55 protein-coding genes (2 of these 55 cut by a window edge) are annotated in these 55,392 nt (G+C 60.4%); 21 read left to right on the top strand and 34 right to left on the bottom strand.

Annotation, left to right across the window (positions count from 1 at the left end; all coding sequences use genetic code 11):
- The 4 genes from mnmA to ACR3XE_RS12400 all read left to right on the top strand — a co-directional run.
- Positions 1 to 70 carry the end of a tRNA 2-thiouridine(34) synthase MnmA gene (mnmA, locus tag ACR3XE_RS12415; protein WP_486186026.1) on the top strand. Its footprint begins 1,064 nt before the window's first position, so only the last 70 of its 1,134 coding nucleotides appear in the window; its start codon lies off the left edge, out of view; it ends in the stop codon at positions 68 to 70.
- Positions 71 to 130: 60 nt separating this feature from the next.
- The gene (locus ACR3XE_RS12410) at positions 131 to 556 is read left to right on the top strand and encodes a hypothetical protein (RefSeq protein WP_473699884.1); all 426 of its coding nucleotides are present in this window, start codon (positions 131 to 133) and stop codon (positions 554 to 556) included.
- 114 nt (positions 557 to 670) lie between these two features.
- Entirely contained in the window at positions 671 to 814 is a 144-nt protein-coding gene (locus ACR3XE_RS12405) for a hypothetical protein (protein WP_473699885.1), read from the top strand.
- A gap of 85 nt (positions 815 to 899) precedes the next feature.
- Complete coding sequence (locus ACR3XE_RS12400) at positions 900 to 1,607, top strand: DsbA family oxidoreductase (RefSeq protein ID WP_473699886.1); 708 nt, start codon at positions 900 to 902, stop codon at positions 1,605 to 1,607.
- Here ACR3XE_RS12400 and ACR3XE_RS12395 read toward each other — a convergent pair.
- The 3 genes from ACR3XE_RS12395 to ACR3XE_RS12385 all read right to left on the bottom strand — a co-directional run bounded on the left by ACR3XE_RS12395 (position 1,604) and on the right by ACR3XE_RS12385 (position 3,378).
- Entirely contained in the window at positions 1,604 to 2,173 is a 570-nt protein-coding gene (locus ACR3XE_RS12395; RefSeq protein ID WP_473699887.1) for a DsrE family protein, read from the bottom strand. The two genes, ACR3XE_RS12400 and ACR3XE_RS12395, sit on opposite strands and share 4 nt — an antisense overlap.
- Before the next feature lie 15 nt (positions 2,174 to 2,188).
- Positions 2,189 to 2,677 carry a DUF4440 domain-containing protein gene (locus ACR3XE_RS12390; RefSeq protein ID WP_473699888.1) on the bottom strand — a complete coding sequence of 163 codons (489 nt, stop codon included), beginning with the start codon at positions 2,675 to 2,677 and terminating at the stop codon, positions 2,189 to 2,191.
- A 134-nt stretch (positions 2,678 to 2,811) separates the two neighbouring features.
- Entirely contained in the window at positions 2,812 to 3,378 is a 567-nt protein-coding gene (locus tag ACR3XE_RS12385; RefSeq protein ID WP_486185775.1) for a DUF4440 domain-containing protein, read from the bottom strand.
- A gap of 245 nt (positions 3,379 to 3,623) precedes the next feature.
- Between ACR3XE_RS12385 and ACR3XE_RS12380 the strand changes: the two genes are divergently transcribed.
- Positions 3,624 to 4,175: a hypothetical protein gene (locus tag ACR3XE_RS12380; protein WP_473699890.1), complete on the top strand. Its 552-nt coding sequence runs from the start codon at positions 3,624 to 3,626 to the stop codon at positions 4,173 to 4,175.
- A 93-nt stretch (positions 4,176 to 4,268) separates the two neighbouring features.
- Here ACR3XE_RS12380 and ACR3XE_RS12375 read toward each other — a convergent pair whose 3' ends face one another.
- From ACR3XE_RS12375 to ACR3XE_RS12345, 7 genes are all read right to left on the bottom strand, one after another.
- Positions 4,269 to 5,690 carry an HD domain-containing protein gene (locus ACR3XE_RS12375; RefSeq protein WP_473699891.1) on the bottom strand — a complete coding sequence of 474 codons (1,422 nt, stop codon included), beginning with the start codon at positions 5,688 to 5,690 and terminating at the stop codon, positions 4,269 to 4,271.
- Between the two features lie 14 nt (positions 5,691 to 5,704).
- Positions 5,705 to 6,178, bottom strand: coding sequence for a hypothetical protein (locus tag ACR3XE_RS12370; protein ID WP_486185774.1), 474 nt, complete (start codon positions 6,176 to 6,178; stop codon positions 5,705 to 5,707).
- 145 nt (positions 6,179 to 6,323) lie between these two features.
- Positions 6,324 to 6,551 (bottom strand): hypothetical protein, encoded by a 228-nt coding sequence (locus ACR3XE_RS12365; protein ID WP_473699892.1) that lies wholly within the window; start codon positions 6,549 to 6,551, stop codon positions 6,324 to 6,326.
- 148 nt (positions 6,552 to 6,699) lie between these two features.
- Positions 6,700 to 7,752: a ribonucleotide-diphosphate reductase subunit beta gene (locus ACR3XE_RS12360; protein ID WP_486185773.1), complete on the bottom strand. Its 1,053-nt coding sequence runs from the start codon at positions 7,750 to 7,752 to the stop codon at positions 6,700 to 6,702.
- A gap of 53 nt (positions 7,753 to 7,805) precedes the next feature.
- Complete coding sequence (locus tag ACR3XE_RS12355) at positions 7,806 to 9,773, bottom strand: ribonucleoside-diphosphate reductase subunit alpha (protein ID WP_473699893.1); 1,968 nt, start codon at positions 9,771 to 9,773, stop codon at positions 7,806 to 7,808.
- Between the two features lie 761 nt (positions 9,774 to 10,534).
- A complete protein-coding gene (locus ACR3XE_RS12350) occupies positions 10,535 to 12,805 on the bottom strand; it encodes an EAL domain-containing protein (RefSeq protein WP_486185772.1) in 2,271 nt (756 codons plus the stop codon).
- 122 nt (positions 12,806 to 12,927) lie between these two features.
- Positions 12,928 to 14,670 (bottom strand): acyl-CoA dehydrogenase, encoded by a 1,743-nt coding sequence (locus ACR3XE_RS12345; RefSeq protein WP_473699896.1) that lies wholly within the window; start codon positions 14,668 to 14,670, stop codon positions 12,928 to 12,930.
- Between the two features lie 53 nt (positions 14,671 to 14,723).
- Between ACR3XE_RS12345 and ACR3XE_RS12340 the strand changes: the two genes are divergently transcribed.
- Positions 14,724 to 15,680, top strand: coding sequence for an L-threonylcarbamoyladenylate synthase (locus ACR3XE_RS12340; protein ID WP_473699897.1), 957 nt, complete (start codon positions 14,724 to 14,726; stop codon positions 15,678 to 15,680).
- A 29-nt stretch (positions 15,681 to 15,709) separates the two neighbouring features.
- On the opposite strand, the gene ACR3XE_RS12335 is transcribed toward ACR3XE_RS12340, so the two are convergent.
- From ACR3XE_RS12335 to ACR3XE_RS12320, 4 genes are all read right to left on the bottom strand, one after another.
- The gene (locus ACR3XE_RS12335; RefSeq protein ID WP_473699898.1) at positions 15,710 to 16,612 is read right to left on the bottom strand and encodes a DMT family transporter; all 903 of its coding nucleotides are present in this window, start codon (positions 16,610 to 16,612) and stop codon (positions 15,710 to 15,712) included.
- 108 nt (positions 16,613 to 16,720) lie between these two features.
- Complete coding sequence (locus ACR3XE_RS12330; RefSeq protein WP_473699899.1) at positions 16,721 to 17,164, bottom strand: hemerythrin domain-containing protein; 444 nt, start codon at positions 17,162 to 17,164, stop codon at positions 16,721 to 16,723.
- A 117-nt stretch (positions 17,165 to 17,281) separates the two neighbouring features.
- Positions 17,282 to 18,880: a S10 family peptidase gene (locus ACR3XE_RS12325; RefSeq protein WP_473699900.1), complete on the bottom strand. Its 1,599-nt coding sequence runs from the start codon at positions 18,878 to 18,880 to the stop codon at positions 17,282 to 17,284.
- A complete protein-coding gene (locus ACR3XE_RS12320) occupies positions 18,877 to 19,350 on the bottom strand; it encodes a thioredoxin family protein (protein WP_473699901.1) in 474 nt (157 codons plus the stop codon). Before ACR3XE_RS12320 ends, ACR3XE_RS12325 begins: the two co-directional genes overlap by 4 nt.
- Before the next feature lie 202 nt (positions 19,351 to 19,552).
- Here ACR3XE_RS12320 and ACR3XE_RS12315 point away from each other — a divergent pair, with 202 nt between their 5' ends.
- Complete coding sequence (locus ACR3XE_RS12315; RefSeq protein WP_473699902.1) at positions 19,553 to 21,070, top strand: acyl-CoA carboxylase subunit beta; 1,518 nt, start codon at positions 19,553 to 19,555, stop codon at positions 21,068 to 21,070.
- Here ACR3XE_RS12315 and ACR3XE_RS12310 read toward each other — a convergent pair.
- Together ACR3XE_RS12310 and ispG are read right to left on the bottom strand one after the other, a co-directional pair.
- Entirely contained in the window at positions 21,067 to 21,543 is a 477-nt protein-coding gene (locus ACR3XE_RS12310) for a GNAT family N-acetyltransferase (RefSeq protein WP_473699903.1), read from the bottom strand. The genes ACR3XE_RS12315 and ACR3XE_RS12310 overlap by 4 nt on opposite strands.
- Entirely contained in the window at positions 21,540 to 22,691 is a 1,152-nt protein-coding gene (ispG, locus tag ACR3XE_RS12305) for a flavodoxin-dependent (E)-4-hydroxy-3-methylbut-2-enyl-diphosphate synthase (RefSeq protein ID WP_486185771.1), read from the bottom strand. Before ispG ends, ACR3XE_RS12310 begins: the two co-directional genes overlap by 4 nt.
- 126 nt (positions 22,692 to 22,817) lie before the next feature.
- Between ispG and ACR3XE_RS12300 the strand changes: the two genes are divergently transcribed.
- The 3 genes from ACR3XE_RS12300 to creD all read left to right on the top strand — a co-directional run bounded on the left by ACR3XE_RS12300 (position 22,818) and on the right by creD (position 26,192).
- Complete coding sequence (locus tag ACR3XE_RS12300; protein WP_473699904.1) at positions 22,818 to 23,555, top strand: TorF family putative porin; 738 nt, start codon at positions 22,818 to 22,820, stop codon at positions 23,553 to 23,555.
- 222 nt (positions 23,556 to 23,777) lie between these two features.
- Positions 23,778 to 24,539 carry a TorF family putative porin gene (locus ACR3XE_RS12295; protein ID WP_473699905.1) on the top strand — a complete coding sequence of 254 codons (762 nt, stop codon included), beginning with the start codon at positions 23,778 to 23,780 and terminating at the stop codon, positions 24,537 to 24,539.
- Between the two features lie 186 nt (positions 24,540 to 24,725).
- Positions 24,726 to 26,192: a cell envelope integrity protein CreD gene (gene creD, locus ACR3XE_RS12290; RefSeq protein WP_473699906.1), complete on the top strand. Its 1,467-nt coding sequence runs from the start codon at positions 24,726 to 24,728 to the stop codon at positions 26,190 to 26,192.
- A 112-nt stretch (positions 26,193 to 26,304) separates the two neighbouring features.
- Here the strand turns inward: creD and ACR3XE_RS12285 are convergent, their stop codons facing one another.
- The 5 genes from ACR3XE_RS12285 to ACR3XE_RS12265 form a co-directional block, all read right to left on the bottom strand.
- The gene (locus ACR3XE_RS12285) at positions 26,305 to 27,453 is read right to left on the bottom strand and encodes an alpha-hydroxy acid oxidase (RefSeq protein WP_473699907.1); all 1,149 of its coding nucleotides are present in this window, start codon (positions 27,451 to 27,453) and stop codon (positions 26,305 to 26,307) included.
- 98 nt (positions 27,454 to 27,551) lie between these two features.
- Entirely contained in the window at positions 27,552 to 28,814 is a 1,263-nt protein-coding gene (locus ACR3XE_RS12280; protein ID WP_473699908.1) for an FAD-dependent oxidoreductase, read from the bottom strand.
- Positions 28,802 to 29,617: a class I mannose-6-phosphate isomerase gene (locus tag ACR3XE_RS12275; RefSeq protein WP_473699909.1), complete on the bottom strand. Its 816-nt coding sequence runs from the start codon at positions 29,615 to 29,617 to the stop codon at positions 28,802 to 28,804. The genes ACR3XE_RS12280 and ACR3XE_RS12275 overlap by 13 nt, the downstream gene beginning before the upstream one ends.
- A gap of 4 nt (positions 29,618 to 29,621) precedes the next feature.
- Entirely contained in the window at positions 29,622 to 31,265 is a 1,644-nt protein-coding gene (locus tag ACR3XE_RS12270) for an amidohydrolase (RefSeq protein ID WP_473699910.1), read from the bottom strand.
- Positions 31,266 to 31,447: 182 nt separating this feature from the next.
- Entirely contained in the window at positions 31,448 to 32,326 is an 879-nt protein-coding gene (locus tag ACR3XE_RS12265) for an NAD(P)-dependent oxidoreductase (protein ID WP_473699911.1), read from the bottom strand.
- A 114-nt stretch (positions 32,327 to 32,440) separates the two neighbouring features.
- On the opposite strand from ACR3XE_RS12265, the gene ACR3XE_RS12260 reads away from it, so the two are divergent.
- Both ACR3XE_RS12260 and ACR3XE_RS12255 read left to right on the top strand, forming a co-directional pair.
- The gene (locus tag ACR3XE_RS12260) at positions 32,441 to 33,691 is read left to right on the top strand and encodes a threonine ammonia-lyase (protein ID WP_473699912.1); all 1,251 of its coding nucleotides are present in this window, start codon (positions 32,441 to 32,443) and stop codon (positions 33,689 to 33,691) included.
- A gap of 10 nt (positions 33,692 to 33,701) precedes the next feature.
- Positions 33,702 to 34,094 carry an acyl-CoA thioesterase gene (locus ACR3XE_RS12255; protein WP_473699913.1) on the top strand — a complete coding sequence of 131 codons (393 nt, stop codon included), beginning with the start codon at positions 33,702 to 33,704 and terminating at the stop codon, positions 34,092 to 34,094.
- A gap of 12 nt (positions 34,095 to 34,106) precedes the next feature.
- Here ACR3XE_RS12255 and ACR3XE_RS12250 read toward each other — a convergent pair whose 3' ends face one another.
- From ACR3XE_RS12250 to ACR3XE_RS12220, 7 genes are all read right to left on the bottom strand, one after another.
- Positions 34,107 to 34,802: a class I SAM-dependent methyltransferase gene (locus tag ACR3XE_RS12250; protein WP_473699914.1), complete on the bottom strand. Its 696-nt coding sequence runs from the start codon at positions 34,800 to 34,802 to the stop codon at positions 34,107 to 34,109.
- Positions 34,795 to 35,253 carry an RrF2 family transcriptional regulator gene (locus tag ACR3XE_RS12245; RefSeq protein WP_473699915.1) on the bottom strand — a complete coding sequence of 153 codons (459 nt, stop codon included), beginning with the start codon at positions 35,251 to 35,253 and terminating at the stop codon, positions 34,795 to 34,797. Before ACR3XE_RS12245 ends, ACR3XE_RS12250 begins: the two co-directional genes overlap by 8 nt.
- Before the next feature lie 88 nt (positions 35,254 to 35,341).
- The gene (locus ACR3XE_RS12240; RefSeq protein WP_473699916.1) at positions 35,342 to 36,382 is read right to left on the bottom strand and encodes a rod shape-determining protein; all 1,041 of its coding nucleotides are present in this window, start codon (positions 36,380 to 36,382) and stop codon (positions 35,342 to 35,344) included.
- Between the two features lie 287 nt (positions 36,383 to 36,669).
- Positions 36,670 to 37,866, bottom strand: a complete 1,197-nt coding sequence (locus tag ACR3XE_RS12235) for a PQQ-dependent sugar dehydrogenase (RefSeq protein ID WP_473699917.1) — start codon at positions 37,864 to 37,866, stop codon at positions 36,670 to 36,672.
- Between the two features lie 59 nt (positions 37,867 to 37,925).
- A complete protein-coding gene (locus tag ACR3XE_RS12230; RefSeq protein ID WP_473699918.1) occupies positions 37,926 to 38,561 on the bottom strand; it encodes a sigma-70 family RNA polymerase sigma factor in 636 nt (211 codons plus the stop codon).
- Complete coding sequence (locus ACR3XE_RS12225; RefSeq protein WP_473699919.1) at positions 38,558 to 38,827, bottom strand: NepR family anti-sigma factor; 270 nt, start codon at positions 38,825 to 38,827, stop codon at positions 38,558 to 38,560. Before ACR3XE_RS12225 ends, ACR3XE_RS12230 begins: the two co-directional genes overlap by 4 nt.
- 184 nt (positions 38,828 to 39,011) lie before the next feature.
- Positions 39,012 to 39,803 (bottom strand): response regulator, encoded by a 792-nt coding sequence (locus tag ACR3XE_RS12220; protein WP_473699920.1) that lies wholly within the window; start codon positions 39,801 to 39,803, stop codon positions 39,012 to 39,014.
- 280 nt (positions 39,804 to 40,083) lie between these two features.
- On the opposite strand from ACR3XE_RS12220, the gene ACR3XE_RS12215 reads away from it, so the two are divergent.
- The 6 genes from ACR3XE_RS12215 to ACR3XE_RS12190 all read left to right on the top strand — a co-directional run bounded on the left by ACR3XE_RS12215 (position 40,084) and on the right by ACR3XE_RS12190 (position 46,727).
- Positions 40,084 to 41,577, top strand: coding sequence for a GAF domain-containing protein (locus tag ACR3XE_RS12215; protein ID WP_473699921.1), 1,494 nt, complete (start codon positions 40,084 to 40,086; stop codon positions 41,575 to 41,577).
- Between the two features lie 191 nt (positions 41,578 to 41,768).
- A complete protein-coding gene (locus ACR3XE_RS12210; RefSeq protein ID WP_473699922.1) occupies positions 41,769 to 42,383 on the top strand; it encodes a superoxide dismutase in 615 nt (204 codons plus the stop codon).
- Between the two features lie 72 nt (positions 42,384 to 42,455).
- Positions 42,456 to 43,835: an L-serine ammonia-lyase gene (locus tag ACR3XE_RS12205; protein ID WP_473699923.1), complete on the top strand. Its 1,380-nt coding sequence runs from the start codon at positions 42,456 to 42,458 to the stop codon at positions 43,833 to 43,835.
- A gap of 492 nt (positions 43,836 to 44,327) precedes the next feature.
- The gene (locus ACR3XE_RS12200) at positions 44,328 to 45,434 is read left to right on the top strand and encodes an S-(hydroxymethyl)glutathione dehydrogenase/class III alcohol dehydrogenase (RefSeq protein ID WP_473699924.1); all 1,107 of its coding nucleotides are present in this window, start codon (positions 44,328 to 44,330) and stop codon (positions 45,432 to 45,434) included.
- Between the two features lie 8 nt (positions 45,435 to 45,442).
- Positions 45,443 to 46,303: a formyltetrahydrofolate deformylase gene (gene purU / locus ACR3XE_RS12195; protein ID WP_473699925.1), complete on the top strand. Its 861-nt coding sequence runs from the start codon at positions 45,443 to 45,445 to the stop codon at positions 46,301 to 46,303.
- 46 nt (positions 46,304 to 46,349) lie between these two features.
- Positions 46,350 to 46,727: a VOC family protein gene (locus tag ACR3XE_RS12190; RefSeq protein ID WP_473699926.1), complete on the top strand. Its 378-nt coding sequence runs from the start codon at positions 46,350 to 46,352 to the stop codon at positions 46,725 to 46,727.
- Between the two features lie 54 nt (positions 46,728 to 46,781).
- Here the strand turns inward: ACR3XE_RS12190 and ACR3XE_RS12185 are convergent, their stop codons facing one another.
- Entirely contained in the window at positions 46,782 to 48,662 is a 1,881-nt protein-coding gene (locus tag ACR3XE_RS12185; RefSeq protein ID WP_473699927.1) for a CshA/CshB family fibrillar adhesin-related protein, read from the bottom strand.
- A gap of 195 nt (positions 48,663 to 48,857) precedes the next feature.
- On the opposite strand from ACR3XE_RS12185, the gene fghA reads away from it, so the two are divergent.
- Positions 48,858 to 49,703, top strand: a complete 846-nt coding sequence (fghA, locus tag ACR3XE_RS12180) for an S-formylglutathione hydrolase (RefSeq protein WP_473699928.1) — start codon at positions 48,858 to 48,860, stop codon at positions 49,701 to 49,703.
- 3 nt (positions 49,704 to 49,706) lie between these two features.
- Here fghA and ACR3XE_RS12175 read toward each other — a convergent pair whose 3' ends face one another.
- From ACR3XE_RS12175 to ACR3XE_RS12155, 5 genes are all read right to left on the bottom strand, one after another.
- Positions 49,707 to 50,684 (bottom strand): quinone oxidoreductase family protein, encoded by a 978-nt coding sequence (locus tag ACR3XE_RS12175; protein ID WP_473699929.1) that lies wholly within the window; start codon positions 50,682 to 50,684, stop codon positions 49,707 to 49,709.
- 80 nt (positions 50,685 to 50,764) lie between these two features.
- Positions 50,765 to 52,660, bottom strand: coding sequence for a DEAD/DEAH box helicase (locus ACR3XE_RS12170; RefSeq protein WP_473699930.1), 1,896 nt, complete (start codon positions 52,658 to 52,660; stop codon positions 50,765 to 50,767).
- A gap of 121 nt (positions 52,661 to 52,781) precedes the next feature.
- Entirely contained in the window at positions 52,782 to 53,960 is a 1,179-nt protein-coding gene (locus tag ACR3XE_RS12165; RefSeq protein ID WP_473699931.1) for a BaiN/RdsA family NAD(P)/FAD-dependent oxidoreductase, read from the bottom strand.
- An 8-nt stretch (positions 53,961 to 53,968) separates the two neighbouring features.
- Complete coding sequence (locus tag ACR3XE_RS12160) at positions 53,969 to 54,148, bottom strand: hypothetical protein (RefSeq protein WP_473699932.1); 180 nt, start codon at positions 54,146 to 54,148, stop codon at positions 53,969 to 53,971.
- On the bottom strand, positions 54,145 to 54,621 hold the full coding sequence (locus tag ACR3XE_RS12155) for a GreA/GreB family elongation factor (RefSeq protein ID WP_473699933.1): 477 nt from the start codon (positions 54,619 to 54,621) through the stop codon (positions 54,145 to 54,147). The genes ACR3XE_RS12160 and ACR3XE_RS12155 overlap by 4 nt, the downstream gene beginning before the upstream one ends.
- Positions 54,622 to 54,829: 208 nt before the next feature.
- Here ACR3XE_RS12155 and ACR3XE_RS12150 point away from each other — a divergent pair, with 208 nt between their 5' ends.
- Both ACR3XE_RS12150 and bufB read left to right on the top strand, forming a co-directional pair.
- Complete coding sequence (locus ACR3XE_RS12150; RefSeq protein WP_486185770.1) at positions 54,830 to 55,123, top strand: BufA1 family periplasmic bufferin-type metallophore; 294 nt, start codon at positions 54,830 to 54,832, stop codon at positions 55,121 to 55,123.
- A 13-nt stretch (positions 55,124 to 55,136) separates the two neighbouring features.
- Positions 55,137 to 55,392, top strand: the 5' end (the start) of a protein-coding gene (gene bufB / locus ACR3XE_RS12145; protein WP_486185769.1) for an MNIO family bufferin maturase. It continues 623 nt past the right edge of the window; only the first 256 of its 879 coding nucleotides appear in the window; it begins with the start codon at positions 55,137 to 55,139; the stop codon falls past the right edge of the window.

Here is a 55,392-nt window from a genome sequence, read left to right as displayed (position 1 = left end):
TGACGCGGGTGACAGCAGCCGCGTTCTTGGTGGTGGCTGGATTGACGAAACCATGGGCGTCCCGATCTGACCACCGATTGACATTTCCACCCAATAGTTCAGCCTGCTGCCCGCAAGTGGGAGAAGGAAAATGATCAATTGGGTATTACGCGGCGTGATCTTGTTGTGGGCGGCCTTTTTCGCCTTGCTGGCCTTGCGTGGTATCTTTGATCCCACCGTGTTTCAGGAGACTTTCGGCATCGCCATTGACGGAGTTGCGCGGAACACGGTGCGGGCGGATTTCGGCAGCTTCTTTCTGGTGGCAGCCGGCGGCGCTGCGCTCGGTGCGCTGGTTCCGGGTTGGACGCGAGCCTTGCTGGTACCCGCGGCACTTTATGGCGTCGCCTTGATCTCGCGGTTTATCGGCCTTGCCAGCGGCGACCTTTTGTCCGGCGCAATCAGTCAGGCGATGATTATCGAAGCATTGACTGTCGCGTTGATGGTTGGTGGTTGGTGGATATTGTCGGGTGCCAAAAACATATCAGATAACGATACAAATTCATCTGAAACTCTGTAACTAAAGCTCTGCTTTTTTCTTAACCACTGGCCCATATTTTTGTGGTAATAGGGTCTCCTCCACTGTGGGAGGCGCATACTCGCGCGGGTCGCACCGGAGAGTAGGGACCAAGAGATGCAGAAGGACAATGGAAACCGTGCCGACGGCGTTCGGCGAAAGGAAGAGCGGCGCAAGAACGCCGATCCTGACTATAAAGGGCCGGAGCGCCGAAGCGGAGAGGATCGTCGTTCGGGCGACGACCGTCGCGACAAAAGCTAGGGCGGCACACTAGCCTTCATACTATTGTCGGATTAGGGTCCGGGAACAGCGGGATAGAACCGCGCCGTGCGAAAGGACGCGCCCCATGCCCAATCCAGACACGCCCAACCTCGAATTGCCTCAGCTTTCTGTCGATATTGTTTCGGACGTCATGTGCCCTTGGTGCATCATCGGCTTTCGCAAATTTGAACAGGTGATGGAGCAATTTGCCGACCGGTTGCGCTTTCGGGTGCAATGGCATCCGTTCGAACTGAACCCGAACATGCCGCCCGAGGGGCAGGATGCCACCGAGCATGTCATGCAGAAATATGGCATCACCGCCGAACAGAGCCGCGCCAATGGCGGTCAGATGAAGGCAATTGGCGAAGGACTGGGCATCACTTTTAATCGCGGACCCGGTTTCCGCATGGCCAATAGTTTCGACGCTCATCGGCTGTTGACCTGGGCGGGTGCGATGGAAGCCCCCGATCAGCAGGAGCCGACGGGGATTCAAACGGAGCTGAAGTTGGCGCTGTTTGCCGCTCATTTCACCGACAACCGCGACATCAGCGATCATGATGTGCTCGTCGATGTCGCCGCGTCGGTCGGGCTGGACAGCGCACGCGCCGCCGCGATTCTGGCGGGCAATGAATTTGGTGACATCGTCCGCGCCGAAGAGGCCTATTGGGCCGACAATGAGGTTACCGGTGTACCCGCCTTCATCCTGAATGGCCGGATGATGATTCCCGGCGCGCAGGACGCTGATGTGTTTGCGCGGGTGATCGAGAACAAGATTTTGGCCGAAGCCGCCTAAAAGGGGTTGAGCGTATAGCCTTGCTGTTGAAGCAAAGCGTGTGCGGTCATCGCCGACAGCGCGAGTTCGACACCGGGGAGCAGGTCGGCCTTGGCCACACCCTGCGCTGCTGCACTTTGTCCGCAAACGATAATGCGCACGCCTTGACCCTTTAATGCCGCAACCAGCGCGGCGTTGGGGTTGGTCGATCCCGGATATTTGCGGGCATAGGCTGCCGCGCTACTGACATCGAAAATGGCCGGGCCGTGCACAACGATGGCCAGATGCTGATGCTCGGCCGGAACGCCGACCTCTGCGTGCATGTTGAGGAATCGCGCGGCGCCTTCGAGGGTGCGGTTGAGCGTCGACTCTTTCCCCGTCGATACGTCAAATGCGACGTGAAATTCGGTATCGGCAGCGGGTTTTACGTCGGCGTCGGCAACGGTGGTGACCTTTCCATAGGCGGGGATGAGCGAGCCGGGGTGAAAGGCCGCCATCGGGTCGGGCGCTGCGGCCTCTTTGGCCAGAGCGGGCAAGGCGCAGCCGAGCAGGAGCGCAAGCGGCACGAGGAGGCGGGTTGTCTTCATTGGCAAGCTATCCTGTTATTTGTTTGCGGGTGTGTCGATGCCCAGACTGCGCCACAGCTTCATCGAGCCATCGTCCTGTTTCTTGAAAATCGCGACCCAGTTGCCGCGCTCTGTTGCGGGCTTTTTGGTGTCGGGGTCGGTATAGGTGAAGACATAGGCGGCCTGATAGACGGCCATGTCGCCGGCCTGTGAGACGGTGACGCTGCCGTCGCTGAGCGTCCAGTTCACCGCCGGATCTTCCATCTGCAGCTTCATTTCGGCTTCGTCGGCGGCCATTCCCGACACCGGATCGGTGCCGTGGAACAGGCCGAGATAATCGGGCGCGTCATAGGAGGCCGCCTTGGCGGCGTCGTGCGCGTTATAGGCGGCGGCCACGCCCTCTGCATTGGCCTTGACCGCTTCTGTGATCTTGGCCGTATCGGCCGCGCCCGCCCCGCCGCAAGCCGTCAGCGTGAGCAAAGCGGTGACGGCGACCAGTCTGGTGCTGAATGGCGTAAATTTCATGAAGTCTCTCCCCCCGGAAGGGGGCTTTGTCGGAGCGAAGGCGCATCGTGTCAATATGGCACGTGTTTGCGTGTTTGTGGCATTGCGCCCCCAGCAGCACCACAGCCCAGCCTCACCATCCCCTGCGGCCCCGCCTATTCGGCGGACGGGGTGTCGTCGATCGGCGGAGGGGGGTAGGGCAGGGTCTGGCCATGGTCATAGCTCAGGCTTTCCAACATGCGGAAATGGTCTTCGGCGGGCACCCACTGCCACAGGTTCATATAGCGCGCGCCGCCGACAAGGTCCCAGTGCGATTCTTTGTGATTCCATTCGTAAAAGACGTGCGACGCCTCCTCGAGCGCGCCCCAGTCGCCCATCGGACGGATGATCCGCGACCCGGGAACAATCTCACGCCGGTTGCGATAGCCCTCGTGCGAGCCGCCGGGCGCGCGCGCCGCACATTCGCGGCGCGAGTCATTGACCATCTTGTCCCGGCTGGTCGCGAACAGCCCGTCCTTGTCATGCACCATGCGGAAATCGGGCATCATGATCTTTTCAAACACCGTCGGATCGCATTTTTCAAACGCGCCATAGAACAGCTGTGCGTCGCGCAGTTCGATGCGGTGCTTCAGGTCGTCGCCCGTCGGAATGGGCATCGGAGCCGTCGCGGAAGGCGCCGACGAGGCGAGCAGGACGGACAGGACGGCGGCGGTAATCGACATAAATTCTCTCCCCTAGTGTATTGTCGGACTCATACAGTCGGGCGCGACAAGTGCAAGGGCGAGCGCGATATTATATTCGAAAGGTCACAAAGGTCACACTAGGTACCCCCTCTGTTTGACCCCTCAGCCGGTTTTGGCGACGTCGGGTGCAGGGCGCGGGTTGCGGGCGAAGGGGATGGTGATTTGGTCATCGGCAAGGGTGAAGCATAGCGCGATAATGTAGGACAGCCCTGAATGATCGGGGCATGGCCTGCGTCGCGGGCTGGCGATGCACGGCGGCGCTGCTATCATGCGCGGCGATGAAGCATTGGAACCGCCATATTGTCGTGATCGGCCGGCTGAGGTCAAAGCCGTTGCTGGTCGGGCAGTTGCTGTGCGTGGTTTTGCTGGTCGGGCTGATCGGGCGACAGGCGCGCGGCTATAGCGTCGGGGAGGTTGTCGCCAATTTGTTGTTCAGCAATCTGGTGCTGACCGGGCTGATCGCGGCCACGGCCTATATCTTGGTCGATTTCCACCGGACGTGGCGTATGCGGACCAGCTATATCGCGCACGACGGCACGCGGCTGTATTGCGGACGCGACACATCATGGCCGCTCGCCGCGATCCGCGACGTGATTATCGCGCGCAGCGAACTGGGCATCTGGTCGATCCGGCTGGTGGTCGAGGATGATAGCGAGGTCACGAGGGAGCTGGTGAAGCTTTATCTGTTGGAGGACACGCCAACGGCGGTGGTCGGCGGGGTGAAGTTCGCGGTGGCAGGGGTGCGGGGGTTTACGGGAGCGGTGACGGTGAATTGAGGGGGGATTAAAGTGGCGTGACTTTTATGGGGTTTTATTGCGCCTATCACCGTGATTTCTGAACTTAAACCAATCCTCGTCTTAAGTATTTTCTCAGATCGCACCGCACTCGGACACCATCTGTCTACGAATCTCATCCCTCACATCAATCAGTTCCCCATCCATAGGAAGGTAGAATACATTAACAATCGCACGGACCTTTCCTGCTAGAGAATGAAGTATAGTAGCGGGATTGTCCACCAAAGCTCTAGATTTTTTCTTTCCACGGTAAAGTATGTTTACAGACTGAACTAGATCTACAATTTTTCTATCTGTATTATTGCTAACAGGAAGGGATTTTGTAAGTGGAAACTTCAGTAAATTAGCTGAGAACCTATTTCTGTCCAACCCCCTGCTGTCGGCGATCCGCTTAGTTGCTTCGCGTGCAATCGATAGCATTCGTTCGGGGTTCCCGTTATTTTTGTCGATGAATTCGGACCAATACCATACCTGCTTAGCCGGCCTTCTCTTTAATACCGCTTTTATGTGAGAATGAAGAACATCTGCATTAGGACGAGAAGCAAAAACCTCTTCTAATTTTTTAAATTTCTCAAGTAATCTAGAATCATCTAAATATTGCCATGATCCATCATTTATCATTTTTACAATGGAGGACTTATCAAATTTATCTAATCCTTCAACAAGTAAGGCTTCAACACACTGTTTAAGACTCCATTCTAAAGCAGAAACAGTTTTATGGTAAACCATTTGCATATAGTCGAAATATCTTGATATAATTAAATGATCTATAGCAGAAGATGCTTTTCCATCGAAACAGAATATTCCTTCAGAATCTATGGTTGCCCTACTAATAATAAAGTCTGAATCAACAGTTCCATATGGGGATCCACTTATTTTAGAAGTTCGAACAAGATAGTCTAGACGGTCGCAATCTAGTTCAGAACTTATTATGCCTATTAGCTTATTTTCACCATTTTTTTCAAATGTTTTTGACAAATCAGATTTTGGGTACCCGAATTTCGCAAGTATTTTAGAAATTTGAGGGTCGTTCAAAAGTATTTGTTCTCCAACATCTTCGTGCTCGAAGAATCCACCAGATCGATCGATTCTGTTTTCTGTAGAGCTGAGAAGGGTTGTAGGTTTAGGAATTTCAATGACGGAATCCTCAACGTAGAACGATCCGATGGCCTCTTCAGTGGCATGAGAAAAAGGATAGTGGCCAACGTCATGTAGAAGACCTGCTAATCGGAGGGCTTGATATTCATCGCTGTCAAAAGATTTGGAGGAGTTGTCGCAGATCGCATGGTATAGCCGCCCTGCGTTGTGACAGGCTCCTACGGAATGGGCAAAGCGTGAATAGCCTGCACTGGGGAAAACGAGATGTGCTAGACCGAGTTGTCGGACATTATGTAGTCGCTGAAAAACTGGTGAAGAAACAATTTTTGCTTCTATTTTACTGAGGCCGAGATTGCCATACAACGGATCAGTAATAGTTTTATCATTGTAACCTTTCACTTGATAAACTTTCTCTAGAGCATGTGAGCGCTATTTAATACGTCTCTTGCACTATCAAAATAATTCATCAAATGAGGTTTCTGATCATTTATACGTTGTCGCGCACCTTCGTCTTCTAAGCCCGTCACTTTTCTCAAGTACAGCATTGATGCTAAGATTTCTGCCCATTGCCATGAGGGCAATGTGACAGGCCGGCTCTCCAAGACATGATTTATTCGGTCAATCGCCGCCTTTGAAGACGGTGTTAGTTTAAAAGAATTCAGAACGTCGTTTTCTATGCCCCAATCCGCAGAATAATAAGCCTTTGTTAAGCTTGGTGAGTAAGGACCTTTTACATACCAGCTGTAGGAATAGCCTAAACCAACGCCGAGTTGTTGCGCTAGAAAAATTAATTTTTGCGCTTCAATTCTATCAGTTATAGAATCTACTGCTCCTTGAAACTTAAGCTCTCGTAGGACGAGACGAGTTGCTACAACCCTATTGTCCATGCTGGCAACCTCGTGTTCTCATTTCGTTCCATCTAGGCGGCTCCGCCTAGCAGGTGAGGTAGAATTTTGCAATAGTCTACCATACCATGAGGTGCGCAATTTCGTATCATATCACGCGTGCGCTATTTGATTGTCAATTCGCCCCTTAAACCGAAAAACCGCCCGCATTCCTGCGGTTCGATCCCGCCGACAGCACTTTTTTGCCCTGCGCGGTTAGTGTGTATTTGCCGTCCTTTTCCGCGACCAGATTCAGCGCGATGAGTTCGTCGCGCAAGGGGTCGGTGGGGAGTTGGGGGCGGCGGTTGGACAGGCCTTCCAGACAGGCGCGCTGGGGCTGGCTGAGGATCAGGAGTTTGGGTTTCTTGTCACTCATGCGCTGGGGCCTTTTTTGATTTTGGCGGCGGGGGCTTCGGGGTCGCTTTGTGGGGTTTGGTTTGGGGCGGTAGCGCGGACGTTGGTTTACGGTCGCTGGCCCCCACCCCCAACCCCTCCCCTGAAGGGGAGGGGCTTTTTTTGCGGGATTATTCTGCGGCTACGCCGGCTTGTTTGAACATGTCGTCGCCGTCGGTGTCGTTGGTGACGACTTCTTCGATGCTTTTTTTCTTGCGGTTGTCAAAGCTGGACCAGACGGTGTTCCAGTCGCCGCGCGTCGCGCCCTTTGAATATTCGGTGGCGCGGGTTTCAAAGAAGTTGGCGTGCTCGACACCGTTGAGCAGCGGGGCGAGCCACGGCAGGGGATGTTCGTCGATCATATAGATCGGCTGGAACCCCAACTGGCCCAGCCGCCAGTCGGCGATGTAGCGGATGTAGCGCTTGATCTCCTTGGGCGTCATGCCGGGGACGGGGCCTTGTTCGAACGCAAGGTCGATGAACGCATCCTCGAGCCGCACCGTTTTCTGACAGCAATCGATGATGTCTTCCTTTACCGCCTTGGTCAGGCAGCCGCGTTCGGCGCAGAAAGCGTGGAACAGCTTGATAATGCCTTCGCAATGCAGGCTTTCGTCGCGGATCGACCAACTGATGATCTGGCCCATCCCCTTCATCTTGTTGAAGCGCGGGAAGTTCATCAGCATGGCAAAGCTGGCGAAGAGTTGCAGCCCTTCGGTGAAGCCGCCGAACATGGCGAGGGTGCGCGCAATATCCTCGTCGCTGTCGACGCCAAAGGTGCCAAGATAATCATGCTTGGCGCGCATCTCGTCATATTCGAGGAACATGCCATATTCGCTTTCGGGCATCCCGATGGTGTCGAGCAGGTGCGAATAAGCGGCGATGTGCACCGTTTCCATGTTGCTGAACGCGGTCAGCATCATCTTGACCTCGGTCGGTTTGAACACGCGGCCATATTTGTCGTGGTAGCAATCCTGCACCTCGATATCGGCCTGGGTGAAGAAGCGGAAAATCTGGGTCAGCAGATTGCGTTCATGGTCGGACAGCTTTTGCGCCCAATCACGGCAATCCTCGCCCAGCGGCACTTCTTCGGGAACCCAATGGATTTGTTGCTGCCGCTTCCAGAAATCAAACGCCCACGGATATTCAAAGGGCTTATAGGTTTTGCGGGATTCTGTCAGGGACATGGGTCGATCCTCGGGTTAAATAGTCGTGGTTTTGCTTAAGGCTGGCGCGGGCTTTACTGGCAGGCCAGACATTCGTCATAATCGGTGGACGGCAATTCATATTTCGCCAGCTCGGCGGTGTTGTCGGCCTCGACCCCGCCGGCAAAGCCCGCGCGCTGCACCGATTTCGACCGCAGATAATAGAGCGATTTGATGCCGAGTTCCCACGCGCGATAGTGGAGCATGAGCAGGTCCCACTTCTCGACATCGGCGGGGATGAAGAGATTGAGCGACTGCGCCTGATCAATATAGGGCGTACGGTCGGCGCTGAGTTCGAGCAGCCAGCGTTGATCGATTTCAAAGCTGGTCTTGAAGCAATCCTTTTCATCCTGCGTCAGGAAGTCGAGGTGCTGGACGCTGCCGCCGCGTTCGAGAATCGAGTTCCAGATGCTGTCGCTGTTCTTGGCCTTGTCGACCAGCAGCGATTCCAGATGCGGGTTCTTGACCACAAAGCTGCCCGACAGCGTCTTGTGCGTATAGATGTTCGCGGGCACCGGTTCGATGCACGCGCTGGTGCCGCCGCAGATGATGCTGATCGACGCGGTGGGCGCGATCGCCATCTTGCAGCTGAACCGTTCCATCACGCCCTGATCGGCGGCGTCGGGGCAGGGGCCGCGTTCGTTGGCGAGCAGCATCGAGGCCTGATCGACCTGTGCGCGGATATGTTTGAAAACGCGCAGGTTCGACGATTTCGCCATCGCGCCCTCGAACGGCAGGCCGCGGGCCTGGAGGAAGCTGTGGAAGCCCATGACGCCCAGCCCGACCGAGCGTTCGCGGCTGGCCGAATATTTGGCGCGGGCCATTTCGGGCGGGGCGCGGTCGATATAATCCTGCAGGACGTTGTCGAGCATCCGCATGACATCCTCGATGAACATCTTGTCGCCGTTCCACTCGTCCCAGGTTTCGAGGTTGAGGCTGGAGAGGCAGCAGACCGCAGTGCGATCATTGCCCAGATGGTCGCGGCCCGTCGGCAGCGTGATTTCGCTGCACAGGTTCGAGGTCGAAACCTTCAGCCCCAGGTCGCGGTGATGCTTGGGCATCATGCGGTTCACCTGATCGATGAAGATGATGTAGGGCTCGCCGGTCGCGAGGCGCGTTTCGACGATCTTCTGGAACAAGGCGCGCGCATTGACGGTGCCGCGGACGCTCTGGTCCTTGGGGCTCTTGAGGTCGAAATCAGCGCCGTCGCGGACAGCTTCCATGAATTCGTCGGTGATCAGGACGCCGTGGTGGAGGTTGAGCGCCTTGCGGTTGAAATCGCCCGACGGCTTGCGAACCTCGAGGAACTCCTCGATTTCGGGGTGGTTGACGTCGAGATAGCAGGCGGCCGAACCGCGCCGCAGCGAGCCTTGCGAAATCGCGAGGGTGAGGCTGTCCATCACGCGGACAAAGGGAATGATGCCGCTGGTCTTGCCGTTCAGGCCGACGGGTTCGCCGATGCCGCGTACCGCGCCCCAATAGGTGCCGATGCCGCCACCACGGCTGGCGAGCCACACATTCTCGTTCCACGTGCCGACAATGCCCTCAAGGCTGTCGTCGACCGAGTTGAGGTAGCAGCTGATCGGCAGGCCGCGTCCGGTGCCGCCGTTCGAGAGCACTGGCGTTGCGGGCATGAACCACAGCTTCGAGATATAATCATAGAGCCGCTGGGCATGATCCTGATCATCGGCATAGGCCGACGCGACTCGCGCGAACAGATCCTGATAGGATTCGCCGGGGAGCAGATAGCGGTCCTGCAGCGTTTCCTTGCCGAAATCGGTGAGCAGGGCATCGCGACTGGAGTCGGTGACGATGGTGAAGCGGCGCGTGTGGACCTTGGGGTCGCCGGCGTCTTCGTTGAGTTTGATCGCGGGCGTTTCGGCAGGCTCCGGTTCGCGCACGCTTAGCGTCTCTTGAGTCGCCTCGGGCGATGCCTCTGTCTTGTCCAATTCTGCCGTCGCCACGTCGCTATTCTCCACCCGGTCCGTCTCGCGAAAATCCATTATCTCTTCCCCGTTTTGTCCTGACGCGCGCTGCGCATCTGTTCCTGTCTTGTTCGACTCGGGGCGAAACCCCAGCCTAGCAGTTTTCTGGTCCCTGAGGGGACTCTATTTTCGAGCGCAAAAAGGGTCCGCCCGCGCATCGACAGGATGAGCAACGGGATTCCGCAGTTTACGGTCAAATACTATTTCTTGGGCTTCCCCCTCGGTCGACCCACAACCCATAGTGCCACGTCGCGCCAGCGACGCAAGAGGGTAAATGACATTTTAAGGACTCGGTTCGTCGCTATTCTGATTCGTCTCGCCGCGTCCCATGTTGGGCGATTGGCGCTAAGGCCAGCGATCCTGCGGGATAGAGCGCGATGTGGCTAAAATGGGTGTTGCGTATCAGTCGCGCCAGAAATTTTTTTGTCGGCGGGCCTGTCCATTTGGAGGCCGTTGTGCGTCGGGCCGCGACGCACAGGTCGTGGCCGGATGAAAGGCCGCCGCTGATACCCGTGGAGGCAGTGTTTATGACATGGGTGAAACGGAGGGCGGAACCGTGCTCGCACAAAAGAAAAGGCCCCGGCAATGCCGAGGCCCTTTTTGAATATTTTCGCTAATTTAAGCTCGACCGCCACCGCTTCCGGTACCGGCACCGCCAAGAAAGCTCCAAAACCAACCCATGAGTTATCTCCCTCTGTCACTGCGAAAAAAACAGCAGTTAACGCGGCATATACCTTAATTGATAAGGTAAACCAAGAATTAACTTCAAAGGTTAACGTTTAGGCGGATTTTTCGGAGAGCGTCCCGTCAAGCTTGGCTGTTAGTTCGGAAAATAACTGTGGTTTACCAAGATGGTAGCCTTGCCCTATGTCGCATCCAAGGCGATTGAGTAGGGCCATGGTGGCGGCGTCTTCGATGCCTTCTGCGACAGCGACTGCGTCAAGTTTGTGCGCCAAATCGATGGTTGATTTGACCACTTCTAAGTTTCGCGGCGAATCGCGCATGGTCATTACGAATCGCTTGTCGATCTTGATTTCATCCGCCTCAATTTCGGTGAGATATTCGAGGTTTGACTGGCCGGTCCCATAATCATCAATCGAAAGGCGCATGCCTGCGCGACGAAGCTGAGCCAGCGTTTTTCGGGCCTGTGCGCTGTTTTCGATCTGCGCGGTTTCGGTCACTTCAATCGTTAACATTTCTGGTGGCAAGTGATGCGCGGTCAGCATGACACGAATAGTTCCGACCAGATCAGCGTGGTCAAGCAGAGTGGCCGACATATTGACCGACATATGGATGGGTTGGCCGAGGGCATGAAGTTGCGCCGCCGAATGGATTGCCTGATCCATGACGAATAATGTCAGGCGGTAAATGTCCTGGCTCTTTTCGGCTTGGGTAATAAATTCGTCGGGCGAAATAGAACCGCGATCGGGGTGGGTCCAGCGCGCGAGAGCTTCGACGCCGACCATCGTTTGCGTTTCCAAATCATATTGCGGTTGATAGGCGACCCAAATGTCCCCGCCTGCCATCGCATCCTCAAGCTGCGAGTGAAAGCTAAGTTGCCAACCCGCATCCGCTTTTTGACGCGGGGCATATTTTGTCCACAGAGAGCGGTTGCGGATCGATTTTTCGGCCGCCACCAGCGCAGCGGCGAGCCGCTGGGCATTGGACCCTTCGAATTCGTCGTTGATGCCAAAAGCAATGGCGACATCCACGCGCAACTCTCCGATCGTGAGTGGGGCATTGAACAGCGCTGCCAGCCCAGCCAACTGGTTTTCGATCTGGCTATGTTGATAATAGGGAACCAGCCAAGAAAAAGTGCCATCAAGGTCATGGTATAGCTGTGTCCCGCCCGACACCAACTGGAGGCGGCGGCTCACCTGTTCGATCAATAGCTGACTTCCTGCGCCGGGCAAGAAAGCGGCGAGATCTTCGAAATTGACCAGTTTTGCGCCGATAACCGTATGACTGCCGAAGGGCAGTTCAGACCGCATGGCTTCGAAATTGGGCAAACCTGAAACGGGGTTTTCGCGCTGCGCTGAAACACGGCGGCGATTACGCGCTACAATGATGCCAATGGTGGCTAGGAATATTACGCTCGTGCCAACTGATATGGTCACCAACATTGTGCTCATCAGAATTTTGGCGACGACCGAGAATAGCACCACTACGGCAGCTGTGGCACCGAACCAGCGACTAGTTTTGGTAAGCATCCATGCCATAACGAACAGGATTGTGAGCGACAAAGAGGGAAGCCAGCCGAGGTTGACAGGATTCCCTCGTTTCAGAGTTTCCGCCCCGATCAAGTGAATGAACGCGCCCGGCACCTTGTTGTGACCCGGCAAATAATGGGCATCCTGAAATATGGACGCAGTCGGGGCGAAGATTACATCTTTTCCAGCAAGCTGTTGGGCACTGACTTTCCCAGACATGACGTCGCTGACGCTATACTGTGTAATTGTATTGGTGTCGTAACTGAAATCGAGCCGATAAGTTTCGGGATGATCCGCGCGTTTGTTGGCGAGCAAGGCCGAAAAGCTTGGCAACAATTTGCCATTAGCCCGGTACGCAATCGGGACGCTCCACACTTGCCAGAATTCATAATCCCAAGCGATGCTGGCTATCTTGGCTTCCTGACCGAAAGCAGTGCTGGGAAATACTGATGTCGTGCGATTCGTGTTTGGTATTGACTGCGTTGGCACAGCAAGAACCACACGATTCTTCATCTTTTTGATGGCGGTCGCCAGATTTGGAAACTGGGGACTCGTATAAAGCCGATCAAAATAGAAATCGATGAACAGGCGCTTTGCGCCGGCCTTGTCGATCGCATTAATGACCTTGGCATATTGGAGAGCCGAAAAATCGGCGTTGGCAGATTGATTTATTGTACGGTCATCAAGCGCTACCACAACGATGTCGTTTGAAACGGGCCGATAGGCGAAGCGACCGACCGCAGAGTCGAAGACGCGATCGACCGGCTCACCAATCGATGCAAAGCCGATGATGCTGCATAACAGCAGTGACAGACCGAAAGCCCGCCAGCTTATCATCATGTTGCTACGCAGCTTAGGCACACACGTCTCCGGTTGTTGCCGGATTGGCCTAGGCTTCTATGGTTATCATTGCGTTAACGATGATTGTTCGACAGTCTCGAATGTCGCCTATTCCAACGGTTTCAGGCCATCGCCGGAAGCGGCTGGAGCGCGTCGTCGCCTGCCATGGCCGCGGCGGCGAGGCCGGTCGCTGCGGGGACGATTTGATCGAGGTAGAAGCGCGTTGAGGCGCGTTTGGCTTTTAGAAAGGCTTGGTCGCCTTCACCGCTGTCGAGTGCCGTTTGTGCCGCGCGATGCTCGATCGCCATTAACCAGCCGCAAGTTGCCGTCGAAAGCATTGTTAAATAAGGATAGCTGCCCGCCAGCCGGTCGGGCGTGTCGGCCTTTTCCAGCGTGTCGGTGACGATGCGGACCGCCTCTGCCAGTCGTGTCAGCTCGGGAAAGCCGTCGGCCCCTCGTGCGATGTCGTCGAGCAGGCTGCGCACGCCGTCGCCGCCCGCCATGCCGAGTTTGCGCCCGACCAGATCGGCGGCCTGAATGCCGTTGGTGCCTTCGTAAATCGGGGCGATGCGCGCGTCGCGATAATGCTGGGCGGCGCCGGTTTCCTCGATAAAGCCCATCCCGCCATGCACCTGAATGCCGATGCTGGCGACTTCGCAGCCGATGTCAGTGCAATGCGCCTTGGCGAGCGGGATCAGGACTTCGGCGCGCAAAGCGGCAGCCTCGTCGCCGAGCTTTCCGAAATCAACCTGCGCCGAGGCGTAATAGATGAGCGCGCGCGCGGCTTCGGTTTGGGCGCGCATGTGCCAGAGCATGCGTTTGACGTCGGGGTGCTGATCGATGGTGACGGGGGTGCGGTCGGCGCTGCCCGCCAGCGCCGACTGGACACGCTCGGCGGCGAAGCGTTGCGCTTGCTGGGTGGCGCGTTCGGCGATCTGGACGCCCTGACAGCCGACCATCAGCCGCGCATTGTTCATCATCACGAACATCGCGCGCATTCCGCCCATTTCAGCGCCAACGATTTCGCCGAGGCAATCCTCGCCCTCGCCATAGGCCATGACGCAGGTCGGCGAGGCGTGGATGCCGAGCTTATGTTCGATCGATACGCATTGGACGCCGTTGCTGATCGTCGGGTTGCCGTCGCGGTCGAGGCGATATTTGGGCACGACAAACAAAGAGATACCGCGCGTTCCTTCGGGTGCACCTGGGGTGCGGGCGAGAACGAGATGGATGATATTGTCGGTCAGGTCATGCTCGCCAAAGGTGATGAAGATTTTCTGGCCCTTGATCTTATAGAGACCTGCATGGTCGCCGCTCGTCACCGGTTCGGCGGTCGAGCGGAGCGCGCCGACATCGCTGCCCGCGCTGGATTCGGTGAGGTTCATCGTGCCGTTCCAGGCGCCCGACACCAGATTTGGCAGCCAGCGTTGGCGCTGTTCCTCGGTGCCATAGGCCATCAGCGCGTGGATCGCGCCGGGGGTCAGGATGTTGCACAGGGTGAAGCCCATGTCGGCGGTGCCCAGCGCCTCGATAATCACCGATGCCAGCGTGAAGGGCAGGCCCTGTCCGCCATAAGCGGTGGGGCCGTCGATGCTGCCCCAGCCCGCGTCGACAAATTCTTTATACGCGGCTTTGAACCCCGGCGGCATGGTGACTTTGCCGTCCTGCCATATCGGGTTGTTGGTATCGCCGACGCGATTGAGCGGGGCGTAAACCTCGGCGGCGAAATCGCCGATTCCGGTGACAATCGCCTCGATCATATCGGGGGTCGCGTCGGCAAATGTGTCATGCGCCGCCATGTCGCCGATCCGCGCGATATGGTTGAGGACGAACAATTGTTCGGTCGTGGGCGGCGTATAGGTCATGCGGGTTCCCAACTTTGCTGGTGATTCTGTGTTGCGCGGGGCTATAGCGCGGCATGGCTGGTGGCTCAAATGATGCGATGATGACCGAAGTGCTCCGCTATGACGAGGGCGTGGTGGCGCGCGCGGCGGCGCTGATCGCGGCGGGACAGCCGGTCGCGGTGCCGACCGAAACGGTCTATGGGCTGGCCGCCGATGCGCGTGACGCCGAAGCTGTGGCGCGTATTTATGAAGCGAAGGGAAGGCCGGGGTTTAACCCTTTGATTGCGCATGTGCCGGACGTGAGTGAGGCGGAAACACTGGGTGTTTTGGGTGAGGGCGAGCGGACGCTGGCGGCGGCGTTCTGGCCGGGGCCGCTGACGATGGTTGTGCCGCGCACGCCCGACTGTCCGGTCGCGAGCATCGCCACGGCGGGGCTGGATACGATTGCGCTGCGTGTGCCGGGGCATCGCGCGATGCAGGCACTGTTGCGGGCCAGCGGTGCTCCGCTCGCGGCACCGAGCGCCAATGCGAGCGGGCGGATCAGCCCGACGAGTGCGGCGCATGTGCTGGCCAGCCTTGCCGGCCGGATTGCGCTGGTGATCGATGACGGGCCGTGCGCGGCGGGAGTGGAATCGACCATTGTGCGGGTGAATGCGGGACGGATCGAAGTGCTGCGTCCCGGGCCGGTGACCGACGCGATGCTGGCCGAGGCGAGCGGGGTGCCTGTGGTCGTCTGGCAGGGCGACACGATCAGCGCGCCGGGACAGATGGCGAGCCATTATGCGCCGGGTAAGCCCTTACGGCTGAACGCCGGCGATTTTGCGGCGGACGAATATGGCATCGGATTTGGCGCGCTGGCGGGTGATTATCAACTGAGCGCGACGGGCGACCTGGTCGCGGCGGCGGCGCATCTGTTTGATGCGCTGCACGCGGGCGATGCCAGCGCGAAGGCGCGGATTGCGGTGGCGGCGATACCGGCCGACGGGCTGGGCAAGGCGATCAACGACCGGCTGAAGCGCGCGGCTGTGTGATCCCCCCTCCCGCTTGCGGGAGGGGAGGGTCAGGCCGCTGCCGGCTCCACCGGAACGGCACGGGGCTTTTTGCGCGCGACCATCAGGCAGGCGATGACGATCAACGCCGCGCCCGTCAGCGTCGTCACGGTCACATGCTCGCCAAAAACCAGCCAGCCGAACAGCGCGGCCCAGATGAAGGCGCTATATTCGACCGTCACCAAAATCTGCGCCTCGGCGCGGGCATAGGACCAGCTGAGCATCAACAGCGAGATGACCGCCAGCCCCGCTGCACCGAACAGCGCCGGGCTGCTGGCGGGCGTGGGGGCGACGGCCCACCAGGGGGCAAAGAGCATCATCACCATCGCGACAAACATATTCTGGAAAAAGGCAATCTCCAGCGGTTTGGCCATTTGCGCCTGTCGCCGTGCGAGGATGAGATTATAGGCATAAAGCAGGGCCGACAGGAAAATGGCGCCCACGGCCCACAGCGCCTCGGGGCTGTGATCCTCACCGCCGATGCGTCCGCCGATGATGACGATCATGCCCGCAAGTCCGAGCAGCGAGGCGCGGATCGACCGCGAACTAATCTGCTCGCCCAGCATGATCGCGGCCAAATAAAGCGTGATGAGCGGTGCGATGAAGGAGAGCGCAATCGCCTCTGCCATCGGAAGCCGCGCCAGACCCCAGAAAAAGGTCAGCGCCATCCCGGCAACAATGACCGACCGCACGGCATGGACGCGCAACACCGACGGCGCGGGCCAGCTTTTGCGCAGGGCAAAAAAGGCGATGCCGCACAGGATAGATCCGGCGAGATTGCGCCACAACACCGCATTATAGGCACCGATGTCGATCGACAGCCCCTTCATCAGCACGTCCATCATCGAATAGGTGCCGATGCCCAAAGTCGCGATCAGGACGGGGAGGACAGGGGAGGGCGAATCACTCGACATGGCCGATGCTTAGCCGAGAATTTCGTAAAGCGCCTCAGGTTGGTTGCAGGTGATTATAAAGACGTGCCGCACCCTAATTTCGGAGCGGTATTTTGTCGCGATGCCCGATCAGGCGGTCCGGCGCGTCTGGTCGTCGCTGATCGCATCGGCCAGCGGGTATAGGATCGTGTTTTCGCGCTCAATCCGGTTTGAGAGTGCTGCCAAAATGGACCGCGCCTCTGAACAAAATTGGGGGAAGGCGGCGCCAATGGTCCGGCTGTTCCATCGTTCGGCAAAGTCCGAATAGGTCGCGCTGAGGGTGCCCATTTCCTTTTGAAATGCGGCGGCGGTGTTGGCTGCCTCAGCGTGGTCAGAAGAGGTCATATGAGGATAAAGCGTGCGATCCTCGATAGCGAAATGGATGCGCAAGATGCCGGTCAGCTTTGCGAGCGTGAGGCCTATTTTATAGAGCTGCGTCTCATTTGGCTGCGCAATTTCGATGTCAGCGGCGAGCTGCTCGACGATTTCGAGGGCCGCATCATGCTGGCGACGAAGATTGGCGGTTCGGGTCATGCGCGATTGTCCTTTGCGAACAGGGATCGCTCGCATGACCGACCTAAAAATTAATGGTTAACAAATGATAAGGGGCTACCCACAATTGCTTTATTAATGGTCCGCTTGCCTGCATTCTCAGTCCGCCACATTATCGGTCGAGCGGATGAAGGCTGCGACGTCGCTGCGGAAGGCTTTGAGCTGCGGAATGTTGACATAGATCATGTGGCCCGAGGGGTAGTAATGATAGCTGATATTATCCTCTAACGCGGCGGGCACCTGAAGATGCTGCAGCTCGTACCAGCCCGCGAAATAGGGGGTCGAGATGTCGTAATAGCCGCCGTTGACCATCACCTTCAGCGTCGGATTCTGCTTCATTGCGACCGCCAGATCGGGAAGGACGTTGGGAAGCGCGATGAGCGGCTGACCGGCTCCGGGGGGCTGATGCTTGTAATCCCAGCTGCCATAGACATTGAGCCCGCCCTCATAATGTTTGCCATCGCCATAATGGAGCGTGTCGCGGACATAGTTGTTGAGCGCGGCGGTATAGGCCGCGCCGATCGCGCTGCCTTGCGGGTCATAGCTTGAAACCTTGCTCAGCGGATCGATGACCGCGCCGGTAAAGCGCGTGTCGAGCGTGCCGGTGGTCAGCCCCTGATCGGCGAGCAATTCCTTTTGGAACGCCCCATATTCGATCCGCAAATTGGTCTTGAGCAGATAGGCGACCGAAAGGCCGGTATAGGCCGACAGCTTGGCCGCAACCGCCTGACGTTCCTTGTCAGTGAGCCGGTTTCCCTTGAGCAGCGCGACGGCATAATCATGCGTGGCGAATTGTTCGACTTCGGCGAGGAAGGGTTTGAGTGTGGCGGGGCGGTTGGCGACGCGTTTGTGATACCAGGCGGTCGCGGCATAGGTGGGCAGCGACACGATATAGGGCATGTCGACCCCCGGATTGACCTGTGGGTCATCGGGGATGAGATCCCAGTTCAAAATATCGGAGAGCAGGATCACGCCGTTAAGGTCGATATCCTGTTTTTGCAGCGCCAGCGTCATGCCCGCCGCGCGCATCGTGCCATAGCTTTCGCCGAAGATATATTTGGGCGAGTTCCAGCGGCTGTATTTGGTCAGAAAATCGCGGATGAAGATGGTGAAGGCGTGGATGTCCTGATCGACGCCAAAGAAGGCCTTGTCCTTATCCTTCCCCGCGACGCGGCTGAATCCGGTGCCGGGGGCGTCGATGAACACCAGATCGGACACGTCCAACAGGCTCTGGTCATTGTTGATGACGCTGTAAGGCGCGGCGGGATTGTGGTGGCCGTCGACCGTTTCGACGCGCACCGGACCGAAAGCCCCCATGTGCAGCCAGACGCTGGCCGATCCGGGGCCGCCGTTGAACAGAAATGTAATCGGGCGGTTCGCGGCGGGCGCGCCATCCTTGAAATAGGCGGTGTAGAACATCGACGCTTCGGGCTTTGGCCCGTCGTCGGCATCCTTGGGCGCGTCGAGCGTATCGGTGTCGGTCCAGCCTGCGGGGTGGACGATGATCGTCCCCGCGACCGCCTGATAGGGTATCGCTACGCCATCGACGGTGACCGAACCGGTCGAGCGGACTTCGGTCGGCTCGAACAAGGGTTTTGGAGGTTGCGCCGGAGCGGAGGCGACATGCGCTTCGCGCGATTGAGCGGCGGCGCAGCCGGTGAGGGCGAGCGCACAGGCGGCGGCGGTTAGTATTTTCATTCGTGACCCCATTTTTCGAAATAGTTATAAATATCCTCTTCGCTGCGGCTGGCGGCGTTGCGCCAGCTTCCCGCGTCGGACAGGTTGAGCGGCGTGCCGTCGGCGCTGGCGACCACCACGGTCGGGGTGCCGACAATTGGCGCAACCCCAAAGCGTTTGGCGAGATCGGCATTTTGGTCGCGTGCCTCGCCGACGTCGATCCAGACGATTTCATAAAGCGGCTGAAGCATCGCCTGAAACCGCGTGGTGTCGAACCAACCGGCGAGCCCGCGACTGTCGTGGCAATTGTCGAGCCCGAAGATCAGGATGACGCGCTTGTTCGCGGCGGTCGCGCGGGCGAAGGCGGCATCGACTTCGGTCGCTGGCGTCGGCGCGGCGGTGAAGGGTCGCGCCTCTGGATGCGGGGGCGGGGTCGTGGTGCAGGCACTGAGACTGAGAGCGAGGAGGGCGAACAAGAACGAACGGATCATGCGCGCGACGATAGGCAGGGCGCGGGGGCGGGGCAAGTGGGGTTTGGCCTATCCTGATCCGTTCGCCCTGAGCTTGTCGAAGGGCTGTCCTTTCCCGCGACGCCGCAAAGAAAGCACGGTGCTTCGACAAGCTCAGCACGAACGGATTTTTTGAGCGACGAAATGGCATGACGTTTCCGTCAACGTCCGTTAGCTTGATTGCATGAGCTGGGAAAAAGAAGTCGAAGAGATCGCCCGCCGCGGCGAGATGGCGGAGCAAATGGGCGGTGCGGAAAAGGTCGCGCGTCAGCATGGGCGCGGCAAGATGGATGCGCGGGCGCGGCTGATCGGCATTGTCGATGCGGGCAGTTTTCGCGAGATTGGCAAGATCGCCGGACGCGGCAGCTATGATGAGCAGGGCGAGCTGATTGATCTGGCGGCGTCCAACTTCATTTTCGGGCGCGCGAATATCGCGGGGCGGCCAGTGGTCGCCAGCGCCGATGATTTTACCGTGCGCGGCGGCGCGGCCGATGCGGCGCTGCACCGCAAATTCGTCCAGTGCGAGGCGATGGCGCACGAACTGCGCCTGCCGCTGATCCGGATGATCGATGGCACCGGTGGTGGCGGGTCGGTCAGGACGCTGGAGAATATCGGTTACACCTATATCCCGCATGTTCCGGGTTGGGACCAGATCATTACCAACCTCGACACGGTGCCGGTGGTCGCGCTGGCGCTGGGGCCGACGGCGGGGCTGGGCGCGGCGCGGGTTGTGGCGAGCCATTACAGCATCATGGTGCGCGGATTGTCGCAATTGTTCGCGGCGGGTCCGGCGGTGGCAGCGGCGATTGGCGATACGCTCGACCGCGAAGAACTGGGCGGCAGCGATGTGCATACGCGCAACGGCGTCGTCGATGACGAAGTGGCGAGCGAGGCGGAAGCCTTTGCGGCGGCGCGGCGGTTTTTGTCTTATCTGCCCAGTTCGATCCATGGCCGCGCCGAACGGACGGCGTGTAGCGACCCCGTCGACCGGCGCGATGAGGCGTTGTTGTCGATCGTCCCGCGTGAGGCGAAGCAGGTCTATTCGATGCGGCGGATTTTGGAGGCTGTGGTCGACAAGGACAGCCTGTTCATCATGGGCGGACGCTGGGGGCAGGCGGCGATTACCGCCTTTGCGCGGCTCGACGGCTATCCGGTCGCGGTGCTGGCCAGCGATCCCGCTTTTCTGGGCGGATCATGGGATGCCAAGACGAGCGAGAAGGCCGAACGCTTTGTAAAGCTCGCCGACCAGTTCCGGCTGCCCATCGTCCATCTGGTCGACAATCCCGGTTTCATGATCGGCGGCGAGGCCGAACGGACGGGGACGATCCGTTATGGCGTGCAGGCGATGAACGCGATTTACCGCGCCACCGTGCCGCTGGCGTCGGTGGTGGTGCGCCGCGCCTATGGCATCGCGGGCAGCGCGATGAGCAATGCCGAGCGCTTTCAGTACCGCTTTGCCTGGCCGTCGGGCGACTGGGGCAGCCTGCCCATCGAGGGCGGGGTCGAGGTCGCGTATAAAAGCGAGCTGGAGGCCGCAGAGGACCCCGCCGCGCATCTGGAGGCAATCCGCGAGCGGCTGAACCGCGTGCGTTCGCCGTTTCGCACGGCGGAGAAATTTGGGGTCGAGGATATTATCGACCCGCGCGACACGCGGCCCTTATTGTGCGAATTTGCCGATCTGGCGTGGCGGGCGCTGGATTAGCTGGCGAGACTGCCCAGCGCATCGCCATCGACGCGCATCACGGTCCATTCGTCCATCCATTGTGCGCCCAGGCTTTTGTAAAAACCGATGGCGGGGGCGTTCCAGTCGAGGACGCTCCATTCGAGGCGGGCGCAATCGCGTGTCACGCACAGCTTGGCGAGATGCGACAACAGCGCCTTGCCGAGGCCAGAGCCGCGCGCTTCTGGGCGGACGAACAGGTCCTCAAGGTAAATCCCCGGCCGCCCCTCAAAGGTCGAGAAATTATGGAAGAAGAGCGCAAAGCCCTGCGGCGTCCCGTCGATTTCGCCGATCACGACTTCGGCATAGGGGCGCGGACCGAACAGATTTTCACCGAGCACGGCCTCGTCGAAGCGCACGTCGTCAGTCATTTTTTCATAGGCGGCAAGGTCGCGGATGAACTGTGCGATGAGCGGCGTGTCAGCGGGCGTGGCGGGGCGGATGCTGAGGGTCATGCGGCTTTCCCGTGGCGCACATCCATCGTTTCGCTGGTGCCGGCTTCGATCTCTGCCGCTTTGGCCTCGACGAGTTTGACCACATGGGCGATCATGTCGGCGTCGGCGACATGGTGGTCGGTTACGCCTGACAGATAGACCATATGTTTGCCGTTGCCGCCACCGGTGATGCCGATGTCGGTTTCGCGCGCTTCGCCGGGGCCGTTGACGACGCAGCCGAGGACCGAGAGCGACATCGGGGTTTTGATGTGGCTGAGCGCATCCTCCAGCGCCTGCACGGTACGGATGACGTCAAAGCCTTGGCGCGCGCAACTGGGGCAGGAAACAACGCGGACGCCGCGGGTTCTGAGGCCAAGACTTTTCAGGATTTCATAGCCGACGCGCACTTCCTCTTCGGGTTCGGCGGAGAGCGAGACGCGGATGGTGTCGCCGATGCCGGCCCAGAGCAGATTGCCGATGCCGAGCGCCGATTTGACCGTGCCGCCGATCAGCCCGCCCGCCTCTGTAATGCCAAGGTGCAGCGGGCAGTCGATGGCGTCGGCAAGCTGGGCGTAAGCGGCGACGGCGAGGAAAACGTCGCTCGCTTTGACCGCGACCTTATACTCGTGGAAGTCATGGTCCTGCAAAAGCTTGATATGGTCGAGCGCGCTTTCGACCAAAGCGTCGGGGCAGGGCTCGCCATATTTTTCGAGCAGGTCCTTTTCCAAGGAGCCCGCGTTGACGCCGATGCGGATGGCGCAGCCGTTGGCCTTGGCGGCGCGGACGACTTCGCCGACGCGCTCGCTGCTGCCGATATTGCCGGGATTGATGCGCAGACAGGCGGCACCGGCGTCGGCGGCTTCGAGCGCGCGTTTATAATGAAAGTGGATGTCGGCGATAATCGGGATGCGCGCGGCGCGGACGATCCGGCCCAGCGCGGCGGTGGAGTCGGTGTCGGGGCAGGAGACGCGGATGAGGTCGGCCCCCGCCTCTTCGCAGCGGCGGATCTGGTCGATGGTGGCGACCGCGTCGCTGGTCAGCGTGTTGGTCATCGTCTGAACGCTGATCGGCGCGCCGCCGCCGACGGGGACAGTGCCGACCATGATCTGACGCGATTCGCGTCGCGCTATGTCGCGCCAGGGGCGCAGGCCGGGATTATGGTCGCTCATCGCTGTTCAGGTTCCTATGAGGGGTGAGCCGTTCTTTAGCGGTCCGACCGGCGCTTGGCAAAGCTGTTGCATGCGCGCAATCGTCCCGCCAAGAGTATTGCCCTCCTCAAGCCCCAAGGATGTAGCATGTTGCGTTTGTCCGTCGTCGCCCTGTTCCTGACCCCGATGACCATAGTCCCTGCCGCCGCGCAAGGCGTGCCGACGGGCCCGGTATCGGTGTCGGGCCGGATCGATGTCGTGTCAGAATATCGCTTTCGCGGCCTATCCGAATCGGACGGCGACATCGCGGTTCAACCAATGATTAGCGTCAGCCATGACAGTGGCCTATATCTGGGTGCCTGGGGCTCGACCCTCGGCGATAGCCCGACCCTTGGCGAGGCAGAGGTCGATATTTTTGGTGGCTACGAGACCGAGATTGCGTCCGGAACACGGCTTGACATCGGGATGACCTATTATTGGTACCCCGGTGCCCAAAAGGCTTTTGGTGCCAGCGACTATGGCGAAGGAGCCATGCGGCTCTCTTATCTTCTCGGTCCCGTAGAAGCGGCGGGGACGGTCGCCTATGCCTGGGATCAGGCGGCGCTTGGCGGCGATGACAATCTCTATCTGAACCTTGGCCTGTCGGGGGGCGTGCCCAATACGCCGGTGACGCTGGCGGCGTCGGTTGGTCATACGAGCGGGGCGCTTGGCGCGTTTGCGCGCGGCGGCGACTATTTCGACTGGTCGCTGGGAGCGTCAGCGAACTTTGGCTCGGTGACGGCGGGAATCAAATATGTGGATACAGACGTTGCCAAGACCGGGGTGAAGGCGGTCGACAGGCTGTCGGACCCGACGCTGGTCTTGTCGCTCGGGCTATCCTTCTAGTCCCGCGATCTGTGTAATATTATTTCAGGATATGGGCTGGATGCAACGATATTGTTGCATTATTGCTACAGTTTCTCGGTTAAGCCCGAAAAAGGCGAGTTTTTTGTTGTGCGCCGCAACATAATCGACAAGATGGCGTCTGCATGACCCGACTGGCCCGGATAGAGGCTGGCTGTCAGGCAGCAGGCAGGGACGATCTTTTCACCTTATTGGGGATCATCCATGAAAACTTTCTCCCGCGCATGCCTTGGCATGTTACTCGCCTCGACGGCACTTCCTAACGCCGCTCATGCAGAAGATGAAACGACCGGCCCGGTCACCATTTCTGGTGGAGCGACGCTGGTGTCCGATTATCGCTTCCGCGGCTTTAGCCAGAGCAGCGAAGACCCGGCGATTCAGGGCACCATCAATCTCAACCATGAAAGCGGCCTATATGTCGGCACTTGGGCGTCGAGCGTCAGTTTTGCCGGGAACACCGAAATCGACCTTTATGCCGGTTATACCAAAGACTTGGGCGGCGTAACCGTTGACGGCGGTTTGCTCTATTATCTTTATCCGCAACATGGCGGGTCGGGTGCCGATTTCTTCGAGCCCTATCTGAACCTGTCGAGCGGCATAGGCCCGGTAAATGCCACGGTCGGTATCAATTATGCGTGGAAGCAATCGGCCCTCGCCAATGTTCAGGACCCAGGTCGTCCGCTGGGCGCCAAGTCGGCGGCCACATATGTGCATGGCGAATTAACGGCGGATATTCCGAACACGCCGATCAGTCTGAACGCCCATGTTGGACAAGCATGGAGTGATGCGTTTCCGGGCGGCTTTGACGGCAAGGTGTTCGACTATTCGGTCGGTGCCACCGCGGCATACAAGATGCTGACCTTTGGCATCAGCTATGTGAATACGAATGAGCCAAAGGCGCTCGGCTATAAGGATGCGATCGGCGCTGACGGCGCTGTTATCTTTTCGCTCGATGCATCTTTCTGACGTCGGCTTGGGAGGCGGTCTCAGGGGAAGCCGCCTCCCGATTTGCGGCGAATCAGCCGCTTGTGACAAAAAAGCGCGGTCCAGTGGGCCGCGCTTTTTGTGTTATCAACCGGTCGCAACACGCTTGACCCTATCGATGAACCGTGTATTTCCGTCGACGAATTGAGCCAAGAGGAGCGATCTCGCATGACCCAATCCGTTTCCGCCGCGCCCGCCGCCCCCGCCACTCCCCGAAAAACCGAACGTAATCCGGGGTACAAGCTGGCGATTGCGGTGTTGATCGCGGTGGCGCTGATGGTGCCGTTGATGATGGTTTACGGGTTGGTGTGGGATCGCCAGCAACAGGCCGAAACCGCGCAAACATCGATCGGACAGGGTTGGGGCGGGCAACAGACGATTGGCGGGCCGGTGATGGTCATCCCCTATCGCACCACCGAAACGACGACGGTCAATGAAAATGGCAAGGACGTGACGCGCACCGTTGCCAAAATCCGCGAGCTGTATCTGTCGCCGCAGTCGAACAAGGCCGATGTGGTGATCAAGCCGCAAAAGCGGAAGAAGGCGATTTACGAAACGGTCGTTTATGAATCGACGATTGGCGGACAGGCGCGCTTTGTCCTGCCCGCCGACATTGCGCGCTTTGGCGTCAATCGCGACGCGCTGATGCTCGACCGCGCCGAGGTGCGACTGGGGATCAGCGACGCGCGCGGGCTGGTTGATGGCAACAGCGTGGCGGTCAACGGCACCGCGCTTGAGCTGCAACCGGGCAAGGGTCTGCGCGCGACGGGGAACAGCGGCACCTATGCCTTTGTCGACTGGGCGGGCGGCGAGCCGCTGACGGTTGATTATAAAATCGGCGTGCGCGGTCTGGGTGATTTCCGCCTGATCCCGCGCGGGGTGGATACGCGCTGGACGGTCAAATCAAGCTGGCCCAACCCGAGCTTTGGTGGCGATTTCCTGCCCAAGCATAAAATTGGTGCCGACGGTTTCACGGCCACCTATGCCATTCCCAACCTTGCGCTGGGGCAGGCACAGGTGCTGACCAATGATTTGTCGCCGCCCAATGCCAGCGACTATCGCGCCAGCCAGCGCGGCGCGTATGAAGCGCCGGTGATGGTTGAATCGGCGGATGATGGCACCTCGGGCGGCACTGCCAAGGCGGTGGCAATCAGCCTGATCGAGCCGGTTGACCTGTACAGTCAGGTTGATCGCAGCATCAAATATGGCTTTTTGTTCATCGGCTTTACCTTTGTCGCCTTTTTGATGTTCGACGTGATTGCGGGCGCACGGGTGGCGGCGGCCGAATATCTGCTGACCGGCATCGCGTTGACCCTGTTCTTTGTGCTGCTGCTCGCCTTTGCCGAGGTGATCGGGTTCATGCCCGCTTATATGACGGCATCGGCGGCGATTATCGGCTTGCTGACATTTTATAGCGCGGCGGTGCTGAAAAGCTGGAAACGGGCGCGCTTCCTCGCGGCGCTGCTGATCGGGCTTTATGCCTTGCTTTATACGCTGCTCAATCTGGAGGCCTATGCCTTGCTGATCGGATCGGTGCTGATGTTCGTGGCGCTGGCCGGGGTGATGTATATGACCCGCAATGTCGACTGGAGCGGGGTCGGCAAGAAAGAGGTGGAGGCGGAGGCCACGGCCTAAGCCTTTACTGGGAATGCGTGTCCCCGCGAAGGCGGGGACCCATCTCCTGCCGGTTCAACTTAGCAGCAACGGGTGATAGGCCCCTGCCTTCGCAGGGGCACATTCCTTGTTTTCACCGCCAGCGCAGATTATCCGGCCCCAAGTCGGCGAGGCTTTTGGCACCCATCAACTTCATTCCGCGTTCCATTTCGGCGCGCAGCAGGGCGATGGCGCGGGCGACGCCGGCATCGCCTGCCGCCGCCAGCGCGTAAAGATAGAGCCGCCCGCCCGAGCAGGCTTTGGCCCCCACCGACAACGCTTTCAGGACATGGGTGCCCCGCGTGATGCCGCCATCGCAAATGACCTCGATCTTGTCGCCCACCGCATCGACAATTTCGGCGAGCGCGTCAAAGGGGGCGCGGCTGCCGTCCAATTGCCGCCCGCCATGGTTCGACACCATGATCGCACTCGCGCCAATGTCGACGGCGCGGCGGGCATCCTCGACCGCCATAATGCCTTTGAGGGCAAAGGGGCCGTCCCAATATTGGCGGATCGCCTCGGCGCGTTTCCAGTCGAGGCTCTGGTCGAGCATGGTGGTGAAATAATCGGCGACCGATTTGGGAACGCTTGACCCTTCGGAGACATGGGTGGCAAGGTTGGGCAGGCTGAATTTTTCGCGGAGCAGATAGTCAAGCGTCCAGCGCGGCTTGATCGCATAGGACAAGGCAGAGGACGCGGTGAAACGCGGCGGCGAGGTGAAGCCCGAACGGAGGCAGCGTTCGCGATTGCCGCCGACAATCGTATCGACGGTGACGGCGACGGCATCGAAATTCGCCGTCTTTGCCGCGTCGAGCATGGCGCGGTTGAGCCCTTCATCCTTGTGGACATAAAGCTGGAACAGCTTGGGCGCGTCGGACATCGCGCCCGCTTCGGCGAGGCTGATCGTCGCGAGGCTGCTGATCCCCGCCATGGTTCCGGCTTCGGCGGCGGCCTGCATCACCGCGCGCTCGCCGCGCCAGTGGAACAGGCGTTGCAGTGCGGTTGGGGCGAGGAACAGCGGCATGGCGAGGTCGCGCCCGAACAAGGTGGTGCGCATATCGATCTGTTCGACGCCGGCAAGAACGCGCGGGACAAGGTCGCAGTCGTCATAGGAGGATCGGTTGCGGCGGCGTGTGACCTCGTCATCGGCGGCGCCGTCGATATAATCGAACACCGGCCACGGCAGGCGCGATTTCGCGAGGGCGCGGAAATCGTCGATATTGTGGCAGTTGTTTAGGCGCACCTTGTTCCCCGTTCGTCCTGAGCCTGTCGAAGGACCGCCCTTCGCTATGACCTATGGAGGAAAGAACGGCCCTTCGACAAGCTCAGGGCGAACAGAAGCTAAAACACCGTCCGCGCCGCCACCGTCCCCTTGCTGGCATAGCTGAAGCGCGGTTCGACGGGCAGCTTGGCGTCGCGGATATGCGCGGCGACGCGCTTGCCGACCGCAGGGCCGTGTTTGAAGCCGTGACCCGAACCGCCGCCGACGAGCCAGACATGCTCCTGCCCCGGCAAACGGTCGATCAGGAAATCGCCATTGCTGCTGTTTTCATATTGGCAGACGCGGCTGCCGAGCAACGGCGCGTTGGCGAGGGCGGGAAAGCGCTGGGCGAGATAGGCGCGTGCTTGCGTCAGGCCTTGCGGACTGATTTGCCGTTCGAGCGTGTCGGGGTCGATGCGCGGGCCATGCGCGTCAAAAGCGAGTTTGAAGCCCGCGCCTTCGAGGTCGGGGATACCATAGACGATGCGGCCTTGGTTGAAGTCGGCCCATGTCGGAAGCTGCGGCGATTGAAAGCGCGTGTCGCCCTGTGCGGCGCCGAAATGAAACACCTCTTGCCGCGTCGCGACGATCTTGCCGCCCAATTGCTGCGGGAAGAGTTCGGGGAGCCACGGACCGCAGGTGTAAACCAGATGGGTCGCGGTGCCGCCGTCGGGCAGGACATGCTTCTTGATCCGCTTGGCGGTCAGGGGCGCGGGCATGACCAGCGGTTCGACAGCGATTTGCGCGTCGGCAATCACTTCCTGAACCCCGCGCGCGGCGATCAGCGCGCCGCTGTCTTTTTCCAGAAACCCGGCCTCGCCCTGAAAAAACTGGATCTGCCGCCACTTGTTTTGCAGCCAGCCGACGTCGCCCTGTTCATGGTCGATGCGATGGACGCGCAGCCATTCCAGCGAATTGGCCATATAGCTGTCGGTCGCGGGCGAGAACCAGAGGACGCCGGTGGGGTGAAAAATCGGGGCGCTGGCAGTCGCTGACAGGGCTTTCCAGAGGCCGAGCGATTCCTGTGCCATGTCCGAATAGAGCGTATCGCCGCCATAAGAGAGGCGGATGACGCGGCTTTCGCCGCCCGACGAGGCGCGCGCATTGCCCGCGCCATAGGCGTCGAACAGCCGCACCGAATATCCGGCGCGCACCAAATGCCAAGCGGTCCATGCCCCGAAAACACCTGCGCCGATAATCGCGACATCGACATGCGGAATGAGCGGGCGGGCGGGTTTGCGCTTGCGCGACGGCCGCTCTTTGCGGGCTGCTGCTGCCGTGGCGATAGGCAAGGCGGCGAGCGAGCCGATGAGCGCGCGGCGTGAAGGTGTCAGCTTTCCCATGCGAACAAGGCCCTTCCTTCGCCGGTCAAAGAGGCCCGGTCGTCGGGGGTGTCGAGTAGCCAACATTCGCCGCCTTGCCACGGTTGACCGGCGACGGTGCCGGTGCCGTCTATGGGGATAAACCAGACGCAGTCTTCGACGCCCAGTGAGGGCATTTCCGCAAAATCCTCGCAATGCGCGTCGATCAGCGCGAATTTGGGGCCGTCAACCAGCCGGTCGATTCCGACGCTGAGCGGGGTCCGCACATTGGGGGTCAGATAAGGACCGGCGTCGGCGCAGGCCATGGCGGCGGACAGATGGAGCGGGCGCGGGCGGCCATAATCATAGAGGCGATAGGTGATGTCGGCATATTGCTGCACCTCGATCAGGTTGATGTTGCCGCCAATCGCATGGATGGTGCCGGGGGTGACGTGGAAATGGTCGCCAGCGGCAACGGGTTTCCAGTCGATCAGGGCTTCGATGCTGCCATCCTGCGCAGCGGAGCGCAGTTGGTCGGGATCGACGCGATGCTCCAGTCCAAGGCCGATCACGGCATCGGGTGCGGCGTCGAGGATGACCCACGCCTCTTCCTTGCCTTGCGGCGCGCCTGATGCGCGGGCTTGGGCATCGTCGGGATGGACCTGCACCGACAAGCGTTCGGATGTGAACAGATATTTGATAAGCAGCGCGGGATTGGCGCTTCCTTCCGGCAATTCAAACCAGATTTCGCCAATTTGTTCGCCGCCCGCGTCAAAGGTCGGGCCGATATCGGTGCGGCCCCATGGCTTGGCGACGCGGCGCGGGACAAGGCGGGTTACGGCCACCGCGTTAGTCGCCCCGCTGGTAATAACGATAGCCGCCGATCCAGGTTTCGCGCGGCGTCATGGCGCGGATATGGTCGGGGGTGGCGAGCATCGGGTCGGTGTCGACGATCAGGAAATCGGCGCGCATTCCCGGCATCAACGTCCCCAGCCGATCCTCGGCAAAGGCGGCATATGCAGCGGTGCGGGTAAAGCCGTCGAGCGCGGTTTCGCGATTGACCGTTTCTTCGGGATGCCAGCCGCCAAAGGGTTCGCCCTTGGCGTCGGTGCGCGAAATGGCGACGGCGAGGCCGGGGAAGGGGTTGGCGCTTTCAACCGGAACGTCCGATCCAAAGGCCAGCCGCGCGCCCGCCTTTTGCAAGCTGCGCCACGCATAGGCACCGGCCAGCCGGTCGGGGCCAAGCCGTGCCTCGGCCATCAGGCGGTCGCTGGTCTGATGCACCGGCTGCATCGAGGCGATGACGCCCAGCTGACCAAAACGCGGAATGTCGGCGGGGTCGAGGATTTGGGCATGTTCGATGCGCCAGCGGCGGTCGCCGGGAAAATCGGGGGCCATATCGGCGATGGCATCGAGCACTTCGGCGTTGGCGGCGTCGCCGATGGCGTGCACCGCGACCTGAAAATGGTCCATGGTGGCGCGCACCATCTTGTTCCGCAGCGCCGATTGGGTGAGCAGCGGCAGGCCCTTCTGGTCCGGTGCATCCGAATAAGGCTGTTTGAGCCACGCCCCGCGCGACCCGAGCGCCCCATCCATATAGAGCTTCACGCCGACCATGCGGAGCCGGTCGTTATAGAGCCATGGCGTGGGTTCGGACCCGGCGATAATCGACATATTTTCGATGCCGCGGCCATAAGAGAGGATGCGGACCGCGAGTTGGTGCTTGTCACCGGCGCGGCGATACGCCTGCCATTCGGGCAGGGTCGTGCCCATGTCGGCGATGCTGGTGATGCCCCATTTCAGCAATTGTGCCTGCGCCTTGGCAAAGGCGCGGTCATAGTCGCGGCCAAAAAGCGGCGGTTTGGCGGCGTCGATCAGTGCGGCCGCCTTGTCGACAAAGACGCCACTGGGTTTGCTACCGTCTCTTTCGATGCGCCCGCCGTCGGGCGCTTTGGTTGCTGCTGTAACGCCGGCAGCGGCCATGGCGGCACTGTTCGCCCAGCCGGCATGGCCGTCGACGCGATAGAGCCAGACCGGACGGTCGGACACGGCGGCATCGAGGTCGGCGGCGGTCGGAAACCGGCCAAGGCCCCATTCCTCTTGGTTCCATCCGCTGCCAAGGATCCACGGCATGTCCGGATTCTTGTCGGCATAGGCTTTGATCGCGGCCTGTGCCTCGGCCAGCGAGTTGGTCTGGCTGAGGTCAAGCTGCATCAGCTGGAACCCCAATTCCATGACATGACCATGCGCATCGAACATGCCGGGGATGAGGGTGCGGCCCTGTCCGTCCTCTTTAAAATCGGGGCGTTCGGGACGCTTGTCCTTGCGGTCGAGCAATTGTTTGACCTTGCCGTCGCTGTCGATGACGAGGCCGGTAAAGCGGACGAGCTTGCCCTCTTTGTCGAGGGTTATGCCGTTGACATTGTCGACCAATGTGTCGGCATAAGCGGGGGCGGAAAGCGCGAGGGTGGCCAGAATGGTGGCTGCAATCAAGCCCCTACCCTTTAGGGGAGGGCGGCGAGACTTGCGAGCTTGCTCGCTAGTCGCAGCGGGTGGGGGCTGGCAATCGAGCGATAGGCCGCTGGCCCCCACCCCGTTGCGACTAGGTCCGGCATTCGCCGAACCAAGTCTCACTGCCCCTCCCCTGAAGGGGAGGGGGGAGATGTCTGTGCGCATCATTTCGGCAACCTTGTCACCAGCACGCTGGTATCGCTGCGACCGTGACCCGCCTTTTGCACATCGGCGTAAAATTGATCGACAATCGCCGCCACCGGAAGCGTTGCGCCATTGCTGCGCGCTTCTTCGAGCGCGAGGCCCAGATCCTTGCGCATCCAGTCGACCGCAAAGCCAAAATCAAATTCATCCTTGGCCATTGTCGCCCAGCGGTTGAGCATTTGCCAACTCGCCGCCGCGCCGCCCGACACCGCTTCTAACACCTTGTCGGTATCGAGCTTGGAGGCTTGGGCAAAACGCACCGCCTCCGACAGGCCCTGAATGGTTCCGGCAATCGCAATCTGGTTGACCATCTTGGTCGTCTGGCCCGCGCCGGGGCCGCCGATATGGACCATGCGGGCGCCATAGGCGCGCATCACCGGTTCGGCAGCAGCATAGGCAGCGGGGGTGCCGCCGCACATAATCGCAAGGGTGCCGGCCTGCGCTCCGGACTCGCCGCCGGAGACGGGGGCATCGACGCTCATCAGACCCAGCCTCGCGGCCTCGACCGACAATTGCCGCGCGATGCGTGCCGATACGGTGGTGTGGTCGATGAACAGCGCGCCCTTGGGCATCGCCTTGAACGCGCCGTCGCGGCCCAATGTGACTTGCGCCAGATCATCGTCATTGCCGACGCAGCTGAGCACCACATCGGCGTCGGCTGCGGCTTCGGCCGGTGTTGCTGCGGCCTTGCCGCCATATTGCGCGACCCATGCGTCGGCCCTTGCCCGCGTGCGGTTAAAGACGGTGAGTTGGTGTCCGGCTTTGGCAAGGTGGCCGGCCATCGGCCCGCCCATGACGCCGGTACCGATAAAGGCGATGCGTTTCTTTTCGTCACTCATGGCCAAGGGTCATAACCATGGATTGCCCCGCGCGCCAGATGGGGCGTGCGCTGGTGCCCAAAGTAGAATCAACCCCTTTCCCTCGCCGCTGCTAATGGCTACGGCCAAGCGCATATGGCTGATCAGGAAACCCCGCCCGCTGTTGCCGATTGTCCGGCGATCACTCTTGACGATGTGCGCGCCGCCGCCGACCGGATTAAGGGCGCCGTGGTCCGCACGCCGACGCTGCATTCACAGACGCTGTCCGAAATGGTCGGTGCAGAAGTGTGGCTGAAGTTCGAAAACCTGCAATTTACCGCTGCCTATAAGGAGCGCGGCGCGCTCAATGCGCTGTTGCGGATGGACCCCGAACAACGCAGTCGCGGGGTCATCGCGGCCTCGGCGGGCAATCATGCACAGGGGCTGGCCTATCATGGCAAGCGGCTGGGTGTGCCGGTGACCATCGTCATGCCCAACACGACGCCGCAGGTAAAAGTCTATCAGACCGCGAGCCACGGCGCAGAGATTGTGCTGTTCGGCGAGAAATTCGACGATGCCTATGCCCATGCACGCGAGTTGGAGGCCGAACGCTCGCTGACCTTTGTCCATCCCTTTGACCATCCGCATACCGCCGCAGGGCAGGGGACGGTGGCGCTGGAAATGCTGGAAGATGTCCCCGAACTCGATACGCTGATCATTCCGATCGGTGGTGGCGGGCTGCTTAGTGGCATGGGAACGGCGGCGCGCGGGATCAAGAAGGATATCCGCCTCGTCGGCGTGCAGGCCGAGCTTTATCCGTCGATGTATGCCGAATTGAACGGCGTCGACATGGCGTGCGAAGGTGATACGCTGGCCGAAGGAATCGCGGTCAAGCAACCAGGCAGCTATACGCGCAAGATTGTCGCCGCGCTGAACGACGATATTGTGCTGGTGGCCGAACGCCATCTGGAACGGGCGGTCAGCCTGTTGCTCCAGATCGAAAAGACGGTGGTCGAGGGCGCAGGCGCGGCAGGGCTGGCCGCGCTGTTGGCCCATCCCGAAGAATTTGCCGGGCGCAAGGTCGGACTGGTTCTGACCGGCGGCAATATCGACACGCGGTTGCTTGCCAATGTGCTACTGCGCGATCTGGCGCGGTCGGGACGGCTGGCGCGGCTGCGGGTGCGGTTGCAGGACAGGCCCGGTGCGCTGTTCCATGTGATGAAAGTGTTTGACGAACAGCAGGTCAATATCGTCGAAATCTATCATCAGCGCATCTTTACGACGCTGCCCGCCAAGGGGCTGATTACCGATATCGAATGTGAAGCGCGCGACCGCGACCATCTCGACGCGCTCGTTACAGCGCTCCGTGCGGCGGGCTATATGGTGACGACGGTCGAGCTTGCCTGAGGCACGCCACATGCAGACGTTCGAACTGGAACTGACAGCCACTCCTGAAACCATCGACGAGCTGGGTCATGTCAACAATGCGGTGTGGGTCCAATGGATTCAACAGGTTGCGACCGCGCATTGGGACGCCGTAGCGCCGTCCGCGCACAAAGACGCCACTATCTGGGTCGTGGTGCGGCACGAGATTGATTATCTGCGCGCACTGGGTCCGGGCAAAAGCGTCACCGGGCGAACATGGGTCGCTGACAAGCCGCAGGGCGCAAAATTCGATCGCTATATGGAGTTTACGGGCAGCGACGGCAAAGTGCATGTCCGCGCCCGCACCGTCTGGGCGCTGCTTGACAAGGCGAGCGGCAGACCGTTGCGGGTGACGGCGGATATTGTCGCACCCTTTTTGACTTAAGCAGGTTATGACCTAAGCATACCCCACCCAGCCGCGCCAGGTGAAAGCGGCGTAAAATTGTTCGACGCCAGTGAAGCCTGCAGCGCGCAACACCGCTTCGTCGGCCTCGGGGCTTAGCATCGCGACATGCGTGGCGACAGCTTCGCGTCCCTTGGCGACTTGGTCGGGATCGCCGCCTGAGGCGATGGCATAATTGGCATAGCGGTCGAGCCAGCGGTCGCGTTCGCCGGCTCCTTGCGGAAAACTGCCATGTGCGGCGACAAACGGTGCGCCGGGTTTCAGGCGCGCGCAGATCTGAGCGGCGGTGCGGACACGTTCTTCGCGTTCAAGGAAGTGGAGCGTCAACAAGCAGGTCGCGCCATCGAAGGGGCCGACGGGGGCATCGTCAATATAACCCTCTATCAATTCGGCACGGTGGGCGTCAGGACCGAGCGCCTCTACCGCGAGATCAAGCATCGGACCGGCGGGGTCGACGCCGGTGAAGCGCCAGCCCGGATGCGCCTCTGCCATCGCTTTCAGTTCGAGACCACCGCCCGCGCCGAGGACCAGGATATGCGCATCCTCAGGCGTGCGCTCGGCCAGCAGCAAGCCGGTCATGCGGTGCAGTCCATCGAGGCCCGGGACAAAGCGGCGCGGCCCTTTGCTATAATGGGCGACCGCCGCCGGGTCTTTGAAGCTATCGAGGAAATGCGAGACGCCTTCAGCCATGGATATGCTCCTGTGCAGAGATAGGGTGCGCGGTCATGCGAGAGTGGAAGTCGGCGCTGAGTTCGGCCAGTGTCACTTGTTCGAAACGCGCGAGAAGCAGCGCCTCTGCCTCGTTAAAACTGGCGTCAAGTGCGGCATTGACCGCCTGTTCGACTAGGCAGCCGGGGGATTCTGTGCGGTGGCTCATCGCTATCAGCGTCGGGCGACCGATCGCATCATAAACGTCGCGCATGGTGATGGTGGCAAGGTCGCGAGCGATGATCCAGCCGCCCCCATGCCCTTTTTCAGAATGGACAAAGCCTGCGTCACGCAGCCCGCCGAGGACGCGGCGAACGACCACAGCGTGCGTTTGCATAGCCAGAGCAAGCTGTTCAGAGGTTGTCGGTACGCCCTGTTCCGCCATGTGGAGCAGGACGTGGAGCACGCCCGAAAGTCGGCTATCGCGTTTCATGCAACTTTATATAGTGCATGATAGCACGCCGTCAAGGATAGGCTGAGTCATTTTAGAATCGTCGCCTGATCCCAAGCCGCCACCCCGATCAACCGGCGATAAGGACGCCGCGATAGAGCGGGTTTTCAAAGGCATGACCGGCACCCATGGCCACGCAAATCAGGGCGTCGTCGGCGACCTTGACCGAAAGCCCTGTTGCCTGCGCTATGGCTTGATCCATGCGCCGCAGCAGCGCCCCGCCGCCGGTGAGCGTGATGCCTTCGTCGATGATATCGGCGGATAGTTCGGGGGGTGTTTGTTCCAGCGCCATCATTACCGCAGCGATGATTTGTCCCACGGGTTCGGACAGTGCTTCAGCGACCTCTGCTTCGGACACGCGGACTTCGGCGGGGCGACCGTTCACAAGGTCGCGTCCCTTTACACCGATCACTTCGCCCTTGCCGTCGGGCGCGACCGCGCAACCAATGGCCAGCTTGACGCGCTCGGATGTCATTTCGCCGATCATCAGATTATGTTTGCGGCGGATATAGGAGGATATCATATCGTCCATCTTATCGCCGCCGACGCGCACCGAATTGCTATAGGCGATGCCGCTGAGCGACAATATGGCGACTTCGGTCGTCCCCCCGCCAATATCGACAACCATCGCCCCGCGAGGTTCGGTGACAGGCATTCCCGCGCCGATGGCGGCAGCGAGCGATTCTTCGATCAACTGGACTCTTGTGGCCCCGGCGTTGGAGGCGGCGTCGCGGATGGCGCGGCGTTCGACCATTGTCGAGCTCGACGGAACACAAATGACGACACTGTTGCCCTGACGAAAACGGCTGGGTCCGCCATGGGCTTTGTCGATGAAATGTTTGATCATTTGTTCGGCGATATCGATATCGGCGATCACCCCGTCACGCAGCGGGCGGATGGCTTGGATATTGCTGGGCGTCTTGCCCATCATCGGCTTTGCTTCATTGCCGACAACCTTGACGCGCCGGACACCGTCGCGTGTTTCGAGCGCGACGACGGACGGCTCGTTGAGGACAATGCCTTTGTCGCGGACATAAACGACAGTGTTTACGGTCCCCAAGTCGATGGCCATATCATGCGAAGATGACATAAATCGTTGAAAGATATTCATATTCTCGGGAAGCGCCTTTTTGAGTCGCGGGTGAACGGTCGTGCCGGAGTTTTGACGTCTTCCCCTGTGACCGTGCAGCGCGAGTGGCAAAGGCATGAACAAGCCCTTCGCCGTGGCGGTAGCGCGTTGGTTTCTCAGGTTTGAACGATAGGACCCCAGCGATTTCGCACTGAACAGCGCATGAGGGCCAAGATTGTTCCGCCGTCGCGGCATTTGCGGTGGACAGTTGCTGATGACCGGTCAGGTGATGCGCGCCGACTGTTGTTATGTTGGCGGAGCGTGGGCGTTCAGCTTGCCGCCTTGGGGACCAGCTTTATGAGTTCGCCCTTGTCGCCATCGGACAGCAGCCAGATGGTTCCGTCATCGCGCACCTCGACTTCGCGGATACGCTGGCCCAAATCCCAGCGGTCCGACTTGTGCAGCGTGTCGCCGCCGATGCCCATGCGGATCAGGCCTTTCCCCGATAGCGCGCCCATCAGCAGGCTGTTTTTCCAGCCCGGATAGACATCGCCGCCATACCAGATAAGCCCGGCGGGCGAGATGGACGGGTTCCACCACAGCTTGGGCGCGGTGAATTCGGGATGCGTTGGATGGTTGGGGATGGGTTTGCCGTCATAATGGTCGCCGTTTGACACGACGGGATAACCATAATTGGCGCCTCGGGTGATGAGGTTGACCTCGTCACCACCCTTCGGCCCCATTTCCTGTTCCCACAGCCGCCCGGCGCCATCGAAGGCAATGCCCAGCAGATTGCGATGGCCAAGCGACCAGATTTGTGCGGTGACACCGCCCTGATCGGCAAAGGGGTTGTCGGCGGGGACGCTGCCATCGGGGTTCAACCGGATGATTTTCCCCAAATTCTGCGCCATGTCTTGTGCCGGATCAAATTTCTGTCGCTCACCCGAGGTGATGAACAAATATTGGCCGTCGGGAGAAAAAGCCATGCGGTGCGAGTAATGGCCGCGCCCTGCTACTTTGGGATCCTGTTTCCAGATGATCTGCATGTCTTTGAGGGTCGGCGGCCCGTTGCGGTCTAGCGTCGCGCGCCCGACCACCGCGCCATAGGTGCCGCCGCTTCCGGCCTCGACCCAACTGAGGTAAATATGGTTCGTCGTAGCAAAATCGGGAGCGAGAATGACATCGCCCAGCCCGCCCTGACCGCCATAGGCGACATTGGGGACGCCCGCGACATCGACGACTTCGCCGCCGTCTTCCCATAATTTCAGTTTGCCCGATTTCTCGGTAATCAGAGCATAGGGTGAGGCGGGAAGGAAAGTCATCGCCCAAGGTTCGTTGAAATGGGCAATTGTTTCGAGCGTGAACGGGGCTTGGCCAAGCGGGGTCGCCGGTTGCGCGCCGCTGGTGTCGATCGATTCGGATTTTGCCTGGCCTTGGGCACCGGCGCTTTCGCTGGTCGAACAAGCCGTGATGAAAATCGCAGGGATAAGGGCGGCGGCATAGAGGGGATTAAGCAGGCGCATCATGTCCTCCGGTTTGGGTTGCTCGACCAATATGCCGGTTGCGGCTGCTAAGGTCGAGGGTCTCAACCAGCCATGTCGTCGTGGCGCGCGGCGATGGTTTCGACGCTGTCCATAATCGCCGACATCGCTTCACTGGCCGGCATGGTGCCCGACCGTGATTGCGAGAACTGGCCGCTCTCCATGATTTCTTCGAGCGCTTTGCGAGCCCGCGACACGCGGCTTTTCATGGTGCCGAGCGCGCAGTCGCAAATCGTTGCGGCTTCTTCATAGGACATGCCGCCCGCACCAACGAGGATCAGGGCTTCGCGCTGGTCTTCGGGTAACTCCATCAGCCCGCGTTGGAGGTCGGTAATCTGGCTACTATCCTCTTGCGCGGCCGGCGTGGCTAGCGTGCGCTCGACCATTTGTTCGTCATAATCGCCGCGAAATTTGTTGCGGCGCATCTGCGACAAAAATGTGTTGCGAAGGATGACGAAGGTCCAGGCCTTGATCGACGTGTCGCGCTCAAATCGTTCGCGTGACGCCCAGGCCTTGACCATCGTATCTTGAGTCAGATCGTCGGCGAGGTCGGGGTTGCCCGACAGGCTGCGGCCATAGGCGCGCAGATGCGGGATAACATCGGCCAGCAAGGCCTTGAACTCGCCATCCGACAATCGGGTGTCCGATGCCGTTTGCGCTGCGACTTTCCCGTCTGTCATTCCTTGTCCATGGCCTTTGAATCGAGCTGCGACAAGAGATTGGCTAATTTGTCGGGCATCTTTTCGGTCAAAACCTTACCATAGATGCTGCGCAGCTTTGCCGTGATCGGACTTGGAGATTGGCGACCCGTAAGGGTGCGGTGCCAATTGTCGCAGTCGGTACCCGGAAAGGATGATGGCCGACGCACGGGTGTCCTTACCACGCCATTTTGTTCTTGGCTCGGTGTTTGGTGACTAACCAGCTTATCAGGAATGACGCGGTCCATAGACAGGCAACGACAAGCAAAGGAGCAAGTTCCCTGCCCTGAGAAAAAGGGTCGGAATCGTGACGAAAATGCAACAGTCACTGTCCACGTCGTCGCTAGCGGACGGAATTTGAACAAAAGGAGGCATCGCTTGCCAATATGCGCGCGACCGTGCGTGTCGATGCAGCGCGTGTCGATGCAGCAGTTAAGCGGCGACAGGTTGGGGGACCGAGATCAGGCTTTGGCTGATGGCTGCCCGCACCATATTGTTGCGGAAGGGTTTGGATATCAGAAAGGCAGGCTCGACCCGGTCGCCGGTCAAAAGCCGTTCGGGAAAGGCGGTAATAAAGACGACGGGGACGGGCGAACTGCTCATAATGTCCTGCACCGCTTCGATCCCCGACGAACCATCGGCGAGCTGAATATCGGCGAGAATCAGCCCCGGCTGATGTTCGGCCACGGCGGCAAGCGCATCGCGGTGGGTCGCGGCAATGGCGGCGACGTCATGACCCAGACTGCGGACGATTGATTCCAGCTCCATGGCAATCAGCAATTCATCTTCGATGATGAGGACCGATGTGTGGGCTTCGCGTTCCAGATTCTCGACCGCTTCGGCGAGCAGGTCATCGACCGTAACGATGTTGGTGCCGGTGATGACCGCAGCCTCGGCACTGGTAAAGCCTTCCAGCGCGGTGAGCAGAAACACTTGCCGTCCCAGCGGCGTAATGCGGGCGAGGCGTTGTTGTGCCGCGCGAACATCCGGATCGTCGGAATCGACATCGCCACTCTCGATATAGCTGGTTTCCCAGATGCGGTGGAAGGTCCGATATAGGTCAATCCGCGTGCCATAGCCTTCGCCAAATTCGTCAGGGGCGGCGACGATAACCTCTAGCACGGTGTGGACAAATGTGTCGCCATGCTGCTGGCTGCCGGTCAACGCGCGGGCATAGCGGCGCAAAAATGGCAAATGGCTGCGAATATCTTCTGCAAATGACATGTAATCCCTCCCGGATCAGTTATGACAACGCGCGGGAGCAGGGACTGGTTCCCGCGCCTTATGTTCTTGCGAGAGTGGCAGCTTGCGTGCCTCATCAGTGCAACTTGCCCCCCGTCTGCGCGTAGCATTGGGACGCAGGGGTGACGGCGCTCCTTGGCGGGTAAGATAGTGGACAAAGTCACGCTTGTGCTTGCCAGTTGCGCGCCAGCTTTGTCACAGTGGCAATTCATGCCAAGATAGGTCAGGCGATCGAGATGGACCAAGGCTCGGAGACAGGGATTTGACGGCGCGGACTTCAAAAGCGGTTGCATGTGACGAAAGTGACGAACGCGACGAGCGTCACCGGCTTGAAACGCTGTATGAATATCAGTTGCTGGATACCGATGAAGAACCGGCTTTCGACCGGATTACCAAGCTGGTCGCAGATTTGTTCGATGTGCCGATCGCGCTGGTGTCGCTGGTCGATGATTGCCGCCAATGGTTCAAATCCGCGCAGGGATTGCCGGTCCGTGAAACTGCGCGCGACATTAGTTTTTGCCAATTTGTCGTGTCCGGTAACAAGGCGCTGATCGTTCCCGACACGCATGAAGACGAACAGTTCCGCGACAATCCGCTGGTAACGGGGGAGCCCTTTGCGCGCTTTTATGCGGGTGTCCCGCTCAAAGCCTATAATGGCGAAATATTGGGGACCCTATGCATATTGGATACCAAGCCGCGCGCGGCTTTGGATGCGAAAGAGCTGTCGCGGCTGTCTGATTTTGCCGATATCATCATGGCTGAGGCCGAGTTGCGGCGATCCGCGATTGAGTGCGAAACGGCCAAGGTGATGCTCGATCAAGCGATTAATTTTTCTTCGGTGGCTATCTGGCAGCTTGATACGCGGACCAATCATGTGGATTGGCAAGGGGCGTATGAGACAGTCTGGGGTGCCGATAGCGGTGAAGCTCTGGACAGCCGGCAAGGTGCCTTTGACCGCATCCACCCCGATGATCGGGAAGAGGTGGGTGCGAAACTTGATGCCGCGATTGCGGGCATCGAGCCCTTCACCAACGAGTTCCGCATTCTTCACCCGCAATTGGGCCTGCGCTGGCTGGCGGGACGCGCCGAATGGGGGCAGGGGGGACGACAACATATCCTGACCGGTGTCAATTATGATGTGACCGAGCAGCATAATCGTCAGGAATATGGCGACCTTTTGATGCGCGAATTGCACCACCGGATGCGCAATCTGTTTGCGACCGTTGGTGCCATCATCTCGCTGACCCGCCATTCGGCGCGCGATATTGATGATTATGCCGACCGGATCAGCAATCGGCTCGATGCGATGAACCGCGCCCAGAATGTGCTGTTGGGCGCCAATTTCCTGACCGGTTCGATCCACGCCCTGATGCGCGAGGTGGAGGCCGCCTTTCCGCGTATCCGCTGGACTGGTCCCGACTTTGTCCTTCCCGAAAACAGTCTGGTCGCCATGGCTTTATTGTTCAACGAACTGGCGACCAATGCCGCCAAGCATGGCGCACTGACGAGCGAGAAAGGGCAAGTCGACATCGGGTGGACGCTCGACGACCCACAGGCCAGCCCGCGCGAATTTTCGCTGATCTGGACCGAATCAGGCGGAGCGAAGCTGACCGGGCCGCCGACGCAATTGAACTTTGGCACTTCGCTGATTGACCGCAGCGTCCGCAACAATCTGGGCGGGAGCATCGAGCGTCGCTGGGACAGCGAGGGGCTGGTGTGTCAGATCAAGCTGCCGGTGCGCTGGGAGACAGGCTGATGAGAGTCCGTTGACCGGACCTGGCCTGATAGGTGATTTGCCGGTTGGCTTTACCTTTTACCAACAAGAAAATTGGTCGAAAATGTCATTCTGCGGTTGCAGGTGACCGCTGATTTTTTGCATGGGGTGCAACGCGAGCCGTTGAAGGCGCGTTCAAAGGACACTCCCCCCTCAACCAATTGGAGTTACACATGACTATTGCGCATCCTCCCCTCCCTTATGCCAATGACGCATTGGCGCCGCATATTTCCGCCGACACATTGGCGACCCACCATGGCAAGCATCACAAAGGCTATGTCGACAAGGTCAACAAGGCTGTCGAAGGCACCGATTTGGCCGACAAGTCGCTTGAGCAAATCATCCATGCCGCCGAGGGCAATGGCGACAAGGGCTTGTTCAACAATGCCGCACAAGCGTGGAACCACGGTTTTTACTGGCACAGCCTTGCGCCCCAAGCCTCAAAGCCGACCGGCGATCTGGCCGCCGCCATCGACCGCGATTTCGGCTCGCTCGAGGCGCTGAACGACAAGCTGAAAGCGGTGGCTGGCGCACATTTCGGCTCGGGCTGGGCGTGGCTGGTGTCACGCGACGGCACATTGTCGGTCACCGATACGCATGACGCGGGAACCGAACTGACCGCCGGTATCACGCCGCTGGTGGTGATCGATGTGTGGGAACATGCCTATTATCTCGACCGCAAGAATGAACGCCCCAAATATGTCGAAGCGGCGGTGGATAGCTTGCTCAACTGGGATTTCGCCGCGGAAAATTATGCGCGCGGCGACGTCTGGACCTATGGCGGCTAAGCGCTTTTGGCGGAGCGAATAATCCGCTTTTGATGCCTTTCGATATGGCGGCGCTTATCCTATAGCGCCGCCATGACCATCAGCCTGTTCGAATTGTTTAAAATCGGTGTTGGCCCGTCGAGTTCGCACACGGTCGGGCCGATGGTCGCGGCGCGGCGCTTTGCGCTGTGGCTCGACGAGGCGGGCCTGCTGGAGTCCACGCGGCATGTCGAAGTCGATCTCTACGGATCGCTGGCGCTGACCGGCAAGGGCCATGCCGCCGACACCGCGATTGTCGCGGGGCTGGCGGGCGAGGTGCCTGCAACGACGAGCCTTTCCGCCATTCAGGCGCATTGGGCGCGCGCCAATGGCGAGAAAATCATCGCCCTTTTGGGCCAGCGGACGGTGACGTTCGATCCGCCGCGTGACCTCCATTTTCAACGGCGCCAGCGCCAGCCTTTTCACAGCAATGCGCTATCCTTTACCGCGCGCGACAGCGACGGCGAAATCATCGCCAAGCGCATGTATTTTTCCATCGGCGGCGGCTTTGTCGTCGATGAGGATGAAGCAGGGCGCAACAGCCGCGGCGGCGAGGACGAGATTGATCTGCCCTATGCCTTCACCTCGGGCGCTGACCTGTTGGACATGGGCGAAGCCTCTGGCCTGAGCTTTGCCGAAATGATGCTCGCCAATGAGGAAATGCGGTTGCCGCGTGCCGAGGTCGAGGCCGGAATTGATGCCGTGGCTGCTGCGATGGACGCCTCGATTGATGCCGGTTGCGGAAGCGAAGGCATTTTGCCCGGCGGGTTGGAGGTCAAACGGCGCGCACCGAAAATCGCCGCCGATATTCGCTCCAAGCAGGATCATGCGCTGGCCGAGCCGATGGCGTTGATGGACTGGATCAACCTGTGGGCGATGGCGGTCAATGAGGAAAACGCTGCGGGTGGCCGCGTTGTGACCGCGCCGACCAATGGCGCGGCGGGGATTATTCCGGCGGTCATCCGATATTACCGGCGCTGTTATCGCGGCGATGCTGCGGGCGTGCGGACCTTCCTGCTCACCGCCGCCGCGATTGGCGCGCTCTATAAACGAAACGCCTCTATTTCGGGGGCCGAGGTCGGCTGTCAGGGCGAGGTCGGGGTCGCCTGTTCGATGGCGGCGGCGGGGCTGACGGCGGCGCTCGGCGGCAGCAATGCGCAAATCGAAAACGCCGCCGAAATCGGCATGGAGCATAATCTGGGGCTGACCTGTGATCCCATTGGCGGACTGGTGCAAATCCCCTGTATCGAGCGCAATGCGATGGGCGCGATCAAGGCGATTGACGCCAGCCGCATTGCCATGATCGGCGATGGTACGCATATGGTCAGTCTGGACAAGGTGATCGCGACGATGATGCAGACCGGCCGCGATATGCGTGATAAATATAAGGAAACGTCCAAGGGCGGGTTGGCGGTCAGCGTGGTTGAATGTTGAGCGGGCAGGACTGGAACCGCTGCATCGCGCGTCGGGGACCGCACATTGGGTCTATGGCCCGGTAAAAGGACCGGTGGGCAATCGACGGCCCGCCCCTCACCGACAGACATGCCCTGATCCGTGCCCGTGCATAAACAGGCTGTCCTACATCGTGTCGCGGGTTTAGCCTGTCGATCATGCAAAGATTCGCCTCTTCGATGCTCCGTCCTCCCCCCTTCTTGTCTGGCCGACAGCCGGCGCGGCGGGAAAGGCGAAACAGAGGGGGGACGTAGTGTGACCTTTGTGACCTTTGGAATAAAAATACAGACGAAGAGGGCAAATGATGCGCGGGGGGAGGGGGCAGCAGAGCGATGCCAACCGGCCTCCTCCGGCGCGGCGGGCGGTCTGCCGCATTCGGCGCGTTTCCGCCCCTGTGCTGCGCCGCAGGGGGGATTGATGGCTTGCATTGGCCGCCCGATTGCCTGATTGAGAGAGCAGAAAAGGAGCCTCCCCATGAAAACCCGCGCCGCCGTCGCTTTTGAAGCGAAAAAGCCGCTCGAGATTGTCGAGCTTGACCTTGAAGGCCCCAAGGCCGGCGAAGTGCTGGTCGAGATTATGGCGACCGGCATTTGCCACACCGATGCCTATACGCTCGACGGGCTCGACAGCGAAGGCCTGTTCCCCAGCGTGCTGGGCCATGAAGGCGCAGGGATTGTGCGCGAAGTGGGCGCGGGTGTCACCAGTGTCGTGCCGGGCGACCATGTCATCCCGCTTTACACCCCCGAATGTGGCCAGTGCAAAAGCTGTCTGAGTGGAAAAACCAACTTGTGCACCGCGATCCGCGCGACGCAGGGCAAAGGCCTGATGCCCGACGGCACCAGCCGTTTTTCGTATAAAGGGCAGATGATCCATCATTATATGGGCTGTTCGACCTTTTCGAATTTCACCGTCCTGCCCGAAATTGCCGTCGCCAAAATCCGCGAGGACGCGCCATTTCAAACCAGCTGTTACATCGGCTGCGGCGTCACCACCGGCGTTGGCGCGGTGACCAACACCGCCAAGGTCCAACCGGGCGATAATGTCGTCGTGTTCGGGCTGGGCGGCATCGGGCTTAACGTGCTGCAGGGTGCGAAAATGGCGGGCGCGAACATGATCGTCGGGGTCGACATCAACCCCGACCGTGAAGAATGGGGCAAAAAGTTCGGGATGACCCATTTCGTCAATCCCAAGGATGTGGACGACATTGTCGCGCATCTGGTGGCGCTGACCGATGGCGGGGCCGATTATAGTTTCGATTGCACCGGCAACACGACCGTGATGCGCCAAGCGCTGGAATGTTGTCACCGCGGCTGGGGCACCAGCATCATCATCGGGGTGGCCGAAGCGGGCAAGGAAATCTCCACCCGTCCGTTCCAGCTCGTCACCGGTCGCAACTGGCGCGGGACTGCGTTTGGCGGCGCAAAGGGGCGCACTGATGTGCCCAAGATTGTTGACCTCTACATGGACGGTACAATCCAGATCGACCCGATGATCACCCATGTGCTGAGCCTCGACGAGATCAACAAGGGGTTCGACCTGATGCATGCGGGCGAGAGCATCCGCAGCGTCGTGGTTTATTGACCTCGGACATGGCCGCCGATTTTGTCCTGACCTTTTCTTGCGCCGATCGCGTTGGCATCGTTGCCGCCGTCACCGGCCTCTTGTCCGATTCCGACGGCTTCATTCTCGATAGCCAGCAATATGCCGATCTGGGCAGCGGGCGCTTTTTCATGCGCGTTGCCTTTCGCGGGGCAGGGCCGCGCTTTCCGGCCGATCTGGCCGCGATGAAGGTCGCATTTGCCCCGATTGCGGAGCGTTTTGCTTTGGACTGGCAGCTGGCGGACGCGGCGGTCAAGCCGCGCTTTGTCATCGCCGTCTCTCAGGCCAGCCATTGCCTCAACGACCTGCTCCACCGCTGGTCGACGGGCAATCTGGCGGTCGATATTGTCGGGGTGGTGTCGAACCATGACCATGGCCGCCGCCTCGCCGAATGGCATGGGGTGCCTTTTCACCACCTGCCGGTGAGCGACGCCAACCGCGCCGAACAGGAAGCGGCGATTTTGGACGTGATGGCAGAGGGCAGCGCCGATTATCTGGTGCTGGCGCGCTATATGCAGATTTTGTCGGCGGACATGACCGCGAAACTGGCGGGTCGTTGTATCAATATCCACCATAGTTTCCTGCCGGGGTTCAAGGGGGCAAAGCCCTATCACCGCGCGCAGGAACGCGGGGTCAAACTGATCGGCGCGACCGCGCATTTTGTTACCAGCGACCTCGACGAAGGCCCGATCATCGAACAAGCGGTGGAACGCGTCGATCATCGCGACAGCGCCGAGGATCTGGTCCGCACCGGCCGCGATGTCGAAGCGCAGGTGCTGGCAAGGGCAGTGCGCTGGGTCGCCGAGCAGCGCGTGTTGATCGATGGCCGCAAGACGGTGGTATTTCGCTGACAAAAGCGCCAAGATAAGTATCGAATCGCAACCAAAGGAGAAGCCAATGTTCAGTCATGTCATGGTGGGGTCGAACGACATCGCCGAGTCCAAGAAATTCTACGATGCGCTGTTCGCGGCGCTGGGCGGACCCGAAGGTGTCATCGATCCCAAAGGACGCCTTTTTTATATGAGCGAGACCGGCGTATTTGGTGTGTCGGTTCCGATCAATGGCGAACCCGCCTGCCACGCCAATGGCGGCACGGTCGGCTTTGCCGTCACGTCACCCGAACAGGGCGACGCCTGGCACGCCGCGGGCGTTGCCAATGGCGGCACGGCGATTGAGGATGCGCCGGGTATCCGCACGAGCGAAATGGGCAGCATGTATCTGGCCTATTTGCGCGACCCCGCCGGCAACAAGATTTGCGCGCTGAAGCGCATGTGATCAGTCCGAAGGGGATTGCCGGCCGATTTGATGGCGTTGGCGATCCCCTTTGGTTCAATTGACCCTGGCTTCGAAACTGACGGTAAAGCTGGGGTGGTTGGTGCCGTTTGACGCGGCCATGATGCCCGATGGATTGACGCGGATTCCGCGCACATTGGGGTCAAATGTTCCTGACGGTGTATAGCTATAGGGTGCGCCGCCCGAAGGCTGGCTGGAAAAACGCACCGCCGTCGCCGGATTGAAGGCGACGAGCCCGCTGGGCGTCGTTCCGTTGGTAAAGGTGACCGATGGCGCGACCGAATAGGTCAGATTGGCGGGCAGGGCGTCGGCGATGACGATGGTGTTGATGTCGACGGGCGCATCGCCTTCGTTGGTGACGGTGATGGCATAGCGGACCGTCGCCCCCGGGATCGCCTTTGGATTGGACAGATTGACCCCGTCGGACAGCAGGGTGGACGATTTGGTGATGCGGATGACGGCATTGGCGGGATCGCGGGTGTTGGTGATCGTGCAGGTGATGACATCGCCGATATTGGGGGTGACATTGCTGTTGAGGCTGGTCGGCAAGGCTGTGCCCGAGCCTGTGTAGGCGTTGGTGCAAGCCAGCCCCTTGGTATAGCGCGCCAAATTGGTCGACCCGACCGCGAGTTCGTCCATCTGATACGCCGTCGCCGCCGCGAGCTGGACAAAGCCGGTGCTGCCATTGGCGACCGTGCTGCCGCTGCCCGTTGTCGTGGTGCTGGCAACGATGGTGGCCCCTTGTTTGATGCGGACGTTGAACTGGTCGGTCGGGAAAATGCGTCCCGCAGGGGCGAGCGCCTTGGACAGTTTGAGGTGGGGGTAGGGGGCGTTGGTATAGATGCACGAAATGATGTCGCCAAAGGATAGCGACCCGAAATCATAACTGGTGGTGACCAGGTTATTGGGCAGCACGGTCGGCGACCCCGCGGTCGCGTTCGTGCAACTGAGCGAGGCGCGATATTGCGACAGGGTGCCGATGCTGCCCGTCGCCATCGTTTCGGTCAGCGAGATCGGGATGCCCGAGGCGGTGGAAATGACGGCGGCGTTGAACGGGCCATTGCCGGTGCCGGTGGTTGTGCCGGTCGCCAGAACCTGCGCCGATGATGTCGAGCGGATGCTGAAGGTGAACTGATCGGCGGGGTCGACGCGCGCGCCGACAATTTGTTTGGTCAATTTGATCGAGGCAAAGCGCACGGCAAACATCACGCCTTGCAGGCCGCCGGCCCTTAACGTCACGCCCACCGTGGTCGGCTTGTTCGATCCCACGATATAGGCCCCGATCGGGCTGGGTGTGCCATTGCCCGATTCGCGCAAGGTCGTGGTGCCTGCGCCGGTCACTGCCGGATAATTGCTGCCGCTGATCGGGGCGACCGTGTCGAGGATCGCCCACGCCGAGCCATTGGTCGTATATTCCAGATATTCGGAATTATCGGTCGATTCCGCATCGGCGATGACAAAGGCATAATCATTGACGGTGGCAACGCCCGGTGGCGGCAAGACGGTGATGTTCGAGATTGTCAGCGTGACCGTCGAGTTGTTGGTGGTCGTATAGAGGATCGGCTTGCCGGGAATATTGAGGAAGCTTGTGTTGCCGACGGCGGCCCCCGACCAGCTTGGCGCGGTTTGCGACACAAGCGCGGTGGACGCGGTGCTTGTCGCCCTGACCTTGAAAGTCAGCGTCGATCCATCGGCGAGGCTGAACGAGAAATTCTGTCCTGCCCCCGACCGTGCGGTGCTGTCGTTGTATGTCGAGAGATCAAGCCAGCAATAACTTTGCCAACTCGACGGCGCGGCCCCCTGCGCGCCAGCCGCCGAACAGGTCGCAGCCTCTGCACTGACCGACAAGAGCGCGCAGCAAGCAACGAGCATCGCTCCAAGCCACCGAACCCAGCCGATCGAACCCTTCGCGTGCATGTGTGTCCGCTGTCCCCCGATCATCATATAGACCGATATATAGCGGGGTGTTGCGCGCGCATCCACCGCGATAATGACCTGCGCGAGGGGCACGCTTTCGCTCCGTCCCAAGCGCCTGCCCACCGATAAAACACTGTCTTACGCCGCCACGCTGGGTTAGCGTGGGGCAACCGTCACCCATAATATAGGCCAATCATGACCCTCGAAACTCTCTCCACCAATCGCAGTCATAGTGGCACGCAGGGTGTGTACCGTCACGCCAGCGATAGCACCGGCACCGATATGAGCTTTGCCGTTTATGTTCCCGACCATGCGGAAGGGGCGAAGCTGCCGGTGTTGTGGTATTTGTCGGGGCTGACCTGCACCCATGCCAATGTCATGGAAAAGGGCGAGTATCGCGCGGCTTGTGCGGAGGCGGGGATCATTTTCGTCGCGCCCGACACCAGCCCACGCGGCGACGGCGTTCCCGATGATCCTGACGGGGCGTGGGATTTCGGCCTTGGTGCAGGCTTTTATGTCGATGCGACCGAGGAGCCTTGGGCCGAGCATTATCAAATGCGAACTTATATCGAGAGCGAGCTGCCCGCGCTGATCGCGGAAAATTTCCCCGTCGATATGGAGCGGCAGGCGATCAGCGGCCATTCGATGGGCGGGCATGGTGCGCTGACCATCGCGCTGCGCAATGCAGACCGTTTCCGGTCGGTGTCGGCCTTTGCCCCGATTGTCTCACCGCTCGCCTGTCCTTGGGGCGACAAGGCGCTCGGCGGCTATCTGGGCACGGATCGGACGGCATGGCGCGATTATGACGCTTGCGCGCTGATTACCGATGGTGCGCGCTTGCCCGCGCTGCTTGTCGATCAGGGCGGCGACGATGGCTTCCTCACCGAACAATTGAAGCCCGAATTGTTGGAGACAGTCTGCGAAGCCTCGGGGCAGCCGCTGACGCTGCGGATGCAGCCGGACTATGACCACAGCTATTATTTCATTTCGACCTTCATGGCCGAGCATGTGGCGTGGCACGCCGAGCGGTTGGGGGCATAGCGCCTAGGGGATCAACAAGGTCGACCCTGTTGTTCGCCCCGATTCCAGATCAATATGCGCGCGCGCCGCATCCTGTAGCGGATAGCGCTGACCGATGGTGATGCTGACCGCGCCGCTTTCGATCATCGCGAAGACGCGCGCTGCACCGGCTGCACGTTCGACCGGATCGCGGTAATAATCGAACAGTGTCGGGCGGGTGACAAATTGCGAGCCATGCTGCGCAAGTATGCCGAGGTTCACATCGGTAACGGGGCCATCGGCATTGCCATAGCTGACAATCAATCCGCGCCGCGCCGTCGATTTGAGCGATACCGGCCATGTCGCTTTACCGACCCCGTCAAAGCTGACCCGAACGCCCGCGCCATCGGTAATTTCCCGCACCCGTGCGGCGACATCTTCGTCGCGATAGCGCAGGACATGATCGGCTCCGGCGGCGCGCGCGGCCTCGGCCTTTTCGGCGGTGCTGACGGTGCCGATGACGGTTGCGCCGACGGCTTTCAGCCATTGGACGAGGATCAGCCCGACCCCGCCCGCAGCGGCATGGACGAGCACCGGCCACCCCGCCTCGACCCGGGCGCAGCGTTCGACCAGCGCTTCGACCGTGCAAGCCTTGAGCATCGCCGCCGCCGCCACTTCATCGCTGATCGCATCGGGCAGTTTGAACAGTCCGCCCGCGCCGACCACACGGGCGCTGGAATAGGCATTGCGTTCGGGGCCGAAGGTGGCGACGTGGTCACCCGTGGCAAAGTCGGTGACGCCCTCTCCGACAGCCAAAACTTCGCCCGCCGCCTCAAGGCCCAAGCCGCTGGGGAGCGGGACCGGATAAGTGCCGTCGCGATGATAGGTGTCGATATAGTTGAGCCCGACTGCGCTGTGGCGCAGCAGCACTTGCCCCGGACCGGGCGCGGCCACGGCAACATCGCGCCACTGGATCACCTCTGGTCCGCCCTGTTTCTCGATAAAGGCTTCGACTGCTTGCATCGCCATTCTCCTGCTATCCAGTCTATTTGGTGGGCGAGGCAGCGCGGCGCAATGACGAAGTTTTGCGAAACCCGGGGTAATTATTTCGCCGGACGGCGGGGGCCGCCTTTGCCGCCAAAGGGCTTCGCTTTGTAGCGCGCGGGTTTGCCGCCGGGGCCACCGCGACCGCCGGGGCCACCACCATAGCCGCCGGGGCCGCCGCGACCGGGCGCGCGGCCTTGCGGGCGCGGGCCGGAGCGGTCGCTGGTACCGAGCGTTTCGCGCGGTAACGGCTTGCTGCCGCCACGACCGCGCTGCGGCGGTGGGCCGCCTTCGGTCGAGGGAGTGATGGAGACGCCGCTGTCATCTTCGCCGTCGGCGTTGGCGCTGCGCGTTACGGCCTCGGCAAAGCGGTCGGCGATGGCGCGCGGGATGTTGAACATGGTTTCCTTGGGGCCGATGCGGATCGCGCCGATTTCGCCCTTGGTGACATGGCCACGACGGCACAGAAGCGGCAAGATCCAGCGCGGATCGGCATTTTGCTGGCGACCGATGTTGATCTTGAACCAGACGCTGTCTTCGAAACCGGCGCGCGGTTCGCTGCTGCGTTCGGGGCGTGGTCCACGCTCTGGGCGACCACCATCGGCGCGATCGCGGTCGCGAAAATCGCTACGGTCGCGTCCGCGGGCGCTGTTGTCGATCAGATCCTCGGGCGGCGGCATCAAGGCGCGGTGCGCGCGGACCAGCGACGCGGCAATGTCTTCGGGACTGCGTTCGGTGAGCAGACGCGCGCCCAGTTCCAGATCGTCGGCCTCATGCTCGACGGGGGCGAGCAGCTTTTCAATCAGACGCTCCTGATCGCGCTTGCGGACATCGGCGGCGGTTGGTGCCTCCATCCATTCGGCCTGAATACGCGCCCCGCGCAACATGCCGTCGACGCGGCGGCGACGCGGATAGGGGACGATGATGACGGCGGTGCCTTTTTTGCCCGCGCGTCCAGTGCGTCCTGACCTGTGCTGCAAGGTTTCGGCGTCGCGCGGGATTTCGACATGGATGACAAGGCTGAGCGTCGGCAGATCGATACCGCGGGCGGCGACATCGGTGGCGACACAGACGCGCGCGCGGCGGTCGCGCAGCGCTTGCAGGGCAGAGTTGCGTTCGTTCTGGCTATGCTCACCCGACAAAGCGACGGCGGCAAAGCCGCGCTCGGTCAGGCTGGCGTGAAGGCGGCGGACATTGTCGCGCGTGGCGCAAAACAGCATCGCGGTTTCGGCATCGTGGAGGCGCAGCAGGTTGACCACCGCGCCTTCGATATCGGCAGGGGCGACGGTGATCGCCTGATAGCTGATGTCGCCATGACCGCGATCTTCGCCAACCGTCGAAATACGCAGTGCGTCGCGCTGATAGCGCTTGGCCATATTGGCGATTTGCTTGGGGATCGTCGCCGAAAACATGAGCGTTCGGCGCGTTTCGGGGGTCGCGTCGAGGATTTCCTCAAGGTCCTCACGAAAGCCCATGTCGAGCATCTCATCGGCTTCGTCGAGCACGGCGACGCGCAGCGCGGTGAGATCGAGCGCGCCGCGTTCGAGGTGATCGCGCAAACGGCCGGGGGTGCCGACGACGATATGCACGCCTTGATTGAGCGAGCGCCGTTCCTTGCTGGCGTCCATGCCGCCGACGCAGGTGGCGATGCGCGCCCCCGCCTTGGCATAAAGCCAGCTCAATTCACGGCTGACTTGCAGGGCAAGCTCGCGGGTCGGAGCGATAATCAATGCCAGCGGCGACGTCGCGAAGGGCATTTTGCCGTCTTCGAGAAGTTGCTCTCCCATGGCGATGCCAAAGGCGACGGTCTTGCCCGATCCGGTTTGCGCCGACACGACAAGGTCGCGACCCAAGGCTTCGGGTTTTTGGACAGAGGCCTGAACCGGGGTGAATACAGTATAGCCGCGCGCAGAGATAGCCTCCGCGAGGAGGGCGGGAAGAGTTTCGAAGGACATTTTTTCTTCTTTTCTCAGACGACTCAGCGTCGCCTTTGTTGTTGCCTAGGGGCAGGGTCGCCGCGTCAATCCAGAGATGGCGAAACCTGTTCGACATGACGCGGAATGATAAGGCTATTTTCTAAATTGCCTGACCCGCCGCAACGCTGCTGGCCCAGGCCCATTGGAAATTATATCCACCTAGCCAGCCGGTGACGTCAACGGCTTCGCCGACCGCATACAGACCTGGCACACGTTTGGCTACCATCGTTTGCGAAGATAACTCGGCGGTGCTGATGCCGCCTGCCGTCACCTCTGCCTTGGCAAAGCCTTCGCTGCCATTGGGATTGAAGGGCCAGCGGGCCAGCGCCTGTTCCACCGCGGTCAGACGGCGGTCGGTTTGGGCGCCTAGTTCTCCCGCGGCGTCGAGGCGGTCGAGTACGGTTTCGGCGAGCCGGTCGGCGAGATGGGCGCCGAGTGTGGCGCGTATCGTGGCGCGCGGACGGTTCTGTTTGGCCTGCACCAGCCAGCCGGCCTTGTGATCGGGCAGAAAGTCGATGTGCAGCGGTTCGCCGCGCCGCCAATAGCTGCTGATCTGAAGAATGGCGGGGCCGGACAGGCCGCGATGGGTGAAAAGCGCGGCCTCGCGGAAAACGGTTTTGCCGCAGCGCGCGGTCACATCGGCGGCGACACCCGATAATTCGCGGAACAGCACATCATCGCCGCCAAGGGTTAGAGGGACGAGTGCGGGGCGCGGCTCGACGACCTTCAGCCCGAACTGGCGCGCCAGATCATAGGCAAAACCCGATGCGCCCATTTTGGGAATCGATGGGCCGCCGGTAGCAATGACGAGTGCGGGGGCGGACAGATGCTGGTCGCCGTACCGGACGGTGAACTCACCATCGGCATGGGTGACGGGTCCGACGGGTTGGCCGGTACGGACATCGACCTGACCTTTGGCGGCTTCTTCGAGGAGCATCGCGACAATCTGCCGCGCCGACCCGTCGCAGAATAATTGGCCGAGCGTTTTCTCGTGCCAAGCAATGCCATAGCTGTCGACGAGCGCGATGAAATCGGCGGGTTGGTATCGCGCGAGTGCCGATTTGGCGAAATGCGGGTTCGCCGACAAAAAGCGGTCGGCGCTGGTGTTGCGGTTGGTGAAATTGCAGCGCCCGCCGCCAGAGATCAGGATTTTTTTGCCCACCGCATCGGCATGGTCAAGCAACGCCACGCGCCGACTCCGCTGACCCGCGACGGCGGCGCACATCAATCCGGCCGCGCCTGCGCCCAGCACGATGGCATCAAATTTAGTAGGGGACATGGATCGGGTCAGTGCAGCTTGGCGATCGACAATTTGTCGGCTTTGGCGCGGGTTTTGACCGATTCTTCGCTGCGTGTCAGCGCCTTGGCGATGGATTTGAGCGGTATCCCCTTTTTGGCGAGCGTGTGGAGCTTGTCGACCTCGTCGGTCCGCCAGGGTTGTTTGTGGCGTTCGAATTTGTCTTTCATGCCTGCACCCCTTGATCATCTTCGACGGACAAGATGTGAATGGCGTCTTCGACATCCTGAAATTCAACCGCTTCGTCCGCCTCGCCGCCCATCAGAGCGCGGCCAATGGGCGCGGAAAAGGCGATGCTGCCTGCGCCCGGATCGGCTTCGTCACCGCCGACAATCGTCAGGCTGCGCTGTTTGCCGTTCAGCGTAAAGGTGACACGACTGCCGACGCCGACGGTCCCGTCGGCGGGTGGCGTCTGCACCTCGGCGGTTGTGTGGCGGGTATGGAAATAACGCAGCTGACGTTGCAGCTTTTTGCGCGCCTCGACATCAGTTTCCGCGGCAATCAGCGATTCCAGACGCGCAATCTCTTCGCCCAACAGGCGCAGCCCGCGCGGTGTGACCCAATTGGGGCCGACCGCAATCGGAACCTCAAATTCGGGTTCTTTATGATCATCGTCGCTCTCGCGGCGAAAGGCTACGCTCATGGTCGGTCTTTCCGGTCGACAGAGGGGGAGGGTGGGCGCTTTGGCGCCTGCGGTCTAGCCCTATGGCGGGTGAAGGTGGCGACAAAATGGCGTCGCTCGCGCATTTCTTTGCTCCAATTTTTTTGTAAGTCAGCGTAACCTATCGTCGGGTGGCTGCGAACCCAGAGTGATGCCATGTCTGCATCGAGAGTTTCAAAGGAACTACCCTATGTCGAATACGCTGAAATTATCACTCGCCGCGAGCGCGCTCATTGCCATGGCCACCGCCGCAACCGTAACCCCCGCTGCCGCCGCTGCCGGTGCCAAGGAAAAATGCTTTGGTATCGCGCTGAAGGGCAAGAATGACTGCGCCGCCGGTCCGGGCACCAGCTGTGCGGGCACTTCGACCGCCGATTATCAGGGCAATGCCTGGAAATATGTTGCCAAGGGCAGCTGCGAGAAAATGGGCGGCACCCTGACCGCGCATAAGGGCAACGCAAAGCCGGTTGCCAAAAAATCCTGACCTAAGGTCAAACATGCCCCCCCGTCCGTTCCAGCATCTGCCTTCCCGCGCCGGCTTTGGCCTTAAACCTAGCCATTATGCGGATGTCCTGGAGGCAGTGGAACGGAATATGGCGCCCGCTTGGGCCGAAGTTCACCCCCAGAACTATTTCGGCGCAGGCGGGCCTCCACATCGCTGGTTGACCGCGATTGCCGAGCATATGCCGCTGAGTTTCCATTCGGTCGGATTGTCTATGGGGTCAGCCGCCGGCGTCGATGAAGACGAGCTGT

The sequence above is a fragment of the Sphingopyxis sp. 10G20-10 genome (assembly GCF_057365075.1).
This window is presented reverse-complemented; position numbering and strand designations above follow the sequence as displayed.

What these genes read in the sequence shown, in the direction of transcription:
- ACR3XE_RS12185 (WP_473699927.1), bottom strand. Translation starts at nt 48,662, where the DNA reads ATGCACGCGAAGGGTTCGATCGGCTGGGTTCGGTGGCTTGGAGCGATG.
- ACR3XE_RS12260 (WP_473699912.1), top strand. Translation starts at nt 32,441, where the DNA reads ATGGCTGATCAGGAAACCCCGCCCGCTGTTGCCGATTGTCCGGCGATC.
- ACR3XE_RS12335 (WP_473699898.1), bottom strand. Translation starts at nt 16,612, where the DNA reads ATGTCGAGTGATTCGCCCTCCCCTGTCCTCCCCGTCCTGATCGCGACT.
- ACR3XE_RS12370 (WP_486185774.1), bottom strand. Translation starts at nt 6,178, where the DNA reads ATGGACAATAGGGTTGTAGCAACTCGTCTCGTCCTACGAGAGCTTAAG.
- ACR3XE_RS12385 (WP_486185775.1), bottom strand. Translation starts at nt 3,378, where the DNA reads ATGTCGATTACCGCCGCCGTCCTGTCCGTCCTGCTCGCCTCGTCGGCG.
- ACR3XE_RS12360 (WP_486185773.1), bottom strand. Translation starts at nt 7,752, where the DNA reads ATGTCCCTGACAGAATCCCGCAAAACCTATAAGCCCTTTGAATATCCG.
- ACR3XE_RS12330 (WP_473699899.1), bottom strand. Translation starts at nt 17,164, where the DNA reads ATGACCCGAACCGCCAATCTTCGTCGCCAGCATGATGCGGCCCTCGAA.
- ACR3XE_RS12410 (WP_473699884.1), top strand. Translation starts at nt 131, where the DNA reads ATGATCAATTGGGTATTACGCGGCGTGATCTTGTTGTGGGCGGCCTTT.
- ACR3XE_RS12315 (WP_473699902.1), top strand. Translation starts at nt 19,553, where the DNA reads ATGAGCTGGGAAAAAGAAGTCGAAGAGATCGCCCGCCGCGGCGAGATG.
- ACR3XE_RS12405 (WP_473699885.1), top strand. Translation starts at nt 671, where the DNA reads ATGCAGAAGGACAATGGAAACCGTGCCGACGGCGTTCGGCGAAAGGAA.
- ACR3XE_RS12210 (WP_473699922.1), top strand. Translation starts at nt 41,769, where the DNA reads ATGACTATTGCGCATCCTCCCCTCCCTTATGCCAATGACGCATTGGCG.
- ACR3XE_RS12365 (WP_473699892.1), bottom strand. Translation starts at nt 6,551, where the DNA reads ATGAGTGACAAGAAACCCAAACTCCTGATCCTCAGCCAGCCCCAGCGC.
- ACR3XE_RS12395 (WP_473699887.1), bottom strand. Translation starts at nt 2,173, where the DNA reads ATGAAGACAACCCGCCTCCTCGTGCCGCTTGCGCTCCTGCTCGGCTGC.
- ACR3XE_RS12200 (WP_473699924.1), top strand. Translation starts at nt 44,328, where the DNA reads ATGAAAACCCGCGCCGCCGTCGCTTTTGAAGCGAAAAAGCCGCTCGAG.
- ACR3XE_RS12295 (WP_473699905.1), top strand. Translation starts at nt 23,778, where the DNA reads ATGAAAACTTTCTCCCGCGCATGCCTTGGCATGTTACTCGCCTCGACG.
- ACR3XE_RS12380 (WP_473699890.1), top strand. Translation starts at nt 3,624, where the DNA reads ATGGCCTGCGTCGCGGGCTGGCGATGCACGGCGGCGCTGCTATCATGC.
- ACR3XE_RS12400 (WP_473699886.1), top strand. Translation starts at nt 900, where the DNA reads ATGCCCAATCCAGACACGCCCAACCTCGAATTGCCTCAGCTTTCTGTC.
- fghA (WP_473699928.1), top strand. Translation starts at nt 48,858, where the DNA reads ATGACCCTCGAAACTCTCTCCACCAATCGCAGTCATAGTGGCACGCAG.
- ACR3XE_RS12190 (WP_473699926.1), top strand. Translation starts at nt 46,350, where the DNA reads ATGTTCAGTCATGTCATGGTGGGGTCGAACGACATCGCCGAGTCCAAG.
- ACR3XE_RS12230 (WP_473699918.1), bottom strand. Translation starts at nt 38,561, where the DNA reads ATGACAGACGGGAAAGTCGCAGCGCAAACGGCATCGGACACCCGATTG.
- ACR3XE_RS12165 (WP_473699931.1), bottom strand. Translation starts at nt 53,960, where the DNA reads ATGTCCCCTACTAAATTTGATGCCATCGTGCTGGGCGCAGGCGCGGCC.
- ACR3XE_RS12350 (WP_486185772.1), bottom strand. Translation starts at nt 12,805, where the DNA reads ATGATGATAAGCTGGCGGGCTTTCGGTCTGTCACTGCTGTTATGCAGC.
- ACR3XE_RS12175 (WP_473699929.1), bottom strand. Translation starts at nt 50,684, where the DNA reads ATGCAAGCAGTCGAAGCCTTTATCGAGAAACAGGGCGGACCAGAGGTG.
- purU (WP_473699925.1), top strand. Translation starts at nt 45,443, where the DNA reads ATGGCCGCCGATTTTGTCCTGACCTTTTCTTGCGCCGATCGCGTTGGC.
- ACR3XE_RS12320 (WP_473699901.1), bottom strand. Translation starts at nt 19,350, where the DNA reads ATGATCCGTTCGTTCTTGTTCGCCCTCCTCGCTCTCAGTCTCAGTGCC.
- ACR3XE_RS12265 (WP_473699911.1), bottom strand. Translation starts at nt 32,326, where the DNA reads ATGAGTGACGAAAAGAAACGCATCGCCTTTATCGGTACCGGCGTCATG.
- ACR3XE_RS12220 (WP_473699920.1), bottom strand. Translation starts at nt 39,803, where the DNA reads ATGTCATTTGCAGAAGATATTCGCAGCCATTTGCCATTTTTGCGCCGC.
- ACR3XE_RS12300 (WP_473699904.1), top strand. Translation starts at nt 22,818, where the DNA reads ATGTTGCGTTTGTCCGTCGTCGCCCTGTTCCTGACCCCGATGACCATA.
- ACR3XE_RS12160 (WP_473699932.1), bottom strand. Translation starts at nt 54,148, where the DNA reads ATGAAAGACAAATTCGAACGCCACAAACAACCCTGGCGGACCGACGAG.
- ACR3XE_RS12355 (WP_473699893.1), bottom strand. Translation starts at nt 9,773, where the DNA reads ATGGATTTTCGCGAGACGGACCGGGTGGAGAATAGCGACGTGGCGACG.
- ACR3XE_RS12325 (WP_473699900.1), bottom strand. Translation starts at nt 18,880, where the DNA reads ATGAAAATACTAACCGCCGCCGCCTGTGCGCTCGCCCTCACCGGCTGC.
- ispG (WP_486185771.1), bottom strand. Translation starts at nt 22,691, where the DNA reads ATGAGCGACCATAATCCCGGCCTGCGCCCCTGGCGCGACATAGCGCGA.
- ACR3XE_RS12170 (WP_473699930.1), bottom strand. Translation starts at nt 52,660, where the DNA reads ATGTCCTTCGAAACTCTTCCCGCCCTCCTCGCGGAGGCTATCTCTGCG.
- ACR3XE_RS12150 (WP_486185770.1), top strand. Translation starts at nt 54,830, where the DNA reads ATGTCGAATACGCTGAAATTATCACTCGCCGCGAGCGCGCTCATTGCC.
- ACR3XE_RS12345 (WP_473699896.1), bottom strand. Translation starts at nt 14,670, where the DNA reads ATGACCTATACGCCGCCCACGACCGAACAATTGTTCGTCCTCAACCAT.
- ACR3XE_RS12255 (WP_473699913.1), top strand. Translation starts at nt 33,702, where the DNA reads ATGCAGACGTTCGAACTGGAACTGACAGCCACTCCTGAAACCATCGAC.
- ACR3XE_RS12250 (WP_473699914.1), bottom strand. Translation starts at nt 34,802, where the DNA reads ATGGCTGAAGGCGTCTCGCATTTCCTCGATAGCTTCAAAGACCCGGCG.
- ACR3XE_RS12235 (WP_473699917.1), bottom strand. Translation starts at nt 37,866, where the DNA reads ATGATGCGCCTGCTTAATCCCCTCTATGCCGCCGCCCTTATCCCTGCG.
- ACR3XE_RS12310 (WP_473699903.1), bottom strand. Translation starts at nt 21,543, where the DNA reads ATGACCCTCAGCATCCGCCCCGCCACGCCCGCTGACACGCCGCTCATC.
- ACR3XE_RS12225 (WP_473699919.1), bottom strand. Translation starts at nt 38,827, where the DNA reads ATGGACCGCGTCATTCCTGATAAGCTGGTTAGTCACCAAACACCGAGC.
- creD (WP_473699906.1), top strand. Translation starts at nt 24,726, where the DNA reads ATGACCCAATCCGTTTCCGCCGCGCCCGCCGCCCCCGCCACTCCCCGA.
- ACR3XE_RS12340 (WP_473699897.1), top strand. Translation starts at nt 14,724, where the DNA reads ATGGCTGGTGGCTCAAATGATGCGATGATGACCGAAGTGCTCCGCTAT.
- ACR3XE_RS12280 (WP_473699908.1), bottom strand. Translation starts at nt 28,814, where the DNA reads ATGGGAAAGCTGACACCTTCACGCCGCGCGCTCATCGGCTCGCTCGCC.
- ACR3XE_RS12390 (WP_473699888.1), bottom strand. Translation starts at nt 2,677, where the DNA reads ATGAAATTTACGCCATTCAGCACCAGACTGGTCGCCGTCACCGCTTTG.
- ACR3XE_RS12205 (WP_473699923.1), top strand. Translation starts at nt 42,456, where the DNA reads ATGACCATCAGCCTGTTCGAATTGTTTAAAATCGGTGTTGGCCCGTCG.
- ACR3XE_RS12245 (WP_473699915.1), bottom strand. Translation starts at nt 35,253, where the DNA reads ATGAAACGCGATAGCCGACTTTCGGGCGTGCTCCACGTCCTGCTCCAC.
- ACR3XE_RS12240 (WP_473699916.1), bottom strand. Translation starts at nt 36,382, where the DNA reads ATGAATATCTTTCAACGATTTATGTCATCTTCGCATGATATGGCCATC.
- ACR3XE_RS12155 (WP_473699933.1), bottom strand. Translation starts at nt 54,621, where the DNA reads ATGAGCGTAGCCTTTCGCCGCGAGAGCGACGATGATCATAAAGAACCC.